We start from the raw sequence: 56,325 nt of genomic DNA on the forward strand, positions 1-56,325 counted from the left end.
TGGCCCGCGCCGAGCTGTCGATCGCGGGCCGGGACGCCACCTGCCACCTCGCCGACGAGAGCGGCAGGCACGTCCTCACCGCCGCGCTGCGCACCCTTCCGTGGCGGCTACCGCTGCGCCTCCCCACCACGCTCACGACCCTGGCGCCGCGCGACGGCGAGGTGCTCGCGAGCCGGGTGCGCGGCCGGATCAGCGGGATCCGGGTCGGTCCCGGCGGTGCGCGCGTCGTGCTCGGCACCGGCCATCCGATGGCGGACGAGCTCCGCGCCGTCGGCCTCCCCCGCCGCCCGGTCGCCACGCTCGTGGCGGAGCACCTGGAGTTCGAGATGGACCCGGCGGAACGATCAGACGTGGGCGGCTAGCCAGTCGCGCAGGTCCCCGAGCGGCACGGCCCGCTCGGGTTCGTTGTAGATCTCGTGCCAGAGCCCCTCGTACCAGCGGACCGTCAGGTCCGGGGAACCGCAGGCCTCCTCCAGCCGCCGGAAGCCGGACGGGTCGACGATCGCGTCCAGCGCGCCGTGCTGCATGAGCACCGGGAGCCGCAGATCGCGCGCCCGCTCCGGGAGCACCTCGAACTGCCCGACGACGGCCGAGGAGAGGCCGAGGGTCGGATGGCCGTGGTGCACCAGCGGGTCGGCCTCGTACGCCGCGTGGACGGACGGATCCTTGCTGATCTTCGAGGCGTCGATCCCGGCCGGTCGGAGCGTGGGCGCGACCCTCCCGACGGCCCGGAGCGCGCCGACCACGGCCTTCGGCACCGTGTTGTTCGCGAGCGCGGGTGCGGACAGGACCAGCCCGGCGAGATCGGGCTCGTGGTCGAGCGCGTACGCCAGCGCGATCTGACCGCCCATGCTGTGGCCGAGCAGGAACACCGGCAGGCCGGGGTGGCGGGCGACGACCGAACGCCGGAACGCGTCGAAGTCGGCCAGCCAGTCGGCGTAGCGGCGCAGGTGCGCTCGGCGGCCGCCGGAACGGCCGTGGCCGCGGTGGTCGACGCCGTACACGGCCCAGCGCTCCGGGACGAGCGCGTCGACCACGTTGCCGTACCGCCCGCTGTGCTCGCCGAGCCCGTGGCAGAGCAGCACCACCCCGCGCGGGTCGCCGTCCGGCAGCCAGCCCTGCCAGAACAGCTCGACGCCGCCGACGCCGGGCAACCGGCCTTCGATCCGCTGGTGCCCCACAGCCGCCGTCAGCGCACGCCCTGCGACATCGATCCGCCCGCGAGCTCGCTCACCGCGTCGTCCTCGACGCCGTCGCTGTCGGCCACCGGGGTGGCCGCCTTGAGCTCGACGTCGTGCCGCACGTCGGCCTCTTCGGCCACGTCGAGCAGCGTGGCCACCGGCTCGCACCCGGCGGCCGCCACCGACAGCCCGTACTCGCCGGCACCGATGTCGCCGATCCGGTACGTGCCGTCGGCGGCCGTGTCGACGGCATCGACCGCCTCCCCGTCCTGCACGAGCGTGACGCGGGCGCCTGCGATCGGGCCGTCCTCACCCCGGACGGATCCCGACACCGTCGCCGAGCGCGCGATGAGCACGTCGATCTCGGTGGCCGCGCCGGACACCGTGATCGCCACGGCACCCGGCTGGTGCCCCGCCGCCGTCGAGACGATCACGTAGCCCCCTGGTGACGGAGCGAGCAGCTCGCCCCGCCCCTCCGCGTCGGCGGCACCGGCAGCGACGTCACCACCCCGGTCGTCGAGCAGCGTGACGGTGGCCCCGCCGACCATCGAGCCGTCGCGGCGAACCACCCGGTACCGCACGGGCTGCGCGTCGCCGGGCTCGGCAGGCGACTCCTGCTCTTCGGAACGTTCCATCTCGACGACGGGTGCGGAGTCCGGGCGCAGGCCGGGATCGGCGAACCCGAACGTCCTCAGCAGGGCGAGATCGGCAGCGGCCTGCTCCGCGGCCCGCTCGTCCGGCGTCTGCCGGCTGCGCGGACGCGCTGCCTGCGCCTCCGCGGTGGCCGGTGGCTCCTCCGCGAACCGGTCCGGGACGGCACCGACGCGGACGTCCTCGGCCTCCACGTCGTCCCACCCGTCCAGGAGCGGGATCTCCCGCTCCGCTGGTTCGGCGGCGTCGCCACGGGGCTCTACCCGGACGGCCTCCGGCTGGGCGACGGGTTCGACGGGCTCCGGCTCTTCCACCGGAACATGTTCCTGCGCCGCCGGAACGCGGCTGACACCGGGATCCGCAGACCGCGTTGCGCTCGTGGCGGTGTCCGCTCCGGGCTCGATCCAGACGGCCCGCTGCCGGGCAGCGGGCTCGGGGCTCTCCGGCTGTTCCACCGGCGCTGGTTCCGGCTCGGCCGTCGCAGCGTCCGCCTCGGGTTCGCGCTCCGCCGACGCCTGCTGGTCGACCGGCGCGGGCGCCTGCTCGGCGTCCGTGGCGATCGGGGCGGGCTCCGGGGACGGCGATGCGTCCGCAGCGGCAACCGCTCCCGGCTCGATCCAGACGGCCTGCGGCTTGGCAACGTCCCCCGCCGGGGCGGGTTCGGGCGACGCGGGCACGAGCCGGACGGGTGCCGGCTCGGCCTCGGCGACCGGTGCGGGGTGGGCCACGACCGGCTCCTCCGGCGCGACCGTCCGGGACTCCGGCTCATCGGGGACGAGCCGCACCGGCGCGGGCGCGGCGGCCTCGACCGGGGCGGGCGGCTCCGCGGCCGGGACGATCCGCAGCGGCGCGGGCGGTGCGGGCGGCTCGCGCCAGGGCTGCCCACCCCCCAACCCGACGGCCATGCGGGCGCCGCGCTGCCACGGCAGGTTGCCGCCGTCGAGCGCGGCCGCGGGCGCATCGGCCGACTCCCGGCGCACCCTTCCGGCAACGGGCGTGGGCCGCGGAGGCGGCGGCACGAACGCGGGGGTCTGTGGCTGCGGCGCGGGCGCTGCCGGTGCCGGCGGTGCTGCCGACGCCGTCGGTGCTGCCACGGAAGCCGCGGCGGGGACCGGTGCGACGCGGGGCGCCGGCGGCTCGGGTCGGGCGGCCGGCCACGCTGCGGCCGGAGCCTTGGCGGCCCGGCGCGGTGCGGCGGCGGCCTGCCGCGGTGCGGCGGCGGGCGGAGCGGGCTGCGCCGTCCCGGCTGCGGTCTGCTCGCGGAGCCGGACGAGGTCGGCGACCGTGCGTGGCTGGGCGGCGGTGGCGGCGAACTGCCTGCGGATCCGCGGTGCGAACCGGAGGCCGAGCAGCACGAACCCCGCGCCGACCAGCGCCAGGCCGATCAGAACGAGCGTGTTCATCGCACTCCCCTGCCCGCGGGGCGCCGCGTGGATGATCTGCCCGCCAGCTCAGTCATGTCCCGGCGCTCTCCGCTCCGCATCCGCCCTCGCCCCGTGGCAGGCGTCCAGCGGTGGGGACGGCGGTGGACCGCCCTGCCCTGCGGGAGCCCGCCGGAGGGAACCTAGCACCTGTTCCTGATCTGGGCAGGGAGCAATGGGGAGCGTGTTGCCGCAGGTCACGGGCCACAGCGTGATCGCAGACGGAGGGGGGAATGCTGTGACGGATCCGGAAGGGGAGCGGTGTGGACAGTGAGCTGATCGAACTGGCGGCCGTGCACGGTGTCGCCACGAGCTACCGTGACGGGGACCGCCGCCCCGTCCAGGTGGATCCCGATGTGGTGATCCGCGTGCTCGGCCTGCTCGATGTGGACGCGGGGAGCCCGGAGGCGCGGCGGGGGACGCTCGCCGCGGCTCGCGACCGCGCGGCCGCCGGGCGGCTGCCCGGCACCATCGCCGCCCGTACGGACCGGCCCCGCGCCCTTCCCCGGCCCGGCGTGCTGGTCGACGCAGCGGGCGCGCGACGGGACGTCACGGAGATCCCGGCGGGCCTGGAACCGGGCTGGTACCGGCTCGAGCTCGACGAGCAGGAGGTCACCGTCGTCGTGGCGCCGCCCGCGCTCCCGGAGCCGTCGCGCGGCTGGGGGTGGATGCTGCAGCTCTACGCGCTGCGCTCGGCGGGCTCGTGGGGCATCGGCGACCTCGGTGACCTGAGTGCGTTCACGGCCTGGACCGGCACCGAGCACGGCGCCGGTGCGGTGCTGCTCAACCCGCTGCACGCGATCACCCCGGTGCCGCCGGTGCAGCCGTCGCCCTACACCCCGTCGAGCAGGCTCTTCGGCACGCCGCTCGCGCTGCGGATCACCGATCTGGCGGCCTACGCCCGTGCCGACGCGGTGACCCGGGTGGAGGTCGACGCGCTGCGCCCCGAAATCGCAGGTGGGCGGATCGAGCACGACCGGGTGTGGGCCGCGAAGCGCGCGGCGCTCGAGCTGCTGTGGCGCAGCGAGGGCAGGCCGGAACCCAAGGGCATCGGTGCGGACCTGGAGGAGTTCGCCACGTACTGCGCGCTCGCCGAGCGGTACGGCGCGCGCTGGAGCCGGTGGCCGCAGGGCCTGCGCAGGCCCGACGGCCCGGACGTCGCCGCCGCGAAGGCGGAGCTTGCGCCCAGGGTTGCCTTCCACGCGTGGGTGCAGCTGCAGGTGCAGGACCAGCTCGCGGCGGTCCGGGACGCGGCGAGGGCCGCGGGCGTGCGGGTGGTGCACGACCTCGCCGTCGGCTGCGACCCGGAGGGCGCCGACGGCTGGGCGATGCAGGACGTGCTCGCGCAGGGCGTCCGCGTGGGTGCTCCACCGGACGCGTTCAGCCAGCAGGGCCAGGACTGGGGCCTGCCGCCGTGGCGCCCGGACCGGCTCGACGCCACCGGCTACGCCGCGTACCGCGACCTACTGCGCGCCCTGCTCCGGCAGGCCGACGGGCTGCGGATCGACCACGTCGCCGGGCTGTGGCGGCTGTGGTGGGTGCCGCCGGGCGAGGGCCCGGACCGCGGCACGTACGTGCTCTACGACGCCGACGTCATGCTCGCCGTGCTGACCCTCGAGGCCCACCTCGCCGGGGCGCTCGTGATCGGCGAGGACCTCGGCACGGTCGAGCCGGAGGTCACCGAGGGGCTGGCGGAACGGAACATGCTGGGCTCCTCGGTGCTGTGGTTCACCCGGAACCTCGACGCGCCCGGCCAGCCGCTGCTGCCTCCGCAGGAGTGGCCGGAGGAGTCGGTCGCGACGATCTCGACCCACGACCTGCCCACCGCCACCGGGTTCCTGCGCGGCGAGCACGTCCGCGTGCGCGCCGAGCTCGGGCTGCTCGACGACGTGCCCGCCGAGGAGGCGAAGGCCACCGTCGACCGGTTGGAGCTGGTGGAGCTGCTCCGCGAGGAAGGCCTGGTCGACGGGCCGCACCCCGGGGAGGACCAGCTCGTCGTCGCGATGCACGCGCTGCTGGCGCGCAGCCGCTCGCGGCTGGTGCTCGTCTCCCCCTACGACGTGCTGGGCGAGGTGCGCCAGCCCAATCTGCCGGGCACGGTCGACCAGTACCCGAACTGGCGGCTCCCCCTCCCCGTCACGCTCGAGGAGCTGCGCGACGACCCGCGCGTGCGGGTGGTGGTCGACCAGCTCCGCCTGCGCCGGGGCGGGCGGGACGGCGGACGGGTCTGATGCTCACCCGCGGCGGGGCTCCGCGGCGCCGTCGGAAGCCCGGGCCGACGCGGTGGGACGAACCCCCTTGAACACCTCGGGGCCGCCCATCGAGATCCCGGTCACGATGCACCTCAGCCCGAACCGGAAGTCGTCGAGCGTGCTGCGGTCCGCGGGCTCCCAGTAGCGCCCCTCGGCGAACAAGGCAGCCACGCGCGGGAGGTCGTAGTCCGGCAGCAGCTCCGCGACCGCCGCGACCACGGGCCCGGTGGCCGGCAGTGGCGGCTGTCCGCTCCGCAGATCACGTTCGGACCGGACGCTCGCGCGCACGTAACCGTCGACGAGCGAGCCCACCCGGAGCTTCTCCGGCATCCCGAACGGGGCGTGCCGCAACGCCTCGAGCAGCGCCTCGAACCAGGTGAGCGCGTGCGGGGTGACCGGCAGCCGGACCGGCACGTCCACCAGCCACGGGTGCTCGAGGTACCGGGCGCGCAACGCCGTTGCCCACGCGACCACGGCCTCGTCCCACGCGGCCGGGGTGCGCCGCCGCGGTCCTGGCACGCCCAGCGCGTACTCCCTGGCGAGCACGTGCAGCTCCTCCCGGGAACCGAGGTGGCGGTAGAGGGCGTTCGGGGTGACGCCGAGGCGCCCGGCGACCCCGGTCAAGGACATGGCGTCGATGCCCTCGGCGTCGCCCAGCTCGACCGCCGTCTCGACGATCTTCCGGAGCGTGAGCGATGGCTTCGGCCCGCGCCTTCCGGGCCGGTCTGCGAGGCCCCACGCCCGGCGCAGCAGGGCTGGGAGCCTGCCGTCGTCCTGCATCCGGTCCACCACCGGAGCCTAAGGAATCGCGAAGGCCGGTGGAGCGGGGTCGGCCCCGGACCCTCCTCGGGCGGCGGACCGCTCGCGGGCCACCTCCTGCACCACCTCCGTGAAGGCCTGCGCGGCCGGGCTGATCGGCCCGTGGAGGTGCGCAAGGGCCACCCGCAACGGCTCGGCGTCCCGGATCGGCACCCAGCGCAGGTCGGGGCGGTGGTAGAAATCCACCATCGACGCGGGGCAGATGCACGCCGCAGCACCGGCAGCCACCTGCTCGAAGCACTCCTCAACGCTGTCGTTCTCCGGCCCCCAGACGACCTCCGACCCGTCCGGGCGCGGATTGATCGCCCACCAGTCCACCCATGCCCTCGGCGCCCGCGACGTCGTCATCAGGGGCTCCCCCGCCAGGTCGGCGACCGTCACCAACCGACGGGCCGCCAGTCGGTGCCCGGTGCAGACGCCGAGGAACCGCGGCTCCGTAGCGACGACGTCGAGGTGCAGGCCCCGCGGGTCGCACGGCAGCCACACGTAGGCGAGATCCACCTCGCCTCGGCGCACCGCGTCGGCCTCCCCGCCCCATTCGTAGCGGCGCAGCTCGACCTGCACCCCCGGGAAGCGCTGGGTGAACCGGCGACGGGCGATCGTGCCCAGCTCACCGGCGCCGGTGGCCTCGAAGCCGATGCGCAACCGACCGACCCGTCCGCGGCGGTAGTCCTCGACGACCCCCGTCACCCGGTCGGCGGCCTGCAGGGCGCGCCGCGCCTCGTCGACGACGAGCCCGCCGACCGCCGTGACCTCGACGCCGCGCGCGTCGCGGCGCAGCAGCTGGACACCGAGCTCCCGCTCGAGTCCCTTGATCGCGGCGCTCAGCGACGGCTGACTGATGTAGAGGGCCGCCGCGGCGCGGCCGAAGTGGCGCTCGTCGGCCACCGCGAGCAGGTAGCGCAGATGGCGCAGGTCCACACCACCGACGATAGCCACAGGCTATCGACCGGTCGATGATCGGTCTTGGACCGACCGCCGCCCCCGCCCGCAGGCTGGGCGGTGATGTCAACTTCCGACCCCACCCACGCGAACCGCACCGGCGCGCTGCTCCTGCTCTGCGCGGCGCAGCTGCTCGTCGTGCTCGACCTGTCCATCGTCAACGTTGCGCTACCCGCGATCCAGGAGGACCTGGGCACGGCCGCCGAGACCCTGCACTGGGTCGTGAGCGGCTACGCCCTCACCTTCGGAGGGTTCCTCCTGCTCGGCGGCCGAGCTGCCGACCTGTTCGGGCGGCGCCGGATCCTCCTGGTCGGGCTCGCCGCCTTCACCCTCGCCTCGCTGTTGGGCGGCTCGGCCCCGAACATCGAGGTGCTGATCGCAGCACGCGCCGCCCAGGGCGTGGCGGCGGCGCTGGCGTCACCCGCCGCACTGGCTCTGATCACCACCATCTCCTCCGACGAGGCGGGCCGCCGCCGCGCGCTGAGCGTCTTCGCGGCCGTCGGCTCGGCCGCGTTCGCGGTGGGCGTCGTACTCGGCGGCACCCTCACCGCAACGCTCGGCTGGCGCTGGGTCCTGTTCGTGAACGTCCCGATCGGCGCCGTTGCGCTCGCGCTCGGCCCGCGCTGGCTCACGGAGCACCGCGCCGCAGGCGCGCGGCGGCTCGACCTGCCGGGCGCGGTCACCGCCACCGCCGGGTTGCTGGCGCTGATCAGCGGGCTGTCCCGGGCGGAGAGCCACGGCTGGGTCGCACCGCTGACGCTCGCGCTGCTCACCGCGGCGGTGCTGTTGCTCATCACGTTCGTGCTGGTGGAGCGGCGCTCGCCCGAACCGTTGGTGCCGCTGCGGCTTCTCGGGATGCGCGCTCCGGCGGGCGCCGACGCCGTCATGTTCCTCGCCTCTGCCGCGTTCTTCCCGGTATTCCTGCTGGTGTCGCAGCACCTCCAGCAGGTGATCGGGCTGGACCCGCTGGCCGCTGGGCTCGCCTTCCTCCCGATGGCGCTGACGGTCACCGCCTGCTCCGGCTACGTCTCGGGCCGGCTGAGCGCGGCAGCCGGGTCGCGCGTCGTGGTCACCGCCGGCATGGTCGTCATGGCACTGGGGCTGGTCCTGCTCGCCCGCGGCGCGACCACCGGCTCGTTCCTGTTCGGTGTGCTGCCCGGGACGCTCGTCGTCGCGATCGGGATCGGCACCGCGTTCACGGCGATCCTCGCAACGGCCACCGGGCAGGTGCCAGACACCGACCGAGGAGCCGCATCCGGTCTCGTCAGCACCGCTCAGCAGGTCGGGGGCGCGGTCGGCGTCGCGGTCCTGGTCGCTCTCGCCGCCCCGCCGCACGGCGTGGACGCAACACCGGCGGTGCTGGTCGCGGGCGACCAACGCGCCTACTGGACTGCCATCGCCCTCGTCCTCGCGGCCGCCGTCGTCGCGTGGTTGACGCTGCGGCCCGGGAGCGCGGTCACCGGGCGCCTTGCGGACGTGTAGTTCCGGCCATCTCGCGCGTGTGGATTGCGACGCCCTTCCCGAAACTGTTCAGGGGGGTACCGCATTACTGGTACGGCCGTGCCGGAATGTGCGAGCCTGGGCTCATGGTCGTCATCAGCGTCCTCGACGGATTCCGTGCCGCACCCGCCTCTCCGGAATCGCCGTACCGGCCCTCGAGGGAGGTGATTCCCATCCGCTTCGGTCGCGCCGCACCGGATTGACGGCGAGCCATTCGACGCCGTCGGCCGCGATCAGCACCGAGCCATGGCGCCGGCATCCGCTTCCCACGTGTTCGAGACCTCGAACAATGCCGCGATGACCCATCAAGAGGCCACCTCCCATGCCATCCCCGCGAAGGCCGACCCGGCGGATTCCGGACGCCCCGCACCGCTGCGCAGCCGAGCCGGAAGGGCCGGTGGTGCTCGAACCACGCGGTCCGGGCGAACGAGGACGTCGCGCCGCCCCGATCGCCGGGGCCCGCTCGCTGACCGACCGGTTCCCGGCACCCACGGCCGAGTTCAGGTTGCTCGGCCCACTGCAGGTCCTCTCGCACGGGCGGCCGGTGTCGATCCAAGGGGCAAGCAGCGGACGCTGCTGGCCGTGCTGCTGCTCGACGCCAACCGGACGGTTCCCATCCGCGAACTGGCGGACAAGTTGTGGAACGACGACACACCGGCCGACCCGCGCAGCACGATCCAGAAGTACGTGATGCGACTGCGCCGAGCGCTCGCGGGCACCGGATCCGCCATCGTCACCGAAGCCGACGGCTACCGGATCGAGGTGGCACCCGGCCGGCTCGACCTGCAGGCGTTCGACCACCTGCTCGAACGTGCGGCGGAAGCGGTCGAAGCCCACCAGCTGCAGCACGCTCTCGCCCACCTCGAGAACGCGCTGCAGCTGTGGCGAGCGGTACCGCCGTTGGCCGACGCCGCCTCCGACGCCGTGCATCGCGAGGACGTCCCGCGGCTGGTGGAGCGGTACCTGCGCGCCGTGGAGATGCGCATGGACATCGGGTTGCAGCTCGGGCGGCACGCCGAGCTGTGCGACGAGCTGCTCGGGCTGGTGGGCCGCTACCCCCTGCGCGAGCGGTTCTGGGCACAGCGCATGCGCGCACTGCACGGGGCGAACCGCCAGGCAGACGCCCTGACCGCCTACCGCACCGTCACCCAGCTGCTCGCCGAAGAGTTCCGCATCGAGCCCGGCGACGAGCTGCGCACCGTCCACCAGCAGATCCTCACCGGCACCACGCCCGACCCGGTCCCCGCAGGAACGGCGCACACCAGATCGCCCACCCGGCAGCTACCGATGCCGACCGCCGGGATCGTGGGCAGAAGAGCCCCGATCGACGACATCGTGCAGACACTGGGCAGCGAGCCCGCGCAGCGCAGGCACCCGCTCGTCCTGGTGACCGGCCCACCGGGGGTCGGCAAGACGACCGTGGCCATCGCGGCCGCTCACCGCCTCGCTCCCCACTACCCCGACGGCCAGCTGTTCGCCGAGCTGGACGAACACCCGTTCATCACGGGGAGCACGCTCGGCGTACTGCAGTACTTCCTGCGCACCCTCGGAACACCGCCAGACGCACTCCCCACCCGGCTCGACGACGCGGTGGCCACCTTCCGGTCGATGACCGCCGACAAGCGACTGCTGGTCGTTCTCGACGGCGTCACCGACGGCAACGCGATCCGGACGCTGCTCCCGGGCGCGGTGACGTGCGGCGTGCTGATCACGGGCCGGCAGAGCTCGAAGCTGGCGAGCCTGCTCGTCTCCCCCGGAGGACGTCACGTCGCGCTGGACGTGCTCCCGGCCAAGGATGCGCTCGACCTCCTGGCCGCCGTCGCGGGCGAGCAGCGGGTGCGAGGTGAACGCGAAGCCGCCCGGCGGCTCGTCGACGCGTGCGGCGGTTCCCCGCTGGCGCTGCGCACCGTCGCCGCCCGCCTCGCAACCGATCCGGGGCTGACGATCGCCACCTGCGTCTCGGAGTCGGCGGCCGGCTACGCCCCGGCCCTGCACGCCTCCACCACTCGGCCCCGGAACCGGATCCGCCGCCTGAGAGCGACACCTGCTCACGGCACCCTGCCGTGCCCCCTACTGGCCGGATGTGGCAGCTGGCACTTCGGGCACCACGTCCCGAAGAAGTCCCGCAGCATGTGAACGAAGACCTGGAACGCGCCCATCTTCCCCCCTCTGATCTTGCCCACCTCCTCATCAACTCCTTCCGATCCGGAAGGAACTGACGCCCCCCAGCGCAACTGGCGACCGCACTCCCGGGTGTGGCGACATCACGCTCTCGCAGCCCAATTCCAGTTGCATGCCTGCCCGCTGCCACAAGACGGCGCCGCTACCGATGGTCGTACGACGCGCACGTTCTGCTGACGCCCTCGGACTATCAGGCTTGCCGCCATCGCTGTGCTTGCGCGCCAGACGATACGGGGCGGCCCGGACAGGCCTGATCGCGATCTACCGCTGGAGCACCGGGAAGCGCTTCTGGACTCGTTCTGGCAATGGTTCGGCAGCGCCCGTCGCTAGGTTTGCGGTGCGCAGCGACGGAGCCGCGCTTTGCGGACCCCGCTCGCCTGCGCCGCGTGGTCACCCAGCTCCGCCTGCACCGGGGCGGGCAGGATGACGGACATGTCTGATGAGAAGCGCACCGGCGGCGCCGCCGACGTTCTGTGGAAAGCCTGGACCTCGGGCGAGCAGATCGCCGCGCTCCCCGACGAGGTCCGGCCGCGTGACGATTTCGAGGGGTTCGCCACGCAGCTCGCGGTCGGGGGGCATGCCGGGCCGCCCTACGGCTGGAAGATCGCGGCGACCACCGCGGCGGGGCAGGCCCACATCGGGGTGAGCGGGCCGCTGCCAGGTCCGCTGTTCGAGCGGTTCCGCCACGAGCCCGGTGACGTGCTGAGCAGCGACGGCATGCACATGCGCGTGGTCGAGGCCGAGTTCGCCTACCTCATGGGCACCGACGTGGAGCCCGACGCGGGCCCGGACGAGATCGTCGCGGCCGTCGACCGGCTGCACCTGGCGGTCGAGGTGCCCGACTCGCGGTTCGCGCGCTACGAGACGGCAGGCGGTCCGCAGCTGCTCGCCGACTGCGCCTGTGCCGGCCGGTTCGTGCTGGGTCCCGAGGTGCCCGGCTGGGCCGAGCACGACCTGTCCACATGGGGAACGGCGGTGTGGATCAACGGCGAGCGGGCCGCCACGGGCAGCGGCGGCAACGTGCTGGGCGACCCGCGCAACGCGCTCGTCTGGATCGCCGAGGACCTGCGCCGGTACGGCCGCGGGCTGCGCGCGGGCGAGCTCGTCACCACCGGGACGACGACCGCTCCCGTTCCGGTCGGAGCAGGCGACGAGGTTCGTGCCGACTTCGGGTACCTCGGTGAGGTGGCGTTCCGCTTCGCCGGGTGAGCCGTGCGCGAGCACGGCGGCGGGATCCCGCTGGCCGCCGCGGCGGGCGAGCGGTCATCATCGGGAGGTGGAGTCGACGCGACTGGACCGCTGGCTGTGGGCGGTCCGGCTGACCAAGACCCGGCCGGACGCCGCGGCCGCCTGCCGCGGCGGGCACGTGCGCGTTAACGACCGGCCCGCGAAGCCGGCCACGCCCGTACAGCCGGGCGACGAGGTGCGGGCCCGCGTGAACGACCGCACGCGCGTCGTGGAGGTCGTGCGCGTCATCCAGAAACGGGTCGGCGCCGCGGACGCGGCCACCTGCTACATCGACCGCACGCCCGCTCCGCCGCCGGAGGCCCTGGTGCCGGTGGCCCGCCGGGAGCGGGGTGCCGGGCGACCGACGAAGCGCGAGCGCCGCGTCCTCGACGCGTTCCGCACCGGAGGGCTCTGAGCGGGGCCCTAAGCCGCGGTCGCCGGTTCCACCTGCACGACGGGCTGCCGGGTCCGCTCCCGCAGTCCCAGCGCCGTGACCGAGACGACCACGACGAGCAGCCCGAACCACTGGCTCGGCTGCAGGTGGGTGCCGAGCAGGCCCACACCGATCAAGGTGGCGGTCACCGGGAACGCCAGCTCGGCGAGCGTTGCGCGCGCGGCAGCCGTGGACCGCAGCCCGATGTAGTAAAGGGTGAGCCCGAGCAGGCCGGGCACGAGCGCCAGCAGCACGAGCGGGCCGAGCTGCGCACCCGTCACCGCGACCGGAGCACCCTGGGCGAGCAGTACGACGGCGCTGGCCGGCAGCCCGATCGCGAACCGCAGCACGGTGACGTCCCGGCTCGCGATCCGCACGCTGACCATGCGCCCGAGCACCGTGCCGACGGCCCAGAGCGCGGCCGCGGCGACGGCGAGGAGCGCGGCGGTGACCGCCTGCGGAGCCGCCGAGAGCGGGTCGGGGAAGGCCATGAACCACGCGCCGACGAGCGCGGGCACGGCGAACAGCCAGTACCCGCGGCGCATGCGCTCCCCGAGCAGCAGGGCGGCCGCGACGACGGCGATGACCGGCTGGAGCTTCTGCAGGACGAGCGGCGTGACCGGGTCGCCGTATCGGAACGCCTGGGTGAACAGCGCCGTCGCCACCGCGGAGGCGCCCGCGCCGATCAGCACCAGCGCCACGCGTTCCCGCCCGGTCGCCGCGCGGAACGCCCGCAGCGCCGACGGCAGGAACGGCAGCAGGACCACGACGATCAGCAGGTGCTCCCAGAACACCACGGTGGCGGCCGGGAGCTGACCCGCCAGGGGTTGCCGCAACAACCCGTCGGTTCCCCACATCGCAGCCGCGATCGCGATCAACCAGGTTCGGTCGGGTGCGGTCCCACGTCGATCCACACCACCCACCAACGCCGTGACCGCCGGATTCATACCCGATGAGGCCGTCCGGATTGAGGGCCTCCGGCAGGGGGTACCTCGGGACCATCTGCCTTTGCAGGCCGTGATCGGGGGATGTATCGGATGCCTGCGCTCGCCCGCGGGCCGGGACCACTGAGACTGCGGCTACCCGTACCGTCGCTACCGAGCCGTCTCCGAGATGTTCGGGAGCAGCTGGCGAGCTGGGCCCACCGCTTCGGGCTGTCCGCCGATGCCGTCGACGACATCGTGCTGGCCACGCACGAGGCGCTGGCGAACGTCGCAGATCACGCCTATCCCGGCGGCGGCGGTGAGGCCGAGCTCGACGCGACCTGCGTGCACGGCGAGATCCACGTCGTGGTGCGCGACCACGGTAGCTGGAAACCGCCGCGCGACCCCGGCTGGCGCGGCCGCGGCCTGCTGCTCATCGCCGGCCTGGCCGAGCACGTCGACGTGCAGCGCGCCGCTGCCGGCACCTGCGTCGCGATGCGGTGGAGCCTCCCCAGCCCGAGCACCGGGAGCGCGGGCTAGCCCCACGGACCAGGGAAAAGACAACGGGCGGGAGCCTGACCGGCTCCCGCCCGTCGCGGGTGTTCAGGTGGTGCGTGTCAGCCGGTGACCGGCAGGGCGGCCTTCACGACGGTCGGAGCCGGAGCGGCGCTCTTGACGTCGGAGTCCTTCTTGCCGTCCTTGTCCTTGTCCTTGCCGTCGTCGTCCTTGTCGGAGTCCTTGCTGCCCTTGTCCTTGTCGTCGTCGCCGTTCGAGGACTTGCCGTCGTCGTCGGCGTTCTCGTCGGAACCGGACGCGCCACCCTCCTGGCAGGTGGCAGAACCGATGGTGATCGTCTGGAGGTCACCGTCGAGGGCCAGGGTGCCGGTCAGCTGGCCGACGAGGCCGTTGACCGTCTCGGTGTCGGCCGGCAGCTCCTTGCCCAGCAGGTCACCGACGATCGGCAGGGTGGCCTTCTCCTGGGTGGACAGCTTCTTGTCCGACTCGTCCGCGGCCTTCTTGCCGGGAAGCAGGGTGACCTTGATGCCGGTGACCGTGAGGGAGCCGTCGGTGTTGCGCTTCTGGTTGTTCAGCGACACCTTCACCAGCGGCGAGACGTCGATGTCCTCGCCGGGCACCGAGGTGTCGGGGAGCTTGTGCCCGAGGACGGAGCCGTTGACGATCTGCAGACCGCCGTCGCCGTTCTTGCACCAGGTGCGGATCAGGTCGGCGCGCACGATGTCGAGGAGGTTGATCTCCTTGACCACGGTCTCGGAGCGGTTGGACTCCGCCTCCGAGGTGAGCAGTCCGAAGGAGATGTCGTCCTCGTACTTCCCGGCGACGTTCCCGATCGACAGGAGCTCGTCGTGGACCAGCTTGCCGTCCGCCGACTTCACGTTGGAGATCGGGTTGATGTCAAGGACGCCAGAGGCCGAGAGCGCGAACGCGCTGTCACCCTTCGAGTCCTGAGCGAACGCGGGAGTCGCGCCGAGCAAGAGGGTGGTCACCGCGGTGACTGCCCCGACCGCTGCCGCACCGGCGAGCTTCTTCGTCTTCACTGTGGTGCTAACCCCTCATTCCTCATCGATGATCACGAGCGTGCCAAGCGGGACCTTGGCGAGTTTCTGCAGTGCGTCTCCGGGGACCCGGATGCAGCCGTTGCTGACTGCGTTGCCGAAGGAGCTGGCGTCGGGCCAGGCGTGGATCGCGACGGTTCCCGGACCGCCACCGAAGCTGTCGAGCGTCGGGCTGTGCACCCCGAGCGGGAGGAACACCGGGGAGTAGGTCTCGTTCGGGTTGCTGAAGGCCCCGAGCAGGAACGTGCGGCCCGTCGGCGTGGGGGTCTCGGAAGTGCCGATCCCCACCGACCAGTTGTTCACGACCTTGCCGTCCTGCACGAGCTCGAGCTTCTTCGCGCCCAGGTGCACCTTGATGACGTAGGGCGTCGTAGCCCGCTCCACGTCGTCGCCGCGGATCCACCCGGTGGTCTTGGACGGCTTCGAGGGCAGGAGCACCTGCACCCACCCGGGCTGCTCGGCGATGACGGGGAGCCAGGTGTCGCCGAACTGCGTGGTCTCCATGTTCGCGATCGGTCGCCCGTCGGGGGCGTCGCGAACGGGGGTCTCCCGGATCGGGTGCACGACGAGACCGTCGGTGGTCCCGGTCGGGTCGGGGTCGGCCGGCGCGCCGACCACCTCGGTGTAGGTGTTGCTGAACGGAAGATCGCCGGCAGGGACTTCGCCCTGCGCAATCGCTGACGGGTCGGTGCTCGACCCACCACTGAAGAAGGCGAAGTACAGCGCGACGGCGATCGCGATGACGACCCCGGCGATCGCCCCGAAGAGGATCCCGCGCCGGGACGGGCCGGGGCCCGTGCCCCGGGACGGCGCCGCTTCGGGCGGCGCAGTTTGCTGTGACATGTCACCCAACAGAGCTGATCGGACAGGGACGGCCTAGACCGGATGACGGCAATCGTCCGGTCACAGTCCGCGTAATTGATCAAACGAGGCTCGACCGTCTGGGTTACTGCAAGTTGTCCGACTACCTTCTGTTGCGCAGATCACAACACAAGGTGAGGGACGCTCTGTCCGGTCAGGTGACGTCCGCGATCCCGGTCGAGCCTTGCGCATCCGCCCGATCGTGAACGACTGTGAGCGCGTGGCGCCGACGACGTTCGCAGTGGTGGGCAGTGGCAAGAGATGCCGTTTCTTCCTCCGGATGGCCGCGGCGGCGCCCGACCGCCTGCGGGCGACCGGCATCGTCAGCCGCAACCCGGACCGGGCGGAGCCCGGAGTGCCGGCGTTCCGCACCCTCGACGAGCTGCTCGCCCGTGAGCGCCCCGACTTCGTGGCGGCGGCCGTGCCGTGGCCCCAGATGCCGGACGTCGCCCGCGCGGCCGTCGCGCTCGGGGTGCCGGTGCTCGTCGAGACCCCGCCCGCCCCCGACCTCGACGGGCTGCGCGCACTGTGGTCGGACGTGGGCGGCAGCGGACTCGTGCAGGTCGCCGAGCAGTACCTGCTGATGCCGGGCCACGCCGCGCGCCTGGCGGCCGTGCGCGCCGGGTCGATCGGCGACCCGACGGCCGTGCACGTCTGCTCGACGCACCTCTACCACGCGGTGTCCCTCGTACGCGGGCTGCTGGACGTCGACACCGACGACGTCGTCGTCTCCGCGCGCGCGTTCACGGCGCCGCTGGTCGACCCGCTCGGCTTCGACGGGTGGCGGCCGGACGCCACCCCCGAGCCACGGACGAGAACGATCGCCACCCTCGACTTCGGCGGTCGCCACGGTCTCTACGACTTCACCGAGAACCAGTGGTGGAACCCGCTGCTCGCCCGCACGATCGCGGTGCGCGGCACCACCGGTGAGCTGGTGGACGACCGGCTCGTCCGGCTGGTCGAGCCGGAGACACCGGTCGAGTCGCACCTCGTGTACCGGCGTCTCGGGATCGATCTCAACCTCGAGGGCAACGAGCTCGACCACGTCTCGCTCGACGGTCGCGTGCTGTACCGCAACCCGTTCCGCGGAACGCGCCTCTCCGAGGACGACATCGGCGTCGCCGCCATCCTCGAGGCCACCGGCACCTGGGCCCGCGGTGAAGGCCCGCCGCCGTACCCGCTCGCACAGGGGTGCCAGGACCATGCGATCTCCCTCGCCATCGGCGAGAGCGCCCGGACCGGGCAGGATGTGCGCGTTTCGAAGGAGGTGTGGGCCTGATGCCACGGGTACGGGCCGCGGTGCTCCGGACGCCGGGTGAGGGCCTGCACGTGGAGGCCGTCGACCTGGAGGCTCCGCACGCGGGCGAGGTTCTCGTACGGGTCGAGGCCGCCGGCGTCTGCCACACCGAGCTGCACTACATGGACGGCGCCATCCCCTGCCCGCTGCCGATCGTCCTCGGGCACGAGGGCAGCGGCGTGGTCGAGGAGGTCGGGGACGGCGTCGACGCGGTGGCGGTGGGTGACCGGGTGGCGTTCACCTGGCGCCCGCGGTGCGGGCACTGCGAGTACTGCGCCACCGGACGCCCGGTGATGTGCGTGTACGGACGGGTGCAGGCGCGCACCGGCGGGCTGCTCGACGGCACGTCCCGGCTGCACCTGGACGGCGGGCCGCTGCACCACTTCCTCGGCGTGTCCTGCTTCGCGGAGCGCGCGGTGGTGTCGCAACGCGCCGTGGTGAAGGTGCCGGACGGGGTCGAGCCCGCGGTGGCAGCCGTCACCGGGTGCGCGGTCATCACCGGGGTCGGCGCGGTCGTCAACGTCGCCGGCCAGGTGGCGGGCAAGTCGCTCGTCGTGGTCGGCGCAGGCGGGGTCGGCCTGTCCGCGCTGATGGGCGCCGTCCTCGTCGGCGCCGTCCCGATCGTCGTCGACGTCGCCGCTGACAAGCTCGAGCTGGCACGCCGCCTCGGGGCCGCCGACACCCTCGACGCCTCCGGCATGTCGCCCGAGGACGTGGTCGGCGCCATCCAGGAGCTGACCGGCGGTGGCGCCGAGGTGGCCGTCGACGCGGTGGGCCTGCCGCAGACCCTGCGCCAGGCGTTCGCCGTGCTGCGGCCCGGTGGCACCGCCATCGCCGTCGGACTCGGCGCGGTCGACGCCACGGCGTCCATCCCGATCAACGAGCTGGTGCAGCAGCAGAAGCGCCTCATCGGCAGCCTCTACGGCTCCGCGAACCCGCCCGTCGACCTACCCCGCATCCTCCGCCTGTACCTGGCGGGCCGGCTGCCGCTGGACGCGCTCCTCGGCGAGCGATACCCCCTCGACGGCGTCGACGACGCCTACCGGGCCCTCCGCGCGGGCTCAGGGGGGCGCGCGGTAGTACTGCCCACATGACCAGCGAGTACGCGACCTACCCCAGCCTGCGCGACACGGTCGTGCTGATCAGCGGCGGCGCGAGCGGCATCGGCGCCGAGTTCGTGGCCCAGTTCGCCGCCCAGGGCGCGCGCGTCGGGTTCGTCGACGTTGCGGTCGACGCGGGCGAGAAGCTCGTGGCGGCCGTGGCGGAGCGCGGCCACCCCCGGCCGCTCTTCCGCGAGTGCGACATCCGCGACCTCGACGCCTACCGCCGCGTCATCGGGGAGATCGCCGACGAGCTGGGCGACGTCCAGGTGCTCGTGAACAACGCGGGCAGCGACACCCGCCACCCCGTGGGCGACATCGAGCCGTCCTACTGGGACGAGCGCATGCGGGTGAACCTCGACCACCAGTTCTTCGCGGCGCAGGCGGTCGCGCCCGCGATGCGGGCCGCCGGGCGCGGCTCCATCATCAACATGGGCTCGATCAGCGCCCACGTGGACCTGCTCGACCTCACCGTCTACATGACCGCGAAGGCCGGCATCGAGGGACTCACCAGGTCGCTGTCGCGCGAGTTCGGGCCCGACGGCGTCCGCGTCAACTGCGTGCTGCCCGGGTGGATCATGACGCCCCGGCAGGTGGAGAACTGGCTGACCCCGGAGGCCGACGCCCACCGGACCGCGGCCCAGGCCGTGCCGCAGCGGCTCGAGCCCGCCGACGTCGCCCGGCTGGTGCTGTGGCTCGCCGCGGACGACAGCCGGTCCTGCACCGGGCAGCACTGGGTGGTGGACGGCGGGTGGATGCATTCGTGACCGATGGCGGCGATCAAGGGAAGATGGTCGCCGTTCGATCTTCCCGAGCCACCATCTCCCCTTGATCGACGGACCGGCGGGTCACCGCCGATCCGACCTTGCGCATCAGGTCCGCGAAGTCCCGGTAGACGTCGAGGTCGGTCGCGTAGAACATCGCCCAGCCGTCGTCCTGCAGAAAGTTGTGGCGACGCCGGTCGGAGCGCATTCTCTGCCGCCCGCCGTGGCCCTCCTCGCCGTCGTACTCGAGGCCGACCTTGGCCTCCTCCCAGGCCAGGTCCAGCCAGCGGCGCGGGCGACCACCCGGGCCGAGGACGGGAAACTGCAAGGTGGGCGGCGGCAGCCCGGCGTCGTGGCAGCGCAGGCGCAGCCGGGACTCCTGCGGCGACTCCGGAGCCGGGTGAGCCAGTGGCACCAACTCCCGCGCCTGCCGCACCCCGCGCCAACCGGTGCGCCGATCCAGCTCCACGGCCAAGGATGCCGGGGTGCAGACCCCGGCGGCGAGCGCGGCGTCGAGCACGGGGAGCACGTCGATGCGGGGAAGGGTCCGGGCCAGGTCGATGGCCGTCCGCTCGGCGCTGGTGACGAGCGCGCCACAGCGCAGCCTGACGAGGTCCCCTGCTGCGAGGGCGAGCTGGTGCGGCCAGAGGTCGGCCCGGCGCGCGCACGGCTCGTCCGGGGCGACGGCGACGTGAGTGACCACGTCGTCGAGCACGCCGAAGCCGTGCAGCTCGGCGGCCGTGTGCAGGCAGGCCGGCACCTCACGCCCGATGCTCAGCCCGGCCGCCGACAGCCGCAGCCTCGCGCTCGCTCCACCCGCCTCGACGCGGTAGGTGCCGGTGAACACTCCCGCCCAGCGGCCGGAGCGAACCAGCGCCCGCAGCTCGCCGCGGCTGTAGCAGCTCATGGCCTGCGCGGTGGTGAACGCGCCGTGCTGGCCGGCAGCGATGTCACGAAGCGGCTGGCGCATCCCTCGAGCGTGAGCCCCCGGCCGCGAGGGGTGACCGAGCCTTCGTGATCTGTGGACAACTCAGGGCCGAGGTGGACAACTGCCCGCCCTCGGCGGTGACCAAGGGCAAATGGCGGCTCCAGAAGATCGAACAGCGACCGTCTCCCCTTGATCACCGCCCATCGGTGACGCCCCGCCCCCTACCGCCGCGGCTCCTCGTCCCTCGGCGTCAGGGCCGAGGCCGGGACGAGCACGGCCAGGTGCTCCGCCACCACCGCGCCGTAGGCGTCGCAGACCGCGAAGTTGACCCGGCCGAACCAGCGGCCGTCGACCGCGCGGGTCCACCGCTTGAGCAGCCCCGGCACCCTCGCGGTGGCGACGAGGAGCCCGCCGGGCACGGGGTCGGCGATCGGGCCGGGTGAGTCGGGAGGGCCGTAGAGGCGGTCGAGGTGGACCCACACCGGCCGGTCCAGCGGCGGAGGCGGCGTGCTCACGCTCGACGACCACGGCTTGTACACGGCTTCCCCTTCCAGCGACCAAGATCGGCGGCCGGGGGAAGCGACCGTACGGGCCAAGGATCGCATGCCGCTCCGGTGATCAGGACGGCAACGTGGCCGAGGGCACCGGAGGGACGCACGATCGTGATGACGGCGAGATCCACGTCACATAGGGTCGGAGCTTCCGACGAGAGGGACACCATGCGGATCGGCTCTGTCATCGTCGTCATCTGGCTGCTCATCGGCCTGTTCGCGGCCTACCAGCGCGGCTACTTTTCCGGCGACGACCAGGTCAACTGCGCCGAGCTCGGCACTGTGCTCGTCACGGTCGTCGCGGGGCCGCTGAACTACGTCGGTCTCAACCCGCGGATCGAGTGCACGGTCCCGCAGCCCTCGCCGTAGGCGTCGCTCGTCCGGGGGAGACCCCCGGTGGGATCGGATCTCCGCTCCTAGCATCCGAGGCATGCGGACATCGATCGGCATGGCGTGCGTCGTCGCACTGCTCGCTGCCGGCTGCTCCGCGCACGCTACCGAGGCCGGTCCGGAGATCACGGCAGGACCCGACGGCGTCAGCATCTCAATACCCGTTCAGGTGACGGTCGGAGGGATGCCGGCGGGTGATCAGGTCCGCGTCTGGGCCCGCACGTACGACCGGCGGGGCCAGCTGTGGGAGTCGTCCGGCGAGTTCGTCACCGACGGCGTGGGCCGGGTGGACGTCTCCACGGCGCCCTCCACGGGCGGCACGTACACCGGCGTCGACCCGCACGGGCTGTTCTGGTCGATGCGCCTTCCCGAGAACGAGCAGGCGCCGTACCCGTTGATGGACGCCGACGACGTGGTGGTCCTGCTCGGCGTCGACCGGGCGGGCACCACCGTGGCGCGAACGACGCTGCGCCGCGTCGTGCGCGAGCCTGCGGGCCAGGTCCTGCCCATCGCCGAGGCGGGCCTGGTGGGCGACCTCTACCTCCCGCCGGGCGCGGGGATGTGGCCAGGCGTGCTGCTGCTCGGGGGTGCGGAGGGCGGACGGCCCGACCCGGCGTACGCCGCGCTGCTGGCGTCGCAGGGCTACGTGGTGTTCGGGCTTGCCTACTTCGGCGTGCCCGGCCTGCCGACGACGCTCGCCCGCATCCCGCTCGAGTACGGGCTCAGCGCAGCGCGGTGGCTAGCCGAACGGCCGGAGGTGTCGGGCGACCGGATCGGTGTGGTCGGCACGGCGAAGGGCGCCGAGTACGGGCTGGTGCTCGCCTCGACGGAGCCGTCCCGGTTCGCGGCCGTGGTGGCGCACGTGCCGTCGGACCTCGTGTGGCCCGGGCTCGGCGGCCCGGCCGGCACGCAGACGTCGTCGTGGACCCGCGGCGGCGCCGATGTGCCCTTCCTGCGGTCGTTGCCCGCCAGGGGCGCGTCGTCCGCGGCGCCGAACCAGGCGATCCGTTCGGCCGACGCGTACGAGCGGGCCGTCGCCACGGCGTCGCGCTGGCGGCTGGCGGTCGCCCGCATCCCCGTCGAGCAGATCACCGCCCCGGTGCTGTTCACCTCCGGCGACGCCGACGGGATGTGGCCGTCCACAGCGCAGGCGCAGCGCGCCCTGGAGACGATCACCGAGGCGGGCAACCCCTACGGCTCGGCGCTGCTCGACTTCCCGGGCGCCGGTCACCTCGTCGGCGGCGTACCGGACCTCCCGACCACCCGTACCGCGATCCCGTACGGGCCGGTCACGATCGAGTCGGGCGGGGATCCGGCGACCACGGCCGCGGCCGTGCGCAACACCTTCTCGGCAACGGTGGAGTTGCTGCGCAAGGCGATGCCGCGCGGCCGCGGGTAGCGCTACCGCTCCGCCTTGCGGACGGCGAAGGCGTACGCCTCGGCGAGCAGCGGCCGGACCTCCTCGAAGCCGGCCTCGCTCGGGTTGACGATGCACACCCAGTACTGCGATCCGTAGTGCGGGTGCGGCATCAGCCGGTCCTCGGTGGCGTAGTCGAAACCGGTGTCGAGCACCCAGTCCTCGTCGCGTTCGCGGGGCGGGGCGCCGAACAGGCCCGTGTAGGTCGCCTTCCTGAGCCCGATGTTGAGCCGGTAAGCCCCGGGGCGTTCCAGCTTCGAGACCCGGTCGTGGCGATCGCTCGTCACGACGGTGGCGAACGGCTGCCACGCCCCCTCCGGCGGGCGGCCGCTGGGGTCGTAGGTGAAGAAGGTGTCGCCCTCGTTCTCCACGGCGACGACGTGGTCGAACTCCTCGCAGATGTACCGGATCACGGAACTGGCATCCATACCTTCAATCGTGTCATTGAACTGCCACTTGAGACTTTTCAAGCGGTCCACCGCCGCGTTCAACGTCTCCGGCCGCTTCGGGAAGGCGAAGCGGATCATGCTTCGCCCCGCCGCCACGTTCTCCGGCCGCCAGAACGACACGGCCGGCACGCACGAGACGCCGACCTCGGTGATGAGCCGCCTGGCGAACGCGACCCCGTCGCCTTCCGGATCCAGCGGTGCCATGTCGCACAGCACGTAGTACGACCCGTCCGGGCGCCGCAGGTCGAACCCGATGTCCTCCAGCGCGGAGCACAGCAGGTCACGCCGCTCCAGGTAGCGGGCGGCGAGGTCGGCGTAGTAACCGTCGGGCAACCCCAGCGCCGCGACGCCGCCTGCCTGCATCGGGGCCGGCGCGGCGATCGTGAGGAAGTCGTGCACCTTGCGGATCGCGGCGGTGAGGTCGGGTGGCGCCACCGTCCAGCCGACCCGCCAGCCGGTGACGGCGTAGGTCTTCGACAGCGCGTTGACCGTGATCGTGCGGTCCTCGAGGCCCGGTACGAGGGCGGGCGGCTGGTAGCCGCCCGGGCCGAGGTAGTGGATGTGCTCGTAGATCGAGTCGACGACGAGCACGGCGTCCCAGCGCTGGCACAGCTCCCCCACGAGAGCGAGCTCCTCCGCGCTGTAGACCTTGCCGGTCGGGTTGTTGGGGTGGCAGAGGAAGACCGCCTTCGTGCGCGGTCCGAACGCAGCACGCAGCTCGGCCTCGTCGAAGGTCCAGTCGGGCGCGCGCATCCGCACCGTGCGCGGCACGGCACCGGCGAGGATCGCGTCCGGCTGGTAGTTCTCGTACCACGGCTCGAACAGCACGACCTCGTCGCCGGGGTCGAGCAGCGCGAACGCCACGGCCACCAGCGCCTCGGTCGCCCCGCAGGTGACGCACAGCTCCGTGTCCGGGTCGATCGTCCAGCCCGGGTAGGTCCGCGCGGTCTTCTCGGCGATCGCCGCGCGTAGCGCCGGCGTCCCGAACGTCATCGGGTACTGGTTGTCGTCGGCGAGGATCGCGGCGCAGGCCGCGTCCTTGATCTCCTGCGGGCACGGGAAGTCGGGGTAGCCCTGCCCCAGGTTGATCGCGCCGTGCTGAGCGGCGAGCCGGAACGTCTCCCGGATCACCGACTCGGTGAACAGGCCTGCCTTCGCGCTGGTGCGACTCAATCGTGTTCGATTGCCTCCGCTTCGCTCCGGCGGGCTCGCGGGCCCTCTAGCCACCATCTTGCTCCTCCGGTGCTCGGTCACTCGTTCCTCGCTCCCTGCGCGCCTCCCCCGCAAGACGGCGGCGGCCCGCGAGCCTCCCTCCAGAGGCCGCACACAGTTCAGCGTGCGAGAAGCGCCAGCTCCAGCCTGGAGGTGATCCCGAGCTTGGGATAGGCCTTGTAGAGGTGATAGGCCACCGTGCGCGGGCTGAGGATCAGCTGCGCGGCGATGTCCCGGTTCGACAGCCCCTGCGCGGCGAGCTGGGTGATCTGCAGCTCCTGGGGCGTGAGCCCACCGAACGCGGGCGACGGCGCGGCATGCTCCGTGCGCGCGCCGGACGCGCCGAGCTCGGTCCGTGCGCGCGCCGCCCACGGCACCGACCCGATCTCCTCGAACACCGCGAGCGCTGCCGAGAGCTGCAGCCGGGCGTCGGACTTGCGCCTGGCCCGCCGCAGCCACTCGCCGTAGAGCAGCGCGGTGCGCGCCTGCTCGAACGGCCGGCTCGCGGCGGCGTGCAGGACCAGCGCCCGCTCGAAGTGCCGCTCGGCCTCGGCGTCCGGCGCCGTGAGCGCCTCGCAGCGGGCGAGCAGGGCGTCGATCCACGGCCGCCGCAGGATCGCGGCCCAGCGGGTGAGCAGCGCCAGCGGCTCGGCCGTGTCCGCGGTTCGGCCCAGTCGGACGGCCGCCTCGATCTCGGTCGGCACGCTCCGCACGACCGAGGCGAGATGCCGGCTCGGGCCGCGCGCCATCCCGTGGAGCCGGTCGAGGCAACCCTGGACGCGGCCGGCGCCGAGGTCCAGCAGCGCCATTCCCGCCTGCGCCCAGCCCGCTCCGGACATCGCGCTCACGGGCGCGCGCCCGTCGAGGGTGGCGAGCTCGGCGTGCTCGCGGCACCGGTCCTCGTCGCCCTCCACCGCCGCCACGTAGGCCAGCGCGCCCGCGGCGTAGCTCACCCATAGCGGCTGGCCGGTGTCCCTGGCGATCGCCATGGCCTCGCTGCCGCCGATCCACGCCTCGCGGTGCCGGCCGAGCATGACCTGCGCCAGCGTCGAGATGCCCAGGCCGCCCGGTAGCGCGTGAACGGTGCCGAGCTCGCGCGCCTGCCTGACGAGCGCGCCGGCGATCTCGACGCACTCCTCGTCGCGGGCGGCGACGAACGCCCGGCTGGCCACTTCGAGGAGCGCACGCGGACCGGCACCCGCACCCGCCTCCCGGGCACGGGAGAGCGCGGTGTCCAGTGCCGGGAAGCCGGCCGGATCGCGGTCCAGCACGAGCGCGGTTGCCCACCTCGCGAGCCACGCCACGCCCATCAGCGGAGCGTCGGGATCGAGGCCGAGCGCGTCGAACCGGTCGACGGTGGCGGCGATCAGCTCCTCGTCGGTGGGTGCCGCCCACGCCGCGTGCAGCGCCTGCATGAGCATCCAGAACGCGCGCTCGGGATCGTCGCGGGCGATCCGCAGGGCGCCGTCGGTGAGCAGGCCGTGCGCGCGGCGCAGCTCCCCTTTCGCGAAGTCGGCGCCCGCCCGCACCGCGGCCAGCCGGGCGAGGACGAGCGGATCGCTCGCGTCCCGGGACGCCCGCTCCGCCAGGCCACGCGCCCACTCCAGCCGGCCGCCGTGCACCCCCGCCTCGGCGGCGAGGACGAGCCTGCGGGTCGCGGCCCCCTGCTCGGGGCTCAACGCGGCCGCGCGCTCGTACGTGGCCGCCGCGGCGCCGTGCCCGCCACGGGCCTGCGCCCGGTCCGCCGCGTGTTCGAGATCGGCCGCCACCCGCTCGTCGGCGCCGGTGGCTGCCAGCGCGAGGTGCCACGCCCGCCGGTCGACGTCATCGGCGTGCGCATCCGCGAGCGCGGCGTGCACCGCGACCCGCTGCACCAGCGGCGCGCCGTGGTAGACGGCCGCGCGGATCAGCGGGTGCCGGAAGGCCAGCCCGCCCGCCGTGACCGACACGAGCCCGCTCGTCTCGGCCGGCTGCAGGTCCGCGGCGCCCAGGCCGAGTGCTCCGGCCGCCAGCAGGAGGGTGGGGACGTCGCCGGTGTCGTCGGCCGCAGCGACGAGCAGCATCTGCCTGCTCGCCGGCGGGAGCGCCCTGACCTGGTGCTGGAAGGCGTCGAGCACGCGGCTCGTCAGCGGGATCACGCCGACGTGGGCACCCTGCCTCGCGATCAGCGGTGGCAGCTCGCGCAGCGCGAGCGGGTTGCCGTGGGTCTCGGTGACGAGCCGTTCCCGCTGGTCGGCGGGCAGCGCCACGCCGAGGTCGTCGAGCAACGCCCCGGCGCTCCCCGGGTCGAGCCCGGCGAGCGGGAGCTCGGGCACGCCCGCCGGTGCGAAATCGCCGGAGTGCTCCCGCACCGCGAAGAGCACCACCACACCCTCGCGGTCCAGCCGCCGCGCGGCGAACAACAGCGCCTCGGCCGACGGCCGGTCCAGCCACTGGGCGTCGTCGACGAGGCAGAGCAGCGGCTGCGCCTCCGCCAGGTGCGCGAGCAGGGAGAGCACGGCCGCGCCCACGAGGAACCGGTCACCGCCGCCTGCGGCACCGAGGCCGAACGCGCCCGCGATGGCCTGTCGCTGCGGGCCGGGCAGCACCTCGAGTGCGTCGGCGGCCGGGCGGAGGAGCAGGTGCAGGCCGGCGAAGGGCAGCTCGGCCTCGGACTCGATCCCCGCGCCGCGCAGCACCCGCATCCCGTCGGCCCGCTGGGCCGCGTACTCCAGCAGCGCCGTCTTGCCGATCCCGGGCTCGCCCCTGACCACCAGCGCGCCACTGACCCCGTCCCGCGCCGCGGCCAGGAGGGCGTCGACCCGCTCCTGCTCGGCGCGCCGCCCGCGCAGCATGTTCAGACCCTAACCCCGAGGCGAGGAGCACTCCGGTGTCGTCGGAGGAACGGCGCCGACGGCCGGGCCGGCTCCCGGACACGCAGCCGCCGGCCTGACGAGTACTGATACCGGTACGGATTCCCGGCGGCGCACGGCTCCCTAGCCTTTCGTTCATCACGAACCGGAGGGAAGCGCCATGTCGACGTCACCAGCGGCACCTTCCCCAGCAGACCGAAAAGGACCGACCGAGATGACCAGCTCGACCGACCGCAAGGTCACCGCGAACCTCGCCATCACGCTCGACGGGCGCTACCACGGTCCGGGTGGCCCCGCCGACTTCGGCACGTTCGTCCCGTACGTGACCACGGATGTGGCGCGGGACCACATGACCCGCACCTGGGAGACCGCGACGACGGCCCTGCTCGGCCGGGTCAACGCCGAGGGGTTCCTGGGCTTCTGGCCATCGGTGGCCGGTGACGAGAACGCCGACCCACGCGATCGCGGCTACGCGAAGTGGCTCGTGAGCACGGAGAAGGTGGTGCTGTCGACCACCCTGACCGAGGCACCGTGGGAACGCACCCGCGTGGTGAACGCCCCCGTAGCGGACGTCGTCGCCGACCTCAAGGCCACCGGCGACGGGGACATCCTCGTCAACAGCTCCCCCAGCGTGATCAAGGCCCTCCTGTCGGCGGACCTGATCGACCGGCTGTACCTCCTGGTCCTCCCCGAGATCGTCGGAGGCGGGGCACGCCTGTTCGAGGACGGCCTGCCCGCGTCGAAGTGGACGCTCACCCGGCAGGAGACCGGTGCACTGGGCGAGACGGCGGCCGTCTACGACCGCGCCCGCTGATCGCTTCTAGGAGCAGAACTCGGCCACTACCGGCGCGAGGACCTCGACCGGCACACCGTGCCAGCCACCCGGCAGGCTGCGGTGCCGGGCGTCGGGCAGGGCGGCGGCGACGCTCGCGGCCCAGCCCGTGAGGTCGTCGCTGCTGCCCTGGCTGTCGATGACCAGGGTGGGGGTCGACACCTTCGCCAGCAGCTCGGTGGTGGTCGCGTCCGAGATCAGGCAGTCGTAGACGATCGTGTGCGCGACGGTATCGAGCGCCGGCAGCATCGGCGCCATCCCCGCGAGCATCTCGGCCGGTAGGCCGACTCCGGCGAGGAAGCGCTCCACCGCCTCCCGGCGGTGGCCCGCCGCCACCAGCTCGGTCATCTCGGCGGTGACGGCGGAGTCGGCCGGGTCGTCGTCGGTACCGATCGGGGGCTCCATCAGCACGAGCTTCTCGATCGGCACACCGGCCGCCGCGGCGTGCAGCGCGAGCAGGGCGCCGGAGGAGAAGCCGTACACGCAGGCCCTGCCACCCGCCTCGGCGATGACGGCGGCCAGGTCCTCCACCTCACGCTCGACCGCGTACGGCAGGGTGTCGCCGCTGTCCCCGCGGCCGCGGCGCTCGTAGCTGTACACCGTGAAGTCGGCGGTGAGCCGCTCCCCCAGCCCTCGGACGTTGTCGAACCCGCGGTAGCCGAGGGCCGGATCGACCAGGACGAGCGCCGGACCGGCGCCGGCACGCTCGTACGCGATCGGGGTCCCGTCTTTGGACGTCACTTCCATCTCACGCTCCCCTCTAGTACTGGACCGTACAGTACTCGCCTGAGTACTGAGCCGTCCAGTATGGTTTTCGCGTGACGGAGGCACCTGAGCTCGGTCGATCGGCCCGGAAGCGCCAGGCGATCCTGGACGCGGCCCGCGCCCTGTTCCTCGCCAACGGATACGGGGGCACGAGCATGGACGACGTGGCCGCCCGGGCCGCGGTGTCCAAGCAGACGGTCTACAAGCACTTCGCGGACAAGGAACGGCTGTTCACCGCGATCATCACGGGCGACATCCAGGAGACCGAGGGGCTCACGCAGTCCCTCGTGGACGCCTTGCCGCAGACCCAGGACCTGGAGCGGGACCTCCGCGAGTTCGCACGTAGGCACGTCGCCGACGTCATGCAGCCGCGCCTGGTGCGGATGCGGCGCATCCTCATCGGCGAGGCGGACCGGTTCCCCGAGCTGGCCGCCGCATGGTACGCACGGGGCCCCGAGCGGGCGCACGCCACGTTCGCCGCCTGGTTCACCAGGCTCGCCGAGCGCGGCCTGCTGCACGTGCCCGACCCGCTTCTCGCCGCCGAGCACTTCAACTGGCTGATCCTGTCGATCCCGCTGAACCGGGCGATGTTCTACGACGTCGAGGAACCGCCCGACCGGCTGGAGTACTACGCCGACGAGGCGGTCCGCGTGTTCCTGGCCGCATACGCCGTTCCCGGGGAGTGACCCGCCGCAGGGACCCGCCGGTGCCCCCGACGCTGCCGGCGGGTCCCCTCCGGGCCGCGTCCCGACCCCCCAACTCCGGGTGCGGCACGTCCGGCACGGATGAACTTGCCGGATCTTCCTGTCGGTGGACCCTCCCGAGGCTGTGCCGGGCCTGTGCAACTCGCTCGCGTGGTGGCCCTCGCCCGGTCAGGATGGCCCGCGATGGACCGCGATGCGATCGACGCCGCCCTTGCGGCGCAGCTGGTGGCCGAGCAGTTCCCGCAATGGGCCGGCCTGCCGGTCGTCCCGGTCGACCGGCCGGGGTGGGACAACCGCACGTTCCGCCTCGGCGACACGATGTCCGTGCGGCTGCCGAGTGCGGCGGCGTACGTGGCGAGCGTCGAGAAGGAGCACACCTGGCTGCCGCGGCTGGCGCCACAGCTCCCGCTCCCGATCCCCGTGCCGCTGGCACTGGGGGCGCCGGGCGGCGAGTACCCGTGGCCGTGGTCGGTCCGGCGCTGGCTCGACGGGCAGGTCAGCTCGCGGGAGCGGATCCGCGACCTGGTCGCGTTCGCCCGTGACCTCGCAGCGTTCCTCGTCGCGCTGCAGGGCGTCGACCCGTCCGGCGGGCCGGCGGCCGGCGCGCACTGCTTCCACCGCGGCGCCTCCCTGCGCGTCTACGACGCTGAGACGCACGACGCGATCGCCGCGCTCGGGCCTCGCGTCGACGGCGCCGCCGCCGAGGAGCTCTGGCAGGCCGCCCTCGACGCCACCTGGACCGGGCGGCCGCTGTGGTTCCACGGCGACATCGCGTCGGGCAACCTCCTGCTGGACGACGACGGCGACCTCTCGGCCGTCATCGACTTCGGCACCTGCGGGGTCGGCGACCCGGCCTGCGACCTCGTGATCGCCTGGACGCTGTTCGACGGGGAGAGCCGTGCCGAGTTCCGGCGCCTGATGCCGGCCGACGACGCGATGTGGGCCCGCGCCCGCGGCTGGGCACTGTGGAAGGCGCTGATCACGATCGACAACCCGTACGCCGGGCCGTGGGTCGCGGAGGAGTCGGCCCGCGTGGCGAAGGAGGTGCTGGCCGAACACCGCGACGGTCGATGAACACCCTCCGCGGGACGGACCTGCTCCCGTGTCGAGGACATGGCGGGCCGGGCGGCGGATTGGCCCTGTCGCCGGGACCCGGAACGTGCTGGCATGGAGCCATGGTGTCCCCCGACCGTCTGCTCGCCTTCGCGGCGATGTCTTTCCTGCTCATCGTGATTCCCGGACCCAGCGTGCTGTTCACGATCGGCCGAGCCCTGGCGCAGGGCCGCCGGGCCGCCCTCAGCTCGGTCCTGGGCAACGCGATCGGCGCCTACCTGCTCGTCGTGGCGGTGGCGTTCGGGGTCGGGGCCCTCGTGGAAAGCTCCGCCATCGCCTTCACCGTGCTGAAGCTGGCCGGCGCCGCCTACCTCGTGTACCTGGGCGTCAAGGCGTGGCGGCAACGCGGATCGCTCCCCGTCACGATCGACGGCGAAGCGGACCGGGGCAGCGTTCGCACGCTGTGGGAAGGCTTCGCGGTGGGCGTGGCCAACCCCAAGACGATCGTGTTCTTCGCGGCGGTGCTGCCGCAGTTCGTCGACCCGGGCCTGGGGCACGCGGCCGGGCAGATGATGCTGCTCGGCCTGATCTTCGTCGGGATCGCCCTCGCCTCCGACAGCGTGTGGGGTCTCGGCGCGTCCGCCGCCCGCGACTGGTTCGCCCGCTCCCCCGGCCGGCTCGCCGCGGTCGGCCGGATCGGCGGGCTGTCCATGATCGGTCTCGGCGTCACCGTCGCCGTGACGGGCCGGAAGGACTGACGAGGTTCAGTCCCGGCCGAACTCGCCGGCCCGGATCCCGGCCAGGAACGCCTTCCAGGCGGTCGGCGTGTGACTGCTGGCGGGGAGGCTCAGCTGCTTGCTGTCGCGCACGGCGACGTGGCCGTCGGGGAGGAGGCGCACCTCCACGCAGCCTCCACCACCGGAGAAGCTGCTCTTGCGGAAACGGTCTTGCGAGATCACGGCGTGCCTTCCGGGGAACGGGTGGTGCGGTCCCGGATCTCCTTGATCAACGCGCGGGACTCGTCGTGGTCGAGCGTCTTGCGCGTGATCGCGTCGAAGATCCGGATGTACTCCAGGACGTTCGAGGGCTGTTCGAGGAACCGCTCACCGGTGTGCGACTCGACGGCGACGACGTCGCGGTCCCGGTCGTCGGCGTACTGCAGGATCGTGAACAGCCCGAGCAGGCCGGCGTGCAGGCCCGCGCCGAACGGCAGGACGCGCAGCGAGACGTTGCGCTGCCGGGACACGGCGTGCAGGTGGTCGAGCTGCTCGCGGACGTCGTCGGGTGAACCGAAGGGCCGCCGCAGTACCGCCTCGTCGAGCACGAAGATCAGCTGCGGGGCGTCGTCGGACTCCACCAGGACCTGCTGGCGGCGGGCCCGGACCTCCAGCACCCGCCGTGCGGACTCCTCCGACTTGATCGTCGGCAGCACCTTGTAGAGCTCGACCGCGTATGTATCGGTCTGCAGCAACGGCGGGACGATCGCCGCGGCGTAGCTGCGGATGGTCGAGGCGCCGGACTCGTAGTCGACGTAGGTGGCGAGACCCTCGAACAAGACGTCGGAGTACTCCCGCCACCACGCCTGGCTGCGCCCGGCACTCGCCCAGCGGCGCAGGCGGTCGGCGGTCGGCACGTCGAGCTCGTAGAAGTTCACGAGGTCGCGGATGTCGCGCGGCTGCGGTACGCCCTGCCCGTTCTCCAGCCGGCTCAGCTTCGACGTGCTGATCAGCGTGGCCTCGGCGACCTCTTCGAGGGTGCGCTCGCCACGCAGCCGCCGCAGCTCGGCCCCGAGCCTGCGGCGGTGGAGCAGCGGACCCTCAGACGACGGCACGCAGACCTCCCGGCCGGCGAGGAGCGCGATCGTCCTCGCGGCCGCCCCCACCTGGAAGCGGCCGAACGGGTGTGCTCATTCGCAAGCTGCTCCCAGGGGATGGGCTACTCGGGTGCACTGTTCTGGGAATCCCAGTTGTCAGTTGCGACAGCAAGACCCCGTGCGCAAACTACACCTGCGACATCCACGTCCGGCAACCGGCCGGCGTGTGTCGTCCGTCCCGAACGGGGGCCGGCAATGAACCTTGCAATCGTCCTCGGTGGCCTGACCATCCTCATCGGCCTGGCGATCCTGATCGCGCTCGTTGACGCGCAGGCCCGCCGCAGCGCCTGGCGGCGGATCGCTGCCGCGCGGCGGGAGGTGGAGGAGCGCGAACACGCCCTCCTGTACCGGGCGGACGACGCAGCCTGAGCGCGGAGCGCGGGGGGATCCCTACGCGACGCCGAAAGGGTTGTCGATGACGTACCGCCAGTGACCGTCCGGTCCGCGTCGCGCGACGTCGGTGGCGGTGCCTTCGATGTGGACGGCGCTTCCGTCCGCACCGGTGCCGTGGATCTTCCAGTCGACGATCAGGAGCGCGATGTCGTCGGCGACGTACACGTGGCGCGGCTCGACCTCGATCGGCAGACCGAGGTCCTGGAACCGGGCGTTGGCCAGCCTCCGGTCCTCGCCGGTCACCGGCTTCCCGGGGGCGGGGACCAGTACGGCCGCAGGCTCGTACACCTGCTCGACGGCCGCCGGGTCCCCGCTGTCGAAGGCCGCGGCGAAGACGGCCGGGTGCTGCGCCGGGTCCGTGGTGAGGGGCACCCTGGGCGGGTGGATCTCGCTCATGCGCACAGGGAACAGGGCCCCGACGGCGCTCACCAAGCGGTGAGCGCCGACGCCTGGGACCGCGATCTCGTTCCGGACCAGGCGGGACGCACCGTCAAGCCGGATCCGACGTGCCCGGTGGAAGTCGCGCTCGCCGCGATCGCAGGCCGGTGGACGACGCTGCTGCTCCGCGACCTGATGGCCGGCCCTCGATCATTCGGCGAGATCCGGGCAGCGCTGCCGACCCTGAGCGACAAGGTCCTGGTCGACCGGCTACGGGACCTGCAGTCCCGCGGTCTGGTCGACCGCCGGGTGCACACCGGTTTCCCGACGAGGACCACGTACGCACTCACGCCGGCCGGCGTACAGCTCCGCCCGCTGCTGATCCAGCTGTACGAGACCGGGCGATCGCTGATGGCCGCATCCGAGAGCGACGGTCGCTGAAGGCGGCGGGATCACGCGCCTCGACCCATGCGCGGCGCTCGTAGCCGTCGAGACGCACGGCATAGGTCCCGGCATTGGGTAGCGGACAGGAACCGGCCTCTTCTCTCGCGACGGTGGTCACCTGTGCAGAGGGAGGGACCTGGGATGACCGTGCTCACCACGCTCGGATCGATCGACCGGCACACCGCGGTGCCGGCCGCCGCCTGACCGGCCGTGCCGACCCGACTCGGTGCGCGGGCGCTGGGCCGCGCGGCGCTCGCCCGGCAGTTCCTCCTCGACCGGGCCGACGTCCCGGTCCTCGACGCCGTCGCGCACCTGTGCGGCCTGCAGGCCCAGGAACCGCAGGAGCCCTTCACCGGCCTCTGGTCGCGGCTGCGCGCGTTCGACCCGGCGAAGCTGTCGGCGCTGCTCGTCGAGCGCCGGGTGGTGCGCACCCACCTCATGCGACGCACGGTCCACCTGGTGACCGCCGATGACGCGCTGGCCTGGCGGTCCCGGCACGACGCGATGCTGCGCCAGCGGGTGCTCGGGGTGTACCGGCGCGAGCTCGACGGCATCGATCTCGACGAGCTCGCGGCGGGCGGCCGGGAGGTGATGGCCGACGGTGAGCCCCGCTCGATGGCCGAGATCGGGCGCACGCTCACCACCCGCTGGCCGGACGCGGGACCGCGACCGCTCGGCGAGGCGGTGGTCGCCGCCCTCATCCCGATGGTGCAGCTCCCGCCCCGCGGGCTGTGGCGCGTGACCGCGGGCGTGCGGAACGTCCGGATGGCGTCCTGGCTCGGCCGGGAGATCGACCGACCGGCCATGGACGGTGCGGACCCGGTGGGGGCCGCCCTGGTGCGGCGCTACCTCGCCGCGTACGGCCCGGCGGCCTCGGCCGACCTGCGCGCCTGGTGCGGCCTGGCCGGGCTGCCCCGCGCGGTGGCGGCGGTCCGCGACGATCTGGTCGCGTTCCGGGACGAGCGCGGCCGCGAGCTGCTCGACCTCCCGGACGCGCCGCGACCCGACCCGGACACCCCCGCCCCGGTGCGGTTCCTCCCCGCGTTCGACAACGCGATCCTCGGCTACCACGACCGCAGCCGCATCATCGACGACGCCCACCGCGGCCTGTCCGTGGCGGGTGAGCGGGCCGTCCTCGTCGACGGGCGGGTCGCCGCGACCTGGACCGTTGTGGCCGACACCGTGGTCGTCACACCGCTGCGCCGGTTCTCCCGCGCCGAACGCACCGCCGTCGCCGAGGAGGGGCGTGCCCTTGCGGCGTTCCTCTCCGACGGCGCTCACCACCGCGTACGGGTGGCGGCGTCGCACGAGTAGCCGGCCGGGTCGGGCGTACTCGGCTCGGGGTCAGCGCGACGAGCCCGCCGATGCATTCGCGCGGACGTCGACGAGCTGCGGGTACAGCAGCGCGGGGTCCTCGCCGAGGCGGGCCTCCACCGGCGGGTGACCTCGTCGCCGAGCACCTCCATGGCGCCCGCCTCGACGCCGTCCACCGCCAGCCGCGCGATCTCCGCCGGATCGGTCTTCTCGATGCCGTCGGCCCAGGCCGTCGTGTCGGTGTCGACGCTGGCCATGGCCAGCGCGGTGACCTGCGTGCCCTGGCCGGCGAGCTCGAGCCGGACGCCGTTGGTCAGCCCCCAGGCCGCGGCCTTCGACGCCGCGTAGCCGTTGGAGTGCTCGTGGGCCGTCCACGCCATCAGGACGTGACGTCCACCAGGACCTTCCCGACCGCGCCGCTCTCCACCGCCCGGTGCGCGTCTGCGGTGCGCTCGAGCGGGAAGCGGACCAGCGGCAGGCCGTGCTCCTCGCCGACCGGCAGGGCGCCGGCGCGGACCGCTGCGGCGACGTCCTCGACGGCCCCGGCTCGCGCCTCCGGACCGGCCGTGTAGAGCACCAGGAACTGCAGGCGCGTGTTCAGCACCATGTGCTGCAGCACGTCCAGCTCGACCGGCTTGCCACCGTCGTTGGCGTAGGTCGAGATCGTGCCCCGCCTGCGCAGCACGGCCAGGTCCAGCGCCAGGTTCGCGCCGAGCGCCACCTCCGCGACGATGTCGACGCCCTCCGGGGCGATCCTGCGGATCTCGGCGGCCGGGTCGCCCTCGCGGTAGTTGACCACGTGGTGGGCACCCGCGGCGGTGGCCAGCGCGGCCTTCTCCGGTCCGCTGACCGTGCCGATCACGGTGGCGCCCGCCCACCGGGCGAGCTGGATCCCCGCGTGCCCGACCGCCCCGGCCCCGCCCGCGGCGAGCACCACCATCCCGTCGAGCGCCCCCGGCCGCAGCCGGCGCGGCCCGTCCTCGGCGACTGTGAGCGCGCGGTGCGCGGTGAGCGCCGGGACTCCCAGCGAGGCGCCGACGTCGAAACCTGCCTCGCCGGGCAGCGGCACGGCCTGCTCGGCAGGCAGCACGGTGAACTCGGCGGCGGTGCCGGTGGGCCGTCCGGCGGCGGCCATGAACAGCCAGACCCGCTGACCTACCCGGCCCTCGTCGACCCCCGCGCCGACGGCGTCGATCACGCCGGCGCCGTCCAGGTGCGGTGTGACCTCGGCGAACCCGGTGGTGGCACGCGAGCGTGCTTGCGTATCGGCGGGGTTGACCCCGGACACGACGACCCGGACGCGGACCTCGCCGGGTCCGGGCGTGGGCAGGTCGCGCTCGACGAGCTCGAGAACGTCGGGCCCGCCGGGGTCGCGGTGGACGATCGCCTTCACTCGGCGCCGATCGGGACGTCGGTGGCGCGGGACTCGACGGCGTCGAGCGTGGCCAGGGTCGCGTCGTCGAAGGTGATCGCGGCGGCTGCCATGTTGGCCTCGACGTGGGCGGCGTCGGCGGTGCCCGGGATGAGCAGCACGTTCGGGGCGTGGTGCAGCAGCCAGGCGAGGCCGACCTGGGCGGGCGTCACTCCCAGCGACGCCGCCACGGCGCGCACCGCCGGTTCGCCGGTCGCCTTCGGCAGGCCCGGGAAGGCCCCGCCGAGGGGGAAGAACGGCACCCACGCGATGCCCTCGGCCACGCACAGCCGCAGCACGTCCTCGTCGTCGCGGGCGACGAGGCTGTAGGCGTTCTGCACGCAGGCGATACCCGCCGGGAGGGCGCGGCGCAGGCCGGCGAGGGTGACGCTGCTCAGGCCGATCGCGCCGATCTTGCCCTCGTCGCGGAGTGCGGTCATCACCGCGAGCTGGTCGTCGAGGTCGACCACCTGGTCGCCCTCGGGACGCAGGCCGGGGCCGGAGTCGAGGCGGCGGAGGTTGACCACCTGGAGCTGCTCGACGCCGAGGCTGCGCAGGTTGTCCTCCACGCTGGCGCGCAGCTGCTCCGGCCGTTGCGCCAGACGCAGTGGCAGTCGCCCGCCGGGGTCGGGATCGGCACCGACCTTCGTGACGACGAGTACACCGTCCTCGGGACGCAGCGCCTCGCGGATCACGGCGTTGGCGAAACCGGAGCCGTAGAACTCGGCGGTGTCCACGTGGTCGACGCCCAGCTCGACCGCGCGGCGTAGCAGCGCGACCGCCTCGCCGCGGCGGTCGTGCAGGCGTTCGAGCTGCAATGCGCCGTAACCGACGCGGCGGACGGTGCGGCCCGCGAACGGGGCCGTGGGAGTGGTCTCCATGGCGGGCACCGTATGCCCACTGAGTGACAGATTTCAATATCTGTCAGTCAGAGAACGGCGTGTCCTCGTCGGCTCGCTGACGTACGTTCTGGCGGTGGAGGTCCGGCCACGAGCACCGGCCTCGCATCGGCTCGACAGGGAGGCCTCATGCGCGCGGAGCCGCTCGACGCGGAGACGATCGTGTCGGCGACGGAGGAAGTGCTGCGCCGCCACGGTCCGGAGAAGGCCACGGTGCTCGACGTCGCGCGCATGCTCGGGGTGAGCCACGGGAGCGTGTACCGGCACTTCGCCTCGAAGACGGCGCTGCGCGAGGCCGTGATCCGGCGCTGGCTCGATCGCGTGCGAGACGACCTCATCGCCGCGGTCGGGGATTCCGACCTGACCCCGCCCGACCGGTTGCGTCGCCTGCTGACCAGCATGTTCGCCGCCAAATGGACGAAGGCCAGGGAAGACCCGGAGCTGTTCGCCACCTTCCGGGTGCTTGCCACGGAGCACAGCAGCGTGTCGTCCGCGCACGTCGCCTTCCTGCTCGACCAGATCCGCACGATCGTCGCCGACGGCATGGCCGGCGGAGACTTCGCGGCCGGCGATCCGGAGGAGATCGCACGCGCCGTTTTCCACGCGACCACTCGCTTCACCGATCCGAGGCACGCCGCGGAGTGGCGCTCACCCGAGATCGACGCGGATTCCGGGGCTGTCATGTCGCTCATCCTCGACGGCATCCGTGCACGGTGACGGTCCTGGACCTCGACCTGAACGGCCGGCGCACTCGCGGCCCCGTGGACCGGACCACCGCCCCCTGCAGAGCGGTGTCGAACGCCTCGGGACGCTCGACGTGAGCGAAGTGCTGGGCTCAGGCCGCGGCTCGTGCGGCGAGGGGCCGGCGACGCAGGCGGGAATCCTCGAGGGCCGGCGGCCGGTAGGCCTGGTCGAGAGCACCGACGTCGGTACCGGGCGGGACGATCTCGTCGATGCGGTCGAGCACGTCGTCGGAGAGAGCGACGTCCAGGCCTGCGAGCAGGTCGTCGAGGTGCGCTTCGGTCCGTGCACCGAGGAGCGCGCAGGTGACGCCGGGGTGAGCGATGGTGAAAGCCATCGCGAGGTGGGTCATGGGCAGGCCCGCCTCTGCGGCGAGGGGGACGAGCTGCTGGACCACGTCGAGCCGGCGCTCGTCGGTGAGGTGCCGGAACAGGCCGGCGCGGCGCAGGTCGTTGTGGTCGCGGCCGGCGCGGCCGGTGAGCAGCCCTTGACCGAGCGGTCCCCAGACCAGGGTGCCCAGGCCGAATCGCTGGGCGGTGGGCAGGACCTCGCGTTCGACCCCGCGGTTGAGGATCGAGTAGGCGGGCTGCTCGGTGTGGAACCGTGCGAGGCCGCGCCGCTCGGCGATCCACCGGGCCTCGATGATGTCGGCGGCCGAGGAGTGGGAGGCGCCGATCGCGCGGACCTTGCCGCTGCGGATCAGGTCGGTCAGGGCGGCGAGGGTCTCCTCGACATCGGTGTCGGGATCGGGGAGGTGCAGCTGGTAGAGGTCGATGCGGTCGGTGCGCAGCCGCCGCAGCGAGTTCTCGACGGCGGTGACGATCCAACGCCGCGAGGCGCCCTGGCGGTTCGGGTCCTGCCCGGTCGGTCGGCTGAACTTGGTGGCGAGCACGACGTCGTCCCGGCGGCCCTGCAGCGCCTTGCCGACCACCTCCTCGGAGTCGCCGTAGGCGTCGGCGGTGTCGATGACGTTGATGCCGCTGTCGAGCGCCTTGTGGATGATCCGGGCCGAGTCTGCGGGGTCGTTGCCCATGGCCGTCGCGAACGTCAGGGCACCGAGGGCGTAGGGGCTGACCTTGATCCCGGTCCGGCCGAGAGTGCGGTACTGCATGCGGATCCGTCTCCTTCGTGCTGGTCGGCCCGGCGGCATGCCGTACCGTAAGCGGAATAGCTTTCCGGAACTATACGGAATAGCTTTCCGCTTATGCAGGGCTGAGGTGATGGAGTGACCCAGGACACAGCACCGCGCCGGCGTCGCGCCGACGCGCGGCGCAACGTCGACGCGCTACTGGAAGCCGCGCGGACCGTCTTCGACACCTCCGGCGTGGACGCGCCCGCGAAGCAGATCACCGACCTGGCCGGGGTCGGGGTGGGCACGCTGTACCGGCACTTCCCGCAGCGCTCGGACCTCGTGAAGGCCGTGGTGGAGAGCGGGATCGACGCCGTCGCCGAAGCGGGCCCGGCACTGGCCGCCGAGTTCGAGCCCGCGGAGGCGCTCACGCGGTGGATCGACCGGTACACCGAGCTGCTCGGCACCAAACGCGGGCTCGCCTCGGCGCTGCACTCGGGCGACCCGGCGTTCGCCGGGCTACCCGACTACTTCATGCAGCGGCTCGGACCCACCCTCTCGGCACTGCTCGACGCCGCCGCGGCCGAGGGCGCGATCCGCGGCGACATCGACGCCGAGGACCTCCTGTACGCCGTCGCCCAGCTGTGCCGGCCCGCGCCCGGGCGAGGGCCCGAGCACAGCCGGCGGATCGTCGGCGTCCTGGTCGACGGGCTACGCCGTGAAGGCGGGCAGGGGCGGGCGTGAGGAGATCACGGGAACGGCGAATTTCCCGGACCGGAACCGTCGGCCGTCGTCCTTGCCGACGAGGCTGAGCGATCACGCGGAAAGTCCGGAGGCGCAGGATCTCAGGAAGCGGAGGCAATGGGAGCGCCGGGTCAATTTCTGCAAGGCAAACTGCTTCTTGGACCTAGTCATGCCCTAATGACTTCGCGAGGGATCGAACTTCCGCCCGGGAGTCAATAGCACCCTCATCGCGCGATTCACCTGCGCCTAAATGGATGGGCCGCAACACCTTGCGCCTCCATCGAGCTACACCTCTAAGATGCAGTGTTGCCCGTTGCCGTGCACACGCGACGCTAGGATGGGGAAACATCAGGATGGCGAGCCTTGCGGCGTACATCGAGTCCCAAGACTGGCTAGCAGTAGTCCCGGAGGACACGCCGGGAAGGGCCGATCTGGCTCACCTTCTGGATCGCATGCCCGGCAGGTACAGAAATATCTTGTTCGATATTGCTGTTGCCCGTTCAGTTGTTCTGCCAAAGGTGTCTCCGATTGCGCCCGGGCCGCTCTTCCGTCCTGGGGAGGATCATGGCAGGCGACTGGCAGGCGAAGAGGACTCCAGGCGCTTCGCGGCGGAGTTCCGGAAGGCGCTTCACGCACTGCTATGTTCGGCCGATGCAAAGGCGGAAGAGGGACGTGCGAGCATCCTCAAGGAGGCGAAGGTCGGCCAGACCAGCGTGGCTGTGACTATCGCCGCGACGCTCGCGCCGGTGCTCGGTACGGGAGCGGCCACTATCGCCGGAGCGGTGGCAGTTGCATTGGCGATCATCTCGCGCGTGAGTCTGTCAGCATGGTGCGCCATGCAGTCCACGGAGCAGGGAGCAACGGGCGACAGGAGCAGCGACCGCAGGGAGGACCGCGCGGATGAGGACCGGACCGGGGACGAGGATCCGCGCCCGTGACCCCCATGCAAACTACTCTGAGTTGCATGACGCCTGATAGGTGGGCCTCCAGGGGATCGAACCCTGAACCCCGCGGAGTCTGGTGCGGTGCTCGTGGTCAACTGTCGTCCCACACGCTGAGCTGGAGGTTCTGACTGTGGCCGACCGGGCCGCTGGCGTCGTTCAGGGTCCGCTGTGGGCGTTTCGTGTCCCAAAAGTGTCCCGCGCGCCCTCCCCCTCAAGCTGACCACCGGTCGCCCGCGCGTGGGTCACTGCCCGAGCGCGAATCTGCCCGCGACTGAGGCGAGCAGTCGAGACGGACGGCACCCTGGGAGGCCGGCTCGGCATGAGTGCTGCTGCTGGGGCAGTCTCGCACTCGGGCCCGCTCTTCCCCCTGTCCCCCTCGTCCTGGCCGCATTGCTCGTCGGAGCGGTGGGGGCAAGGGTGGCGCTCGCGCCATCGCGGAGCGACGCCGTAGGCGCCCTTGCGGCCGCCGTGGAGACGTGGATCATTCTCGGCCGAGGGGGCCACAGCATGGCGTGTCGGATCGAAGCGGCTGCGTTCCGCGCACAGCCCGTGATTGCAGCGCATCGACCCAAACCGGAGAATCACCAGAACGGCCAGAGATCCACGGCGACCGAATCTGCACGCTCTCGTTGCGAAGCAGCGATAAAATCTGATCGCAGGCTTTCATATTGGCCGGCTGGAATATCTCCGTTCTCGTTTAGTGCCGATTCAGCAAGCTTCGGGACTACTGCGCGAACCTCCTCCCCTGCAATCAAAAGGACGACGGACTCCTTCGTTCTGAGCTGCTGCTCATCCACGGTCCCAGCCCCTGCCAGGTACGCCTGCTGGACGACCTGAAGATAGTCGATGTACACTCCGCGGCGCGTGTCATCGATCTGAGCGGACCGCTGGTTTGCGAACTGCTGCGAAAGTCCAATGTTGGTGAAGTAGCCGGCAGCAAGCCCGCCGATGAGGGTGCCCGACAATGTAATTGCTGCCACCATAACGAGTCCGCGATTCGCCAAACGTTGAACATTCGGGGTCGTCATTAGGGCTTCGCTCCCGCTTCTTCTGGCGTCATTCAACGACTCAGGTTGGAGAGTTAGTCGCTAAGCCCGCGTTGCCTGTTACCGCGCGTCGGCATGGTCATCTCCTCGCGGCGCGGGTTCGTCCCTGCCGTGCCGCCCATGAGCGCCGGCGAGGAGATCACCCGCGCCGCACTTCCCCCTGATCTCCGAGCGGTGCCGGGTCCCGCGCAGCGCGCCCCGGGGACCTTCATGGCTCCCTAGTTGGCGACGCGTTGCCCGGGATACGCGCTGCGCGGGATCCGGCGCTCGCTCGCTGAGTGCGGGCCGGCTAGAGCGACCCCGCCGGCCGCGACCGGGCCGGAGGTAGAGGGAGCGAGTCGGTGGGGCCGGCGTAGCCGGCCCACGCGCCGCCGCCAGGCGGCGCCTTGATCCCTTAGAGGCCAATTCGGCAGGAGCCGCGACTGGCGACCGGGACACCGCGACGGGTGTGGAGGTCACGATGACACCGATCGCCACAGGCACCTTGCTGTGCCACTCGCGGGCGGTGCGCCCGAGCAGAACCACCAGGACGTTCGCCAGTTGCATCCATCCGGAGATCGCGCGCCCCGCCCACGAGGCGTCGTTCGGCGTCCTTCGCGACTGGCGTTCGGACGCACACGCGTTGCGCCCTCAGTAACACCGGACGTCGCTCCGCCGACTCGGATGTCGACACGCTGTCTACGAGATCTCACAGAGCGCAACCGTCACTTCCTTCGCGACCCACGGCGGCAGCGATGATCGGGACTTGCCCGCGCCACAGTTCGGTCGCAGCACCGTGCAGCTAGCTACTTGAGGGGAGCACGTAATTGGACGACACCATCGTCTCCGCGGCAGAAGCGATCTTTCAGCATTTGCAAAGCGGAGCTCTCAGCGGTGTTGAGCAGCTGGCGCAGGACGCCACTCAGGCGGGAAGCACTGGATCATTGGCGCTCGCCAGATCAATCTTTTCCCGACTCCTCCACTGGAGGTCCGAACACGACCTACCAGACGACCGCAACACCACTCCAGAAATCGCGGAAGACTTGGCAAGCATGGCTGCCGACGATTCTGATGCGGCGCGAGAAATCGATCGCCTAGCGACTTCGACCACGATCTCCGCTAAGGCGCAGCGTGACGTCATGATTAACAGTAATAGGATCGACAACTCGGACATCACACACGCCAACTTTGGGTTCCAGATCCGCAATGAGCGATGAGGGCGATCGAGGCGACGACGGCGACCGGCCGGAAAACAAGCCTCCAAACGCCGACGAGGATCTTACCGAGCACAACTCACAGCAGACGCAGCACGCTCAGCAAGTCTTTAACCGACTACAAAACAATCGGATTGAGCACGCCTACTTCGCCGTCGACGGCGGCGGTGCCACAACCACTCCCCTCACAGGACGCATTCTGCAAGAAGAGCTAAGCCGCATCGACGAGCTCTGGGTGCCGCCAAGGCAGTTCGCCGACGCGCTCGCAATGCTGCAAGACCGCCACACCGTTGTCCTACACGGTGGCGCCCGTATCGGCAAGCGGGCTTCAGCATGCAAACTCCTTATGTCTCTGCGCACCAATCCCAAGATCATGAGCTTACCTCCGCATTTCAGCCTGGAGAGCCTTGCTGCGCGGAAGTACTCAGCCGAAAGCGTCTATGTCGTCATCGACCATCTAGACGATGCGACGACGGGCTACTCCTCGTACATCCTAGACGTGCTCGCACAGAAGATCACCGACGCGGGATCTTACCTAGTGATCACCGCACAGTTTGCGCGTCAGCAAACACGGGAAGCCTCCAAACTCGTCTTCAAATGGTCGCCCCCGGACAGCACCAACCTCTTGGCGGCGTGCCTGGCATCGTTCGGTCCCGGGAACTTCGATGACAACGAACTACACTCACTGCGTGGGAGTGCCGAGCGAGCCAGTGGACCCGCAGAAATTGTCGCCCTAGCACAGCGCTCATTGGACGTGGGAATTACGGACGCTATTGCTAGTCTCGAGTCGTCTGCACATGACGCAGTCATAGAATGGATCTGCCGGGAACCGGTTCCAGATGAAGCCTTCCTGACCGTCGCAACGGCGTTTCTTGAAGACGCGGGCGCCGATGAGTTCGATAACGCATTTGAAAAACTGCGCCATCGCTATACGGCAAATTACGATGCAGCAGATTCGCTCGACCAGCCGTTGAGGCAGAGCAAGAAGTACTTTCGAATTTCTGATGCGCTTGTCGAGATCGACGAATCAGGCGCGCACGACCCAGACTACCGACAGCGGGTACTACGGTACCGGCTTCGAGGGGCTATCTCGCCTCACCACGTGGTGCAGAACGCTCGTGCCGCTTACGGCAGTGAATTGTGGCGCCCTATAGAGGACTGGGTTCGGCAGATCGTCGAAGATGGCAACGCCGACCTCGGCGTGCGGGTAGCGCGTGGCTTGGCAGCGCTGTGGAAATCTTCGCCGAGCGCAACGGAATCGAAGTACCTGGAACCATGGTCAAGAGGCGACAGCAGCCAACGAGTGACAATTGCTTTCACGCTGTGGTGGCTTGCGGCAGACGATGATTCGGCGTCCGCCGCTTTGGGCTACGCGAACAGATGGCTTCACCAGGGAACTGCGGCGCAGCGGGCGACAGCTATCATGAGCCTTGGCGGTGAGCTTGGTGACCGATTCCCCACCGAGTCAGTCAGGTGGCTCTGGAAGTGCCAGGAAACCGCTGGCGCGGTGATCGCCAGGTTCGCCAGGCAGTCGCTCGCCGAACTGTGGAACAGCCTAATAATAGCGTCGACAGACGAGGCACTTAAGCTGCTTCGGTTCGTGAATGCGCGCTTAGCTGAGCTATCCGCCCCTTCAGGCAATTACCGCACATTAACGAGAGCGGTGGATACTGCGGCAGTCATGCTTACAAGTCATGACTCTGATACCGGATGGCTTTTGCCCGCCCTGGCATTAGAGATGCAACCAACGAGCGCTGAGACGCTGGGTAATGTGTGGGCGGCAGTTCTTCGCAACCGTCCGACGAACGCTGAAGGCGTATCGGCTCTCGCCGAGACAGTCGACCTGTTAGCAACCCGCGGCGGTCCTACCCACCTCCCCCTAATTAGTTCGCTCGGCAACAGCATAGGCGCGAACCTCTCTGAGCAGGAGCGTAACGATCTGCGTGCAGACCTTGACGAGGTCCTTCGGCAGGGGCCGAAGCGCGGAACGTCTAAGTCGGAGAAGTCCGAAACACTGCAGCAACTGATCAATGTCCTCTAACTGGCTAAAGCAGGTCTTTGGATGAGCTACCCTATCGTCGAAACTCGGACCTTCACCGAGACGGTCCGCGCCGATGTAACACTCCTTGGAATCCGCACCCCCTTCCGAGGTCGCCGGATGCGGCGCAGGGAGGAAATTCCGGAAGTTCCTTCTGGTCATGTGGCCGTCGTCAGGTTACCCGAAGAGTATACGCTCTTCGAGCGCGCGCTGGACCCGGAGGATGAGACGCTTCTTCGGGCCCTTTCTGTCACGGTGATCGACATCCGCGACTTCCCAGGTGAAGTTCGAGTCCACCTCTCCGGACGGACTGGCGCAGACAAGTTTACCGTATTGATCGCCTTCACCTGCCGAGTTTCGGACCCAGAGACAGTTGCTCAGCGCGGAGGACGAGGAGTAGAAGCATTCCTCACTAACTACTTCCGAGGGAATCCTGAACTGCAGAACCTGGCAAGCGACTACGACTCGGGTCAGATGGGAGTCCTGCGCAGGATAATCTCGGCCGAGGTTCGAGCATTCGCGCAAATGATTCCGATCGAGATACCCGGTGTTGAAGTCTCAATCGGCGCAATCGAGGTTCTGACGCCAGGAGAACTAGAAACGCACGACATAGCTCTGCGAGACCAAGAACGCCGACACGAGCTTCGGAGCAAGGAGACTGCCTTCCAAAGATCAGAGGCGCGGTCTATGCACGAGTTTATTGACGGCGATCCTGCGTATGTTGCAAGGAGGATCGCACTCCTGGGCGTTCAGCATGGGGCAGTCACGATGACCGACGTCATCGAGATTCAGCATAAACTTGCTGATGAGGCTCGCGAAAGTCTACGTGCGCAGCAGGACCTTCGCGTGCAGTTCGCTACTGCACTTGTGCAGCGTGGCTTCTTCGATCGTACATCCGACGCTCTTCAGCTGGTCGAACAACTGTGGGATGCCGAATCGCCGAAACCTATATCGGATCGGCCGCCGCCCATTCGAACGGAATCGGAAGTACCGGCTTCAGGCGCGCGATCGATTGCCCAAGACCCTAACAGTAACAGTACCGCTGATCCGGGCTTCGATGACTCTGATTACGAAGACTTGTCATGAGTAGGAACGCGACGGACGCGAACTTTGGTGCCGTGGGATCAGCATGGCTTCCTTCAGCCGCTCGGTTGCTGCAGACGATCGCTGGCGCGGACAAGGGCGTGCTTGATCGAGTGCCTGAAGACCGGTCGCGCTACACGGCGATGGGAGCGGCCGTACTTGGAACTGCGTTACTCGGCACGTTGTCAATGACATTAGCTCTTACGCAGGTGTTCGACGGATTCAGCTGGTCGATTCTCTTAATTGTCCCACTTTGGGGCGTGTTTGTCTTGAACTTGGACCGCTGGTTGGTTCTCACCCCTATGGGTGAAGGGCTGCGCGGGCGGCTTAAGGTCGCCACGCCGAGAATTTTATTGGCCGCGCTGTTCGGGATCGTTATAGCCGAGCCCTTGCTGCTCGGCATCTTCAGTAGCGCAATCGAGGAGAGGGTAGTCACGACGAGGCAAACGTCAAACCTCACGATCGAAGACAGACTCCGGACCTGCAATCCGCTACCTGAAGATTCCCCCGAAGCGCAGGCCATAGCATTGACAAGCAGCTGCCATGGCTTTCGCATTGCGGTTGTCGGTGATCCACGATCACGCATATCGGAGTTGCAGGCGCTTACTAATCAGGCAAACCAACTGCGGCCAATCTTGCAGACTGATCAAGCGCGACTTGCGGATCTAAATGACCTCGCTCGGCGCGAATGTAATGGGGATGCAGGGCCGGGTCTGACTGGTATTCGGGGAGTTGCTGGAGAATGCACCAGGCTCCGTCGTGAAGCGGACACCTTCAGCGCGGTCGCCAACATAGGCCCGCGTACAACCGAGCTAGCCGATCTTGACGGACGCATTACGGATTTGAGCCGGACTGTTGGTGATGAGGGAGCTGCATACAAGGAGGTCCTCGCGCAGCGAATTCGCGAAGAGGTTGCACGGCGCGAGGAGAAGCAGGGTACTATCGGACTGCTAGAGCGGTTTGAGGCATTCGATGCCCTGCGGAGCGAGAACCAATACGTAACCCAGGCAACGACTTTCTTGCGAATCTTCCTCATCTTAGTGGACTGCGTCCCGATCCTGCTCAAAGTCCTCGCTGGACGAACCGTCTATGACGCACTTGTTGAGCGTCGCCGAGAAAGGCGTAGACGTGTTTTCCTCGCCAGAGAGAGCAATTCTGAGCAAGCGCGCCTCAATGAGGTGCGGGAAAAGGAGCGTGACTTGCGGGCTGATGACGCAGCTAGCAGAGCGCGAGCTGGTGTAGAGGAGCGACGGAGGACTGCGGATGAGGCGATCAAGCTCCGGCGGCTCATCGATCAAGTCCGCTCGCAAATTCTTGATGAATCGAGCCGAACTTCGTCCAACTCGCCGCAGCGGCAGGCCATGCCCCTCGTCCGTGATGCGGATATCCCGAAACAATCTGGCTTCGACGCGAACATGAGCCACCCCTTGAAATCTGTTCGGGTGCCGGATGCCACGGGTAGTTCGGGTGCTGAGGCTTCTGACAGCGCGTAGGCGGCCTGCAGGCTCCTGATCGTCGAACTGGCACCCTTAGGGCGCTGTCAACGAGCCAGCCAAGAGAGAGTCCGATATCGGGATTTTCAGTTATGCCAGCAAGCTATGCATCGATCAAGCGTACCCCATCGTGGACACGAGTTGCCGGTGCAGCGTTGCTAAGAGCGTCAGTGACGCGGACGGCGTAGGCGGGGTCCATCAGGCTCGGAATCTCGGCCGGGTCGACCCAGCGGACGTCCGCAGCCTCGGCCGTCTCACGTGGCCGCTCGCCGAGCGGGTGGCATCGGAAGACCAGAGCGACGACTGCGCGTTGCATGTTCTTGTAGACGCCGGTGAGCTGCTCGACTGCAACAGGAAGGCCGGTCTCCTCCTCGACCTCGCGGCGCACGCCGTCCTCGAAGGACTCCCCGATCTCCAGCACTCCACCGGGCGGTTCCCAGTGGCCGTTGTCGCGTCGGCGGATGATGAGGACGCGGCCGCGGTCGTCAACGACGATGCCAGCGACGCTCACGGAGTGCTTCGGCGTGTCTGCCATCGGATGCTTCCCTAGTCGACTGGGTGTGACAGGATTCTACCTGTACGGACGTCCAGGGAAGTGACCGGCGATGATCCAGCTCGATCAGCTCGACCGCTCCGATCACCGGGCGCCGTACGTCCAGATCGCTGCCGCCCTTCGGGAGGCGATCAATGCCGGCCGGCTTGGGCCGGGCGATCGGTTGCCCTCGGAGAGCGAGCTGACCCAGCACTACGGCGTTGCTCGAATGACTGTCCGCCAGGCCATCCAGGAGCTCAAGACCGAGGGCCTGGTCATGTCCGAGCACGGTCGAGGCGTCTTCGTCCGGGCGGCGCCGGTCGTTCGCCGACTCGCGTCGGAGCGGTTCGCGCGTCAGCACCGGGAGCGCGGCAAGGCTGCGTTCCTGGCCGAGGCCGAGAAGGCCGGCTACGTGGCGAACGTCGACAGCATCCACGTACGGCAAGCGCCGGCGCCGGCGCCGCCGGCTGAACGACTCGGGATCAAGGCCGGGGATCCTGTGATCGTCCGGGAGCGTCGCTACCTCGCGAACGGAGAACCCGTCGAGTTGGCGACGTCCTACATCCCGGTGGACTTTGCACGCGGGACGGCAATCACAGAGAACGACACTGGACCCGGCGGGATCTATGCCCGCCTTGAGGAAGCCGGGCACCCGCTTGAGCGCTTCGTCGAAGAGGTGGCGGCCCGGATGCCGACGCCCGCGGAGCGACGCGCCTTACAGCTCGGGCCGGGTGTACCGGTCCTGACGGTGGTGCGAACCGCGTTCGACACGGCGGGCCAAGCGGTCGAGGTCTGCGACACCGTCAAGGCCGCCTACGCCTACGTCCTGGAGTACGACTTCCCGGCTCGCTGACCTTGTTGATGCCAACAGGCGCAGGTCAGCCAGATGGAGCACTTGTCTAGTCGTCCAGTCGTGCTGTAACTTGTCTAGGGAACTCATTCCGAACGAGCGAGAGGTGAGCAGATGGCGATCAACGGCAGGTTCAAGGTCTCGATGGGCGATGTGTTCCCGCACGGCGCCTACGTGGTGTCCGAGGTGGAGCCGGTGCGCGACTTCGAGAAGTCGACCCGGGAGCGGGCGGTGCAGGCGACCGACAAGGAACGCACCAGCGTTCGCCCCGGTTACGCCGTAGACGACGGGCCGTTCGCGTGGGAACGCACCCGCCCGGCGATGAGGACGTGCCCACCCGGCCAGCACTGCTGCTGCACGCGATCTCCGAGAGACAGCGCTGGAAGGCCGACTCCGAAGCCGCCCAGCTCGCAGCCGGACCACCACCCGACGACTGTTCCGCAACTCGTGATCAAGCGGAGTGAGAGGAGGTCTCTGATGGACAAGCCCCCGCTGATCGCGCCGTTGTGGACGGTCCAGGACGTGGCGGAGTTCCTGCGGGTGCCCGTGCAGACGCTCTACTCGTGGCGTTCGCAGGGCTCGGGTCCGCCTGCGCGGCGGATCGGTAAGCATCTCCGGTACCGGCCTGACGACGTGCTCCGCTGGCTGGACAAGCTCGACGACGGGGTCGCCTGATGGCGCGGCCGCCGCTCCCGCTGGGGACCTACGGGGCGATCATGAGCTGGCGCGAAGATGGCGTCTGGATCGCCAGGACTCGGTTCCGTGACTTTGACGGGGTCGTCCGGATGGTCAAGCGCAGGGGCAGGAGCAAGGCCGGCGCGGTGCGGGCGTTGAAGGCGGCGCTGGTCGACCGGCAGGCACCGGCCAAGAAGTCGGAGGTCACCCCGGACTCCACGCTGGCCAAAGTCGCTCGCCTGTGGCTCGCCGAGGTGGAGCGCGCGGTGGATGCCGGGCAGCGCAGTCCGGGCACGCTCGACACCTACCGATCGATCTACCGGTGCCATGTGGACCCGGCGCTCGGGGCTCTGCGCATCCGGGAGATCACGACGCCCGTGGTGGACAGGGCGCTTTCGGCGATCAAGAGGAAGTCGACCAGCAGGGCGCGGACCGCGAAGATCGTCATCTCGGGGGCGCCGCCCGGCACGGCGCCGTGTCCGTGAATCCGGTGCGTGAGGTCGCTCGGATCGACAGCGCTCCGTCTCGGCCCCCGCGGGCACTGACGGCCGAGGAGCGGCAGCAGTGGTTGGCCGCGGTGCGCGACAACGAGAAGGCGCAGGACTGGGACCTGCCGGACCTGACACTGATGATGCTTGCGACCGGATGCCGGATCGGTGAGTGCCTGGCGATCGGCTGGTCGGAGGTGGATCTCGACGGTTCGGCGGTCGACGTGCGGTGGCGGCTCGTCAGGCGGACTGGCGTCGGTCTCCTCCGGCTGTCCTCGACGAAGAGTGGACGGAAGGGCGAGCGGCTGATCCCACTGCCGTCGTGGGCGGTCGCTGTGCTGCGGCGTCGTCGTCTGGCGATCGGTCCGGGTGTGGAGGCCGTGTTCCCCGATTCGCTCGGCAACTGGCGGGATCCGTCGAACGTCCGCCGGGTGTGGCGGGAAGTACGCGACGAGCTGGAGATGGACGGCTTCGTCAGCCACACCCTGCGCAAGACGGTCGCAAGCTTCCTCGATGACGCCGAGGTATCCACGCGCAAGATCAGCGATCAGCTCGGGCACTCGAAGGTCAGCATGACCCAGGACCGGTACCTGGGCCGGCGGCTCACGGACCGGCAGACCGCAGAGGTGCTGGAGGGGCTGTTTGACCGGGGCGACGAGCAAAACGGTCCCAAAGCGGTCCCTTGATCTTGGACCGTGATCACGCTTGACGCCAGGACCAGGGAGTTTGGTGGGCCCCCAGGGGATCGAACCCTGAACCCGCGGATTAAAAGTCCGCTGCTCTGCCGATTGAGCTAGAGGCCCCTAGCGCCCCCAGCGTAGCCGCACCCGGCCACTGCCCTGGAGATCACCACGACCCGCACACCAGCGCGACGCGGCAACACCGACGTCCTGCTCGCGACGGGCTGCACGCGGCTGACGCCGGCCGGGTCGCGCGGGCAGCGGCGGCCTGCCGCTCGCCCCGCGTGCGCGATCGGCCCAACGTCGAGCACGCAGGGCAGCGGTCGACCGACCTGCGGATACCTCGGCTGGAGTAACGCAGGGTCAGTTCTCGCAACCCTCAGCGACCACCCATCCTGGGGAACATGCGACCCCGTCACCTGCTCCCCGGTGTGCTCGGTGCCATCCTCGTGGCGGGGTGTGCAGCCCCGGACACCGTCGTCCAGACGGCTGCTTCGACTCCGCCCGTGCACACCGTCCAGGTGAGCGAGATGTTCCAGCGCGGTACCGGCCCGGCGATCACATATGACGAGGTGCTGGTGCCCGCCGGTGCGCGGGGCGCGGTGCAGTCGCGGTCGGGCGAGGGCACGACCACGGTGATGCTGGCCGTCCGCGGTCTCGAGCGGAACCGCGTGTACGGGGCCCACGTGCACACGCAGCCCTGCGGGGAGCAGCCCGACGCGGCGGGGCCCCACTTCCAGTACTCGGAAGACCCGGTGCAGCCCAGCGTCGACCCCACGTTCGCGAACCCGCAGAACGAGATCTGGCTCGACCTCACCACCGACGACACCGGCGCCGGCAGCGCCGAGTCCACGGTCGCCTGGACGTTCGCCGAGGACCGGCGGCCGAAGTCGGTCGTCCTGCACGCCGACCACACCTCATCGGAGCCCGGCGAGGCAGGCGCGGCAGGCGCCCGCGTCGCCTGCATCTCCGTCGACTTCTGACGTCGGGGACAATGGGATCCCGTGAGTGCCCCGACCGCCGTCCGCCCGCTGCGCATCGGATCGTTCGTGTCCGACACCCCGGTCGTGCTCGCCCCCATGGCCGGCATCACCAACGCGGGCTTCCGGCGCCTGTGCCGGGAGCAGGGCGCGGGCTTCTACGTCTGCGAGATGATCACGTCGCGCGGGATCGTCGAGAAGAACCCGCTGACGTTCCGGATGATCGCGTTCGACGCTGACGAGCACCCGCGGTCGATGCAGCTCTACGGCGTCGACCCGGCGGCGATGGGACTGGCCGTCCGGATGATCGTCGAACGGGACCTCGCCGACCACATCGACATGAACTTCGGCTGCCCCGTCCCCAAGGTCACGCGCCGGGGCGGCGGGGCGGCGCTGCCGTACAAGCGCAAGCTGTTCGAGCGGATCGTGCGCGCCGCCGTCGACAACGCCGGATCGGTGCCGGTCACCGTGAAGATGCGCATCGGCATCGACGACGAACGCCACACCTACCTCGACGCCGCCCGCCGGGCCGCCGATGCCGGCGTCGCCGCCGTCGCCCTGCACGCGCGCACCGCGGCCCAGCGCTACTCGGGCACGGCCGACTGGTCGGCGATCGCCCGGCTCCGCGACGCGATGCCCGCGGAGCTGCCGGTGCTCGGCAACGGCGACATCTTCAGCGCCGCTGACGCGCTCGCGATGGTCGCGGAGACCGGTTGCGACGGGGTGGTCGTCGGGCGCGGCTGCCTCGGCAGGCCGTGGCTCTTCGGCGACCTGGAGGCCGCGTTCGCCGGACGCCCGCTGCCGGAGCCGCCGAACCTGGGGCAGGTGACCGTCACCATGCGCCGCCACGCCGTGCTCCTCATGGAGCACATGGGCGACCACAAGGGCATCCGCGACATGCGCAAGCACATCGCCTGGTACCTCAAGGGCTTCCCCGTCGGATCCGACCTGCGACGCCGCCTCGGCCTGGTGAGCAGCATCGACGAGCTGGACGAGCTGCTCTCCCAGCTCGACCCGGACATCCCCTTCCCGCCCGACGCCGACGGCCCCCGCGGCCGGCAGGGATCGGCGGGACGGGTCGTACTCCCCGAGCACTGGCTGGACGACCCGGACGACCCCACGGTCCCCCTGGGCGCAGAGCTCGAGCACTCCGGTGGCTGAGCACGGACGGGTTGTGGAACTCAAGGACGGGCGCTGCGGCGCCGACACACCGGGCATGACGATGCTGGACGCGGCCAGGCGGGAGCACGTTCCGTCGACGCCTGGGGCGGCGGGCGCGACATGGCACACGACGGCGGCGGAGGAGCTCGCAGCCGCCGGCCGCTGGGAGCAGGCCTACCAGCACCTCCGCGCGGCCGTCCGCCTGCTGAACGGGCAGTCCGGCGTCGACGAGCTCGACCGGCTGCGGCGAGAGCACGCCGAGGCCAGGGAGCAGAGCCGCCGCGACAGCCTCACCGACACCTACAACCGCCGCTACCTCGACGAGCGGCTCGTCGCGCTGCTGCGCGAGCCGGGCGGCGTCGGGTCGGCGGGCATCGCGGTCGCGCTGCTGGACGTCGACCACTTCAAGCAGATCAACGACACCTACGGCCATCCGTTCGGCGACCGGGTGCTGCAGCGGCTCGTCGCCGTGATCGAGTCCTGCCTGCCCGACGGCGCCTTCTGCGCCCGCTACGGGGGCGAGGAGTTCGCGATCGTCCTCCCCCGCCACGACCGCCACGACGCGGTGCGCGTCTGCGAGACCGCCCGCGAGCGGGTCGACGGCCACCCGTGGTCGGAGCTCGCGCCCGGGCTCCGCGTGACCGTCAGCATCGGCGTCGCGCACGGCTTCGGACCGGTGACCGGCCACGACGGTCTGGTCGCCGGCGCGGACCGGCTCCTCTACGCCGCGAAGCACTCCGGGCGCAACGCCGTGGCGTTCCACGACGGCCACGCCGGTCACGTCCGGCTCGCCGGACCGGCGTCCGGCCGCCGGTCGATCCCGCAGCCGCCGGTCGTCGCACCCCACTGCGGTCGGAGGGCCTCCGCTCCGTAAGCTCGGATCGAGACGAGGGGCGGGCTCGGGCGGTTCTGCCCGTGCCCGCTTTCTGTTCGTGCCGAGGAGGTGGGCGTGGAGGACGGTCCGTACCGTGCTCAGCGCCCTACCGGGGGGCGCAGGCGCGCCTACGAGGAAGACCCGTACGAGGACCCGCAGGACATCCTCGCCCGCTACGGCTTGCTCGACTCCGACGCGACCGCAGCACCGCCCGGCGGCCGCGCAGCGCGACGGCGGGCGGCCGAGCCCCTTCCCGGCACCGACGACGAGCGGTACTCCGTCGAGTCGCCGTCCGGCCGGCACGGTGCGCCCGGGGACGGCGTTGCACGGTCCGGCCGCCGGTACCGGAACGACGAGCCGGACCGGCCCCGGAACGGGTACGCGGCGCCGGACGAGCCCGCCCCCGTAGGCCGTCGGCGCGCGCCGGAGCCGTTCGAGGCCCCGCCGGCGCCGGATGCTCCCCCCACCGGAGGCCGCCGCCACCGCGGTGCCCCGGAAGCCGCCCCGGAAGCCGCCTTCCCCGCCGCGGATGGCACCCGCCGGCATCGCCCGGCCGAGCCGAACGGGATCCCCGGCGCGGCGGGCCGGCGCCGGCGGCGCGCCGACGATTACGACGACCTCGACGAACCCGCCCCGCCGCGACGGCGCCCCGTCGAGCCCAGCGGCCCCGCCGTCAACCCGGCGGCAGCAGCCAGGCGCCGCGACGGCTTCCCACCCACACCCACCGAGCCGCCGCCCCGGAGCGACCGCACCCGCCGGCACGTCGACCCGTTCGACGACGCCGGCGACGACCGGTCGCGTCCACCGGCGGAGCCGCAGCGACGGCGCGGCGACGACCCGCTCGAGGTCTCCCGCCCACGAGGTGACCGCAGGCGCCCCGCCGATCCCGGCTCCAACGGCGGTGGCCGCCGGTACCACCCGGATCCCGTCGACGAGCCGGCCGCCACCACCGCGCTCCCGGCCGCGACCACCCGCAGGCGCCGCAGCGTCGACCCCGACGCCGGGTCGCCTCCGACGACGGCCGCCCCCGCCGCGGGGAACCCGCGTCGGCGACGGGTCGAGCCTGCCGCCGCGCTAGAGGTCCCGGCCGCGGCCACCACCGCCCTCCCGGCAGCACCCCGCCGCCGCGGGGGCGAGCCCACCGCGCAGGCGACCACCGCCCTGCCCACCACCCGTAGGCGCCCTCCCGACCCACCCGAGGACGCCCCGGCCCGCAGCGCACGCACCCGCCCTGCCACCGAACCGCCCGCGACCACCGCGCAGCCCGTGGACGCCGGGCACCGGGCCCGCGCCGCCGACCCGCCCGCACGGAGCCGGGGCGACGCGATCAGCCCGGATGCGACCGTCGCGGTCCGGCGGGCCGCGGACGGCGACGGCGACCGCCTGGCCGACCGCGACGACGACTCGCGCACTCGGGCGCTGCGCATCGACGAGACGCTCACCCGCCTGACCGCCGCCCATGCCGGGGTGAGGCTGGCGGTCACCGATCGCCGCCTCGGAGAACCGGGTGCGCCGCCTCCACGCCGCGGGCCCGCCGTCATCGCGGGCCGCGTGCTCGCCGGAGTGATGGCGCTCGCCGTGCTCGCTGCCACGGCGTTCGGCTGGGGCACGAAGACGTGGCTGGGTTCGAGCGTCCGCAACGCTGCCGCCCTCGACCGCGGGTCGAGTGCCGTCGTCGACGCCGCTGCCCAAGCCGGCGACCAGAACGTGCTGGTGGTGGCCACCGGTCCGCCGTCGGACACCCCGGAGGCACGTGCCGACACCGTCGCCGTCGCGCACATCCCGGACACCGGCGGCCCGGTCACCGTGCTCGCCTTCCCCCTCGACCTGGAGATCAACCGGCCGCCCTGCGAGGCATGGGACGCCCGCACGGCGACGTACCGCGACGAGCCGGTGAAGGCGGAGGCGCGCACCCAGCTCGTGAGCGCGCTCGACGCCGGCGGCCCGCGCTGCATCACCCGCGTGGTGCAGCAGCTAAGCGGGCTCGCGATCACCAAGTACGTCGGCATCGACCTCGCCGCCGTACCGGCGATGACCGACGCGGTGGGCGGTGCCGAGGTCTGCGTTCCGCGGCCCGTGCTCGACGGCGTGCTCGGCCCGGTGGTGGCCGATCCGGGCCCGACCCGGCTGGCAGGCGTCCGGGTGGCCGACTTCGTGCAGGCAGGCGACGTGGAGGGCGAGCCGTCGCCCGAGTACGGGCGCATCGAGCGGCAGCAGCAGGTGCTCGCCGCGGTCCTGGACTCGGCGGTGTCGGGCACGGCATTGGTGGACGTCGGCCGGATCAGGGCCCTGCGCCCGACGCTCGCGAACGCGCTGCTGACGGACGGGGCCGGGATCGACCAGGTGCTCGCGCTCGCCATGACCCTGCGACGCCTCGACGCCGACGGTGTGCGTTTCGTGGCGGTGCCGACCGGTGAGCGCAACGGCCGCGGGAACGCGGTCATGCGGGACACCGACGCGGCTGCCCTGTTCGCGGCCGTGCGCGGCGACCAGCCGCTCCCCGCCAACGCCACCGACCCCGGCGCCGGAACGTCCGGGCCCGCACCGAGCGAGGTCTCGGTGACGGTCGTCAACGCCTCCACCCGCTCCGGGCTCGCAGGCGAGGTGAGCGAGACGCTGAGTTCCCTCGGCTTCAAGGTGAGCGAGCCCTCCAGCGCCGATCAGCCCACGTCGGAGACCGTGATCCGGTTCTCCCCCGACCAGGCCGCCGCCGCCGAGGTGCTGAGGGCCACGGTGCCTTCGG

The 56,325-nt window shown here is 71.3% G+C and carries 55 protein-coding genes and 1 tRNA gene (2 of these 56 cut by a window edge); 34 read left to right on the forward strand and 22 right to left on the reverse strand.

What is annotated here, in order from left to right; all coding sequences use genetic code 11:
- Positions 1–362, forward strand: partial view of an acetoacetate decarboxylase family protein gene (locus tag FB388_RS31560; RefSeq protein ID WP_142105945.1) — the 3' portion only. Its footprint begins 328 nt before the window's first position; only the last 362 of its 690 coding nucleotides appear in the window; its start codon lies beyond the left edge, outside the window; its stop codon occupies positions 360–362.
- Here FB388_RS31560 and FB388_RS31565 read toward each other — a convergent pair.
- Together FB388_RS31565 and FB388_RS31570 are read right to left on the reverse strand one after the other, a co-directional pair.
- Entirely contained in the window at positions 345–1,181 is an 837-nt protein-coding gene (locus FB388_RS31565) for an alpha/beta hydrolase (RefSeq protein WP_246122565.1), read from the reverse strand. The genes FB388_RS31560 and FB388_RS31565 overlap by 18 nt on opposite strands.
- 8 nt (positions 1,182–1,189) lie before the next feature.
- Complete coding sequence (locus FB388_RS31570; protein WP_142105947.1) at positions 1,190–3,235, reverse strand: carboxypeptidase regulatory-like domain-containing protein; 2,046 nt, start codon at positions 3,233–3,235, stop codon at positions 1,190–1,192.
- Positions 3,236–3,516: 281 nt separating this feature from the next.
- Between FB388_RS31570 and malQ the strand changes: the two genes are divergently transcribed.
- Complete coding sequence (gene malQ / locus FB388_RS31575; protein WP_211362301.1) at positions 3,517–5,484, forward strand: 4-alpha-glucanotransferase; 1,968 nt, start codon at positions 3,517–3,519, stop codon at positions 5,482–5,484.
- Between the two features lie 3 nt (positions 5,485–5,487).
- On the opposite strand, the gene FB388_RS31580 is transcribed toward malQ, so the two are convergent.
- Both FB388_RS31580 and FB388_RS31585 read right to left on the reverse strand, forming a co-directional pair.
- A complete protein-coding gene (locus FB388_RS31580) occupies positions 5,488–6,285 on the reverse strand; it encodes a TetR/AcrR family transcriptional regulator (protein ID WP_246122629.1) in 798 nt (265 codons plus the stop codon).
- Between the two features lie 18 nt (positions 6,286–6,303).
- Positions 6,304–7,245, reverse strand: coding sequence for a LysR family transcriptional regulator (locus tag FB388_RS31585; RefSeq protein ID WP_142105952.1), 942 nt, complete (start codon positions 7,243–7,245; stop codon positions 6,304–6,306).
- Positions 7,246–7,329: 84 nt separating this feature from the next.
- On the opposite strand from FB388_RS31585, the gene FB388_RS31590 reads away from it, so the two are divergent.
- The 4 genes from FB388_RS31590 to FB388_RS31605 all read left to right on the forward strand — a co-directional run bounded on the left by FB388_RS31590 (position 7,330) and on the right by FB388_RS31605 (position 12,589).
- On the forward strand, positions 7,330–8,748 hold the full coding sequence (locus FB388_RS31590) for an MFS transporter (RefSeq protein WP_142105954.1): 1,419 nt from the start codon (positions 7,330–7,332) through the stop codon (positions 8,746–8,748).
- 315 nt (positions 8,749–9,063) lie between these two features.
- Positions 9,064–10,902 carry an AfsR/SARP family transcriptional regulator gene (locus FB388_RS31595; RefSeq protein WP_281290498.1) on the forward strand — a complete coding sequence of 613 codons (1,839 nt, stop codon included), beginning with the start codon at positions 9,064–9,066 and terminating at the stop codon, positions 10,900–10,902.
- A gap of 477 nt (positions 10,903–11,379) precedes the next feature.
- Positions 11,380–12,156: a 2-keto-4-pentenoate hydratase gene (locus FB388_RS31600; protein ID WP_142105959.1), complete on the forward strand. Its 777-nt coding sequence runs from the start codon at positions 11,380–11,382 to the stop codon at positions 12,154–12,156.
- 67 nt (positions 12,157–12,223) lie between these two features.
- Positions 12,224–12,589, forward strand: a complete 366-nt coding sequence (locus FB388_RS31605) for an RNA-binding S4 domain-containing protein (protein ID WP_142105961.1) — start codon at positions 12,224–12,226, stop codon at positions 12,587–12,589.
- An 8-nt stretch (positions 12,590–12,597) separates the two neighbouring features.
- Here FB388_RS31605 and FB388_RS31610 read toward each other — a convergent pair whose 3' ends face one another.
- The gene (locus tag FB388_RS31610) at positions 12,598–13,554 is read right to left on the reverse strand and encodes a DMT family transporter (protein WP_142105963.1); all 957 of its coding nucleotides are present in this window, start codon (positions 13,552–13,554) and stop codon (positions 12,598–12,600) included.
- A gap of 90 nt (positions 13,555–13,644) precedes the next feature.
- Here FB388_RS31610 and FB388_RS31615 point away from each other — a divergent pair, with 90 nt between their 5' ends.
- On the forward strand, positions 13,645–14,070 hold the full coding sequence (locus tag FB388_RS31615; protein WP_142105965.1) for an ATP-binding protein: 426 nt from the start codon (positions 13,645–13,647) through the stop codon (positions 14,068–14,070).
- A gap of 77 nt (positions 14,071–14,147) precedes the next feature.
- Here FB388_RS31615 and FB388_RS31620 read toward each other — a convergent pair whose 3' ends face one another.
- Together FB388_RS31620 and FB388_RS31625 are read right to left on the reverse strand one after the other, a co-directional pair.
- Complete coding sequence (locus tag FB388_RS31620; RefSeq protein WP_142105967.1) at positions 14,148–15,086, reverse strand: choice-of-anchor P family protein; 939 nt, start codon at positions 15,084–15,086, stop codon at positions 14,148–14,150.
- Positions 15,087–15,101: 15 nt separating this feature from the next.
- A complete protein-coding gene (locus FB388_RS31625; protein ID WP_142105969.1) occupies positions 15,102–15,947 on the reverse strand; it encodes a L,D-transpeptidase in 846 nt (281 codons plus the stop codon).
- A 238-nt stretch (positions 15,948–16,185) separates the two neighbouring features.
- Here FB388_RS31625 and FB388_RS31630 point away from each other — a divergent pair, with 238 nt between their 5' ends.
- Genes FB388_RS31630 through FB388_RS31640 form a run of 3 tightly spaced genes read left to right on the forward strand, consistent with a single transcriptional unit; the run spans position 16,186 to position 19,129 of the window.
- Complete coding sequence (locus FB388_RS31630) at positions 16,186–17,244, forward strand: Gfo/Idh/MocA family protein (RefSeq protein ID WP_211362302.1); 1,059 nt, start codon at positions 16,186–16,188, stop codon at positions 17,242–17,244.
- Entirely contained in the window at positions 17,244–18,356 is a 1,113-nt protein-coding gene (locus FB388_RS31635; RefSeq protein ID WP_142105971.1) for an alcohol dehydrogenase catalytic domain-containing protein, read from the forward strand. The genes FB388_RS31630 and FB388_RS31635 overlap by 1 nt, the downstream gene beginning before the upstream one ends.
- Positions 18,353–19,129: an SDR family NAD(P)-dependent oxidoreductase gene (locus tag FB388_RS31640; protein WP_142105973.1), complete on the forward strand. Its 777-nt coding sequence runs from the start codon at positions 18,353–18,355 to the stop codon at positions 19,127–19,129. The genes FB388_RS31635 and FB388_RS31640 overlap by 4 nt, the downstream gene beginning before the upstream one ends.
- Positions 19,130–19,142: 13 nt before the next feature.
- Here FB388_RS31640 and FB388_RS31645 read toward each other — a convergent pair whose 3' ends face one another.
- Positions 19,143–20,096 (reverse strand): type IV toxin-antitoxin system AbiEi family antitoxin domain-containing protein, encoded by a 954-nt coding sequence (locus FB388_RS31645; RefSeq protein ID WP_142105975.1) that lies wholly within the window; start codon positions 20,094–20,096, stop codon positions 19,143–19,145.
- 179 nt (positions 20,097–20,275) lie between these two features.
- Positions 20,276–20,569, reverse strand: a complete 294-nt coding sequence (locus FB388_RS31650; protein ID WP_142105977.1) for a hypothetical protein — start codon at positions 20,567–20,569, stop codon at positions 20,276–20,278.
- A 204-nt stretch (positions 20,570–20,773) separates the two neighbouring features.
- Between FB388_RS31650 and FB388_RS31655 the strand changes: the two genes are divergently transcribed.
- Positions 20,774–20,974, forward strand: a complete 201-nt coding sequence (locus tag FB388_RS31655; protein ID WP_142105979.1) for a hypothetical protein — start codon at positions 20,774–20,776, stop codon at positions 20,972–20,974.
- 61 nt (positions 20,975–21,035) lie between these two features.
- Positions 21,036–22,394 carry an acyl-CoA thioesterase/bile acid-CoA:amino acid N-acyltransferase family protein gene (locus tag FB388_RS31660; protein WP_142105981.1) on the forward strand — a complete coding sequence of 453 codons (1,359 nt, stop codon included), beginning with the start codon at positions 21,036–21,038 and terminating at the stop codon, positions 22,392–22,394.
- 2 nt (positions 22,395–22,396) lie between these two features.
- Here FB388_RS31660 and FB388_RS31665 read toward each other — a convergent pair whose 3' ends face one another.
- Both FB388_RS31665 and FB388_RS31670 read right to left on the reverse strand, forming a co-directional pair.
- A complete protein-coding gene (locus FB388_RS31665; RefSeq protein WP_211362303.1) occupies positions 22,397–24,034 on the reverse strand; it encodes an aminotransferase class I/II-fold pyridoxal phosphate-dependent enzyme in 1,638 nt (545 codons plus the stop codon).
- Between the two features lie 158 nt (positions 24,035–24,192).
- Positions 24,193–26,907: a helix-turn-helix transcriptional regulator gene (locus FB388_RS31670; protein ID WP_142105985.1), complete on the reverse strand. Its 2,715-nt coding sequence runs from the start codon at positions 26,905–26,907 to the stop codon at positions 24,193–24,195.
- A gap of 232 nt (positions 26,908–27,139) precedes the next feature.
- Between FB388_RS31670 and FB388_RS31675 the strand changes: the two genes are divergently transcribed.
- The gene (locus tag FB388_RS31675) at positions 27,140–27,739 is read left to right on the forward strand and encodes a dihydrofolate reductase family protein (RefSeq protein ID WP_142105988.1); all 600 of its coding nucleotides are present in this window, start codon (positions 27,140–27,142) and stop codon (positions 27,737–27,739) included.
- A gap of 6 nt (positions 27,740–27,745) precedes the next feature.
- On the opposite strand, the gene FB388_RS31680 is transcribed toward FB388_RS31675, so the two are convergent.
- Entirely contained in the window at positions 27,746–28,504 is a 759-nt protein-coding gene (locus FB388_RS31680) for an alpha/beta fold hydrolase (RefSeq protein WP_142105990.1), read from the reverse strand.
- Between the two features lie 71 nt (positions 28,505–28,575).
- Between FB388_RS31680 and FB388_RS31685 the strand changes: the two genes are divergently transcribed.
- The 3 genes from FB388_RS31685 to FB388_RS31695 all read left to right on the forward strand — a co-directional run bounded on the left by FB388_RS31685 (position 28,576) and on the right by FB388_RS31695 (position 31,037).
- Entirely contained in the window at positions 28,576–29,208 is a 633-nt protein-coding gene (locus tag FB388_RS31685; protein ID WP_142105992.1) for a TetR/AcrR family transcriptional regulator, read from the forward strand.
- A 201-nt stretch (positions 29,209–29,409) separates the two neighbouring features.
- On the forward strand, positions 29,410–30,300 hold the full coding sequence (locus FB388_RS31690) for an aminoglycoside phosphotransferase family protein (RefSeq protein ID WP_142105994.1): 891 nt from the start codon (positions 29,410–29,412) through the stop codon (positions 30,298–30,300).
- Positions 30,301–30,401: 101 nt separating this feature from the next.
- The gene (locus FB388_RS31695; protein WP_142105996.1) at positions 30,402–31,037 is read left to right on the forward strand and encodes a LysE family translocator; all 636 of its coding nucleotides are present in this window, start codon (positions 30,402–30,404) and stop codon (positions 31,035–31,037) included.
- Positions 31,038–31,043: 6 nt separating this feature from the next.
- On the opposite strand, the gene FB388_RS31700 is transcribed toward FB388_RS31695, so the two are convergent.
- Entirely contained in the window at positions 31,044–31,238 is a 195-nt protein-coding gene (locus FB388_RS31700) for a DUF397 domain-containing protein (protein WP_142105999.1), read from the reverse strand.
- Entirely contained in the window at positions 31,235–32,110 is an 876-nt protein-coding gene (locus FB388_RS31705) for a helix-turn-helix domain-containing protein (protein WP_170225905.1), read from the reverse strand. Before FB388_RS31705 ends, FB388_RS31700 begins: the two co-directional genes overlap by 4 nt.
- A 237-nt stretch (positions 32,111–32,347) precedes the next feature.
- Here FB388_RS31705 and FB388_RS39710 point away from each other — a divergent pair, with 237 nt between their 5' ends.
- Positions 32,348–32,521, forward strand: a complete 174-nt coding sequence (locus FB388_RS39710) for a hypothetical protein (protein ID WP_170225906.1) — start codon at positions 32,348–32,350, stop codon at positions 32,519–32,521.
- A gap of 21 nt (positions 32,522–32,542) precedes the next feature.
- Here the strand turns inward: FB388_RS39710 and FB388_RS31710 are convergent, their stop codons facing one another.
- Complete coding sequence (locus FB388_RS31710) at positions 32,543–32,941, reverse strand: YybH family protein (protein WP_142106001.1); 399 nt, start codon at positions 32,939–32,941, stop codon at positions 32,543–32,545.
- Positions 32,942–32,980: 39 nt separating this feature from the next.
- Between FB388_RS31710 and FB388_RS31715 the strand changes: the two genes are divergently transcribed.
- On the forward strand, positions 32,981–33,364 hold the full coding sequence (locus tag FB388_RS31715) for a winged helix-turn-helix transcriptional regulator (protein ID WP_142106002.1): 384 nt from the start codon (positions 32,981–32,983) through the stop codon (positions 33,362–33,364).
- Positions 33,365–33,577: 213 nt separating this feature from the next.
- On the forward strand, positions 33,578–34,681 hold the full coding sequence (locus FB388_RS31720; protein WP_142106003.1) for a winged helix DNA-binding domain-containing protein: 1,104 nt from the start codon (positions 33,578–33,580) through the stop codon (positions 34,679–34,681).
- On the opposite strand, the gene FB388_RS31725 is transcribed toward FB388_RS31720, so the two are convergent.
- The 3 genes from FB388_RS31725 to FB388_RS31735 are packed head-to-tail and all read right to left on the reverse strand — an operon-like array spanning position 34,645 to position 36,973.
- The gene (locus FB388_RS31725) at positions 34,645–35,061 is read right to left on the reverse strand and encodes a Rossmann-fold NAD(P)-binding domain-containing protein (protein WP_211362304.1); all 417 of its coding nucleotides are present in this window, start codon (positions 35,059–35,061) and stop codon (positions 34,645–34,647) included. The genes FB388_RS31720 and FB388_RS31725 overlap by 37 nt on opposite strands.
- Positions 35,061–36,074 (reverse strand): NADPH:quinone reductase, encoded by a 1,014-nt coding sequence (locus FB388_RS31730; RefSeq protein WP_142106004.1) that lies wholly within the window; start codon positions 36,072–36,074, stop codon positions 35,061–35,063. Before FB388_RS31730 ends, FB388_RS31725 begins: the two co-directional genes overlap by 1 nt.
- The gene (locus tag FB388_RS31735) at positions 36,071–36,973 is read right to left on the reverse strand and encodes an aldo/keto reductase (RefSeq protein WP_142106005.1); all 903 of its coding nucleotides are present in this window, start codon (positions 36,971–36,973) and stop codon (positions 36,071–36,073) included. The genes FB388_RS31730 and FB388_RS31735 overlap by 4 nt, the downstream gene beginning before the upstream one ends.
- Before the next feature lie 147 nt (positions 36,974–37,120).
- Here FB388_RS31735 and FB388_RS31740 point away from each other — a divergent pair, with 147 nt between their 5' ends.
- Positions 37,121–37,708 carry a TetR/AcrR family transcriptional regulator gene (locus FB388_RS31740; RefSeq protein WP_142106007.1) on the forward strand — a complete coding sequence of 196 codons (588 nt, stop codon included), beginning with the start codon at positions 37,121–37,123 and terminating at the stop codon, positions 37,706–37,708.
- Between the two features lie 118 nt (positions 37,709–37,826).
- Here FB388_RS31740 and FB388_RS31745 read toward each other — a convergent pair whose 3' ends face one another.
- Complete coding sequence (locus tag FB388_RS31745) at positions 37,827–38,843, reverse strand: aldo/keto reductase (RefSeq protein WP_142106008.1); 1,017 nt, start codon at positions 38,841–38,843, stop codon at positions 37,827–37,829.
- A 114-nt stretch (positions 38,844–38,957) separates the two neighbouring features.
- Here FB388_RS31745 and FB388_RS31750 point away from each other — a divergent pair, with 114 nt between their 5' ends.
- Together FB388_RS31750 and FB388_RS31755 are read left to right on the forward strand one after the other, a co-directional pair.
- On the forward strand, positions 38,958–39,545 hold the full coding sequence (locus FB388_RS31750; protein WP_142106010.1) for a TetR/AcrR family transcriptional regulator: 588 nt from the start codon (positions 38,958–38,960) through the stop codon (positions 39,543–39,545).
- 353 nt (positions 39,546–39,898) lie between these two features.
- On the forward strand, positions 39,899–40,483 hold the full coding sequence (locus tag FB388_RS31755; RefSeq protein WP_142106012.1) for a hypothetical protein: 585 nt from the start codon (positions 39,899–39,901) through the stop codon (positions 40,481–40,483).
- A gap of 587 nt (positions 40,484–41,070) precedes the next feature.
- Here FB388_RS31755 and FB388_RS31760 read toward each other — a convergent pair.
- Complete coding sequence (locus FB388_RS31760; protein ID WP_142106015.1) at positions 41,071–41,517, reverse strand: lysine exporter LysO family protein; 447 nt, start codon at positions 41,515–41,517, stop codon at positions 41,071–41,073.
- 824 nt (positions 41,518–42,341) lie between these two features.
- On the opposite strand from FB388_RS31760, the gene FB388_RS31765 reads away from it, so the two are divergent.
- The 4 genes from FB388_RS31765 to FB388_RS31780 are packed head-to-tail and all read left to right on the forward strand — an operon-like array spanning position 42,342 to position 47,342.
- Positions 42,342–42,731: a hypothetical protein gene (locus tag FB388_RS31765; protein ID WP_142106018.1), complete on the forward strand. Its 390-nt coding sequence runs from the start codon at positions 42,342–42,344 to the stop codon at positions 42,729–42,731.
- Complete coding sequence (locus FB388_RS31770; protein WP_142106032.1) at positions 42,721–44,769, forward strand: hypothetical protein; 2,049 nt, start codon at positions 42,721–42,723, stop codon at positions 44,767–44,769. The genes FB388_RS31765 and FB388_RS31770 overlap by 11 nt, the downstream gene beginning before the upstream one ends.
- A 21-nt stretch (positions 44,770–44,790) precedes the next feature.
- Entirely contained in the window at positions 44,791–45,852 is a 1,062-nt protein-coding gene (locus tag FB388_RS31775; protein ID WP_142106034.1) for a hypothetical protein, read from the forward strand.
- The gene (locus FB388_RS31780; RefSeq protein ID WP_142106037.1) at positions 45,849–47,342 is read left to right on the forward strand and encodes a DUF4407 domain-containing protein; all 1,494 of its coding nucleotides are present in this window, start codon (positions 45,849–45,851) and stop codon (positions 47,340–47,342) included. The genes FB388_RS31775 and FB388_RS31780 overlap by 4 nt, the downstream gene beginning before the upstream one ends.
- A 103-nt stretch (positions 47,343–47,445) precedes the next feature.
- On the opposite strand, the gene FB388_RS31785 is transcribed toward FB388_RS31780, so the two are convergent.
- Positions 47,446–47,877: an NUDIX hydrolase gene (locus FB388_RS31785; protein ID WP_142106039.1), complete on the reverse strand. Its 432-nt coding sequence runs from the start codon at positions 47,875–47,877 to the stop codon at positions 47,446–47,448.
- A 70-nt stretch (positions 47,878–47,947) separates the two neighbouring features.
- Between FB388_RS31785 and FB388_RS31790 the strand changes: the two genes are divergently transcribed.
- The 4 genes from FB388_RS31790 (at position 47,948) to FB388_RS31805 (ending at position 50,573) form a co-directional block, all read left to right on the forward strand.
- Entirely contained in the window at positions 47,948–48,727 is a 780-nt protein-coding gene (locus tag FB388_RS31790; RefSeq protein ID WP_142106041.1) for a GntR family transcriptional regulator, read from the forward strand.
- 474 nt (positions 48,728–49,201) lie between these two features.
- Entirely contained in the window at positions 49,202–49,399 is a 198-nt protein-coding gene (locus FB388_RS31795; protein WP_142106043.1) for a helix-turn-helix domain-containing protein, read from the forward strand.
- Between the two features lie 41 nt (positions 49,400–49,440).
- Positions 49,441–49,884, forward strand: coding sequence for a tyrosine-type recombinase/integrase (locus FB388_RS31800; RefSeq protein WP_211362305.1), 444 nt, complete (start codon positions 49,441–49,443; stop codon positions 49,882–49,884).
- A 92-nt stretch (positions 49,885–49,976) separates the two neighbouring features.
- Entirely contained in the window at positions 49,977–50,573 is a 597-nt protein-coding gene (locus tag FB388_RS31805; protein ID WP_246122567.1) for a tyrosine-type recombinase/integrase, read from the forward strand.
- 41 nt (positions 50,574–50,614) lie between these two features.
- On the opposite strand, the gene FB388_RS31810 is transcribed toward FB388_RS31805, so the two are convergent.
- Positions 50,615–50,690, reverse strand: a tRNA-Lys gene (locus tag FB388_RS31810).
- A gap of 281 nt (positions 50,691–50,971) precedes the next feature.
- On the opposite strand from FB388_RS31810, the gene FB388_RS31815 reads away from it, so the two are divergent.
- From FB388_RS31815 to FB388_RS31830, 4 genes are all read left to right on the forward strand, one after another.
- Entirely contained in the window at positions 50,972–51,550 is a 579-nt protein-coding gene (locus tag FB388_RS31815; protein ID WP_142106048.1) for a superoxide dismutase family protein, read from the forward strand.
- 21 nt (positions 51,551–51,571) lie between these two features.
- Positions 51,572–52,708, forward strand: coding sequence for a tRNA dihydrouridine synthase DusB (dusB, locus tag FB388_RS31820; protein WP_142106050.1), 1,137 nt, complete (start codon positions 51,572–51,574; stop codon positions 52,706–52,708).
- 13 nt (positions 52,709–52,721) lie between these two features.
- Entirely contained in the window at positions 52,722–53,582 is an 861-nt protein-coding gene (locus FB388_RS31825; RefSeq protein WP_246122568.1) for a GGDEF domain-containing protein, read from the forward strand.
- A 75-nt stretch (positions 53,583–53,657) separates the two neighbouring features.
- Positions 53,658–56,325, forward strand: partial view of an LCP family protein gene (locus FB388_RS31830; protein WP_142106054.1) — the 5' portion only. It continues 152 nt past the right edge of the window; 2,668 of the gene's 2,820 nt are visible here — the first part of the coding sequence; the start codon lies at positions 53,658–53,660; its stop codon lies beyond the right edge, outside the window.

The organism is Pseudonocardia cypriaca (genome assembly GCF_006717045.1).
Taxonomy (GTDB): Bacteria; Actinomycetota; Actinomycetes; order Mycobacteriales; family Pseudonocardiaceae; genus Pseudonocardia; species Pseudonocardia cypriaca.

Coding starts and splice junctions, on each gene's coding strand:
- FB388_RS31570 (WP_142105947.1), bottom strand. CDS start 3,235: ATGAACACGCTCGTTCTGATCGGCCTGGCGCTGGTCGGCGCGGGGTTC.
- FB388_RS31580 (WP_246122629.1), bottom strand. CDS start 6,285: ATGCAGGACGACGGCAGGCTCCCAGCCCTGCTGCGCCGGGCGTGGGGC.
- FB388_RS31590 (WP_142105954.1), top strand. CDS start 7,330: ATGTCAACTTCCGACCCCACCCACGCGAACCGCACCGGCGCGCTGCTC.
- FB388_RS31595 (WP_281290498.1), top strand. CDS start 9,064: ATGACCCATCAAGAGGCCACCTCCCATGCCATCCCCGCGAAGGCCGAC.
- FB388_RS31600 (WP_142105959.1), top strand. CDS start 11,380: ATGTCTGATGAGAAGCGCACCGGCGGCGCCGCCGACGTTCTGTGGAAA.
- FB388_RS31610 (WP_142105963.1), bottom strand. CDS start 13,554: ATGAATCCGGCGGTCACGGCGTTGGTGGGTGGTGTGGATCGACGTGGG.
- FB388_RS31615 (WP_142105965.1), top strand. CDS start 13,645: ATGCCTGCGCTCGCCCGCGGGCCGGGACCACTGAGACTGCGGCTACCC.
- FB388_RS31625 (WP_142105969.1), bottom strand. CDS start 15,947: ATGTCACAGCAAACTGCGCCGCCCGAAGCGGCGCCGTCCCGGGGCACG.
- FB388_RS31635 (WP_142105971.1), top strand. CDS start 17,244: ATGCCACGGGTACGGGCCGCGGTGCTCCGGACGCCGGGTGAGGGCCTG.
- FB388_RS31640 (WP_142105973.1), top strand. CDS start 18,353: ATGACCAGCGAGTACGCGACCTACCCCAGCCTGCGCGACACGGTCGTG.
- FB388_RS31645 (WP_142105975.1), bottom strand. CDS start 20,096: ATGCGCCAGCCGCTTCGTGACATCGCTGCCGGCCAGCACGGCGCGTTC.
- FB388_RS31655 (WP_142105979.1), top strand. CDS start 20,774: ATGCGGATCGGCTCTGTCATCGTCGTCATCTGGCTGCTCATCGGCCTG.
- FB388_RS31660 (WP_142105981.1), top strand. CDS start 21,036: ATGCGGACATCGATCGGCATGGCGTGCGTCGTCGCACTGCTCGCTGCC.
- FB388_RS31670 (WP_142105985.1), bottom strand. CDS start 26,907: ATGCTGCGCGGGCGGCGCGCCGAGCAGGAGCGGGTCGACGCCCTCCTG.
- FB388_RS31675 (WP_142105988.1), top strand. CDS start 27,140: ATGACCAGCTCGACCGACCGCAAGGTCACCGCGAACCTCGCCATCACG.
- FB388_RS31680 (WP_142105990.1), bottom strand. CDS start 28,504: ATGGAAGTGACGTCCAAAGACGGGACCCCGATCGCGTACGAGCGTGCC.
- FB388_RS31690 (WP_142105994.1), top strand. CDS start 29,410: ATGGACCGCGATGCGATCGACGCCGCCCTTGCGGCGCAGCTGGTGGCC.
- FB388_RS31695 (WP_142105996.1), top strand. CDS start 30,402: ATGGTGTCCCCCGACCGTCTGCTCGCCTTCGCGGCGATGTCTTTCCTG.
- FB388_RS39710 (WP_170225906.1), top strand. CDS start 32,348: ATGAACCTTGCAATCGTCCTCGGTGGCCTGACCATCCTCATCGGCCTG.
- FB388_RS31710 (WP_142106001.1), bottom strand. CDS start 32,941: ATGAGCGAGATCCACCCGCCCAGGGTGCCCCTCACCACGGACCCGGCG.
- FB388_RS31725 (WP_211362304.1), bottom strand. CDS start 35,061: ATGGCGTGGACGGCCCACGAGCACTCCAACGGCTACGCGGCGTCGAAG.
- FB388_RS31735 (WP_142106005.1), bottom strand. CDS start 36,973: ATGGAGACCACTCCCACGGCCCCGTTCGCGGGCCGCACCGTCCGCCGC.
- FB388_RS31740 (WP_142106007.1), top strand. CDS start 37,121: ATGCGCGCGGAGCCGCTCGACGCGGAGACGATCGTGTCGGCGACGGAG.
- FB388_RS31745 (WP_142106008.1), bottom strand. CDS start 38,843: ATGCAGTACCGCACTCTCGGCCGGACCGGGATCAAGGTCAGCCCCTAC.
- FB388_RS31755 (WP_142106012.1), top strand. CDS start 39,899: ATGGCGAGCCTTGCGGCGTACATCGAGTCCCAAGACTGGCTAGCAGTA.
- FB388_RS31760 (WP_142106015.1), bottom strand. CDS start 41,517: ATGACGACCCCGAATGTTCAACGTTTGGCGAATCGCGGACTCGTTATG.
- FB388_RS31770 (WP_142106032.1), top strand. CDS start 42,721: ATGAGCGATGAGGGCGATCGAGGCGACGACGGCGACCGGCCGGAAAAC.
- FB388_RS31775 (WP_142106034.1), top strand. CDS start 44,791: ATGAGCTACCCTATCGTCGAAACTCGGACCTTCACCGAGACGGTCCGC.
- FB388_RS31780 (WP_142106037.1), top strand. CDS start 45,849: ATGAGTAGGAACGCGACGGACGCGAACTTTGGTGCCGTGGGATCAGCA.
- FB388_RS31785 (WP_142106039.1), bottom strand. CDS start 47,877: ATGGCAGACACGCCGAAGCACTCCGTGAGCGTCGCTGGCATCGTCGTT.
- FB388_RS31790 (WP_142106041.1), top strand. CDS start 47,948: ATGATCCAGCTCGATCAGCTCGACCGCTCCGATCACCGGGCGCCGTAC.
- FB388_RS31795 (WP_142106043.1), top strand. CDS start 49,202: ATGGACAAGCCCCCGCTGATCGCGCCGTTGTGGACGGTCCAGGACGTG.
- FB388_RS31800 (WP_211362305.1), top strand. CDS start 49,441: ATGAGCTGGCGCGAAGATGGCGTCTGGATCGCCAGGACTCGGTTCCGT.
- FB388_RS31815 (WP_142106048.1), top strand. CDS start 50,972: ATGCGACCCCGTCACCTGCTCCCCGGTGTGCTCGGTGCCATCCTCGTG.